Consider the following 42406-nt stretch of genomic DNA (forward strand, 5'->3'; position numbering starts at 1 on the left):
AATCAAAGGTAATTCAAAGTAAAATTTAATAGTGTCTAAAGAACTGGAGGGTAAATCAATGAATACTATAATGAAAAAGATGGAAAAGGTATTAATGCCACTTGCAGAAGTTATCGGTAAGAATAAGTACCTAATAGCAATTAGAGATGGTTTCTTAATTTCTACACCTTTATTAATAGTAGGTTCGCTATTCCTACTTATTGCTAACTTCCCAATACCAGGATGGGATGAAATGATTGCAAGATTTTTAGGTGAAGGTTGGGCAGCGAAGCTTTCAGTTCCTGTTTCAGCAACTTTTGATTTGATGACTATACTTGCAGTTGTTGGTATTGGTTATAGTTTAGGTAGAGAGTTAGATATTGATGCTATACAAGCTTCAGTAACAGGTCTTGTAGCATTCTTTATAGTTACTCCATTTTCAAGAACCTTTACGCCAAAGGGAAGCGATATAACATATGATGTTTCTTGTGTGCCACTAGATTGGGTAGGCTCAAAAGGATTATTCCTTGGTATGATAGTAGCACTTGTTGCGGTAACTATATTTGCTAAGATACTTAAAAAGGGTTGGGTTATAAAACTTCCAGCAGGAGTTCCACCAACAGTTGCTAAGTCTTTTGAAGCTTTAATTCCAGCTGCAATAGTTATGACAGTATTTTTCTTAATTAACTGGGTATTTACATTAACAAGCTATGGTAATTTACACAACTTCATATTTAAGATTTTACAAGTTCCATTATTAAAGTTAGGTAATACTTTACCTGCAATGGTAATAGCATATCTATTCTTACATGGATTCTGGTTCTTTGGTATAAATGGTTCAAGTGTTGTTGGTGCAGTATTCAATCCAATTTTAAAGGCATTATCTGTAGAAAATCTTGATGCATTCAAAGCTGGCCAAGAAATACCAAATATAATTACAGGACAATTCCAAGATATGTTTGCAACATTTGGTGGTGCAGGTTCAACGTTATCTTTAATAATAGCTATTTTTATAGTTTGTAGAAGCCAAAGAATTAAACAAATGGGTAAATTATCATTTTTACCAGGTGTCTTTGGTATAAATGAACCTATTATATTTGGTCTTCCAATTATGTTAAATCCGTTAATGTTAATTCCATTTGCTTTAATACCAACAATTAATATTATTATTACTTATTTCTGTATGACAGCTGGTTTAGTTCCACTTACAAATGGAGTACAAATTCCATGGACAACTCCACCAGTAATTTCAGGTTTCTTAGTATCAGGATGGCAAGGTTCAGTATTACAATTAATATTAATAGTTTTAGGTGTTTTAATGTATATTCCATTTATTAAGATGCTTGATAAGCAATACTTAAAAGAAGAAGCAGTAAATGCAGCAAATGACGAAGATGATGATATAGATTTTGATGATCTAACTTTATAAACTTAGGAGATGTTATTGATGAAAAAAGTATTATTAATTTTAAATCATGTACAAGCAGGTATGGGGAGCGATGAAAACGCTCATATACCACCAGCAGGAAAAAAGACAGCTATTGGCCCTGGTAAAATGATGGAACCATTCCTAACTAATTTAGGTGGGGAAATAATTGCAACATTGTACTGTGGTGATTTATACTATAAAGATAATGAAGAAGAAGTTAAAAAGAAATTTGTAGCAATGGTTAAAAAGCTTAGTCCTGATGTAGTTGTATGTGGACCAGCTCTACATTATCCAAACTTTGGAGAAATGGCAGGAGGATTAGCTGAGGAAATTAATAATAATAGTGGGATTCCTGCATTTGCAGCTATGTCTGTAGAAAATCCAGGAACTGAAAAGTATAAAGATAGAGTAATAGTTGTTAAAACTCCTAAAAAGGGTGGAATCGGCTTAAATGAATCTATTGAAAATATATGTAAAATGGCTATTAAGTTAGCTAACAATGAAAATGTAGATGAATTAAAAAATAAGGTTTGCTTCTAGTAAACCTAGTATAGAGGGGATATTTATGAACAAGATTGATGAAAAAGTCATTCAATATAAGGATGATATGATAAAATCCATTGAGAGACTTGTAAATATTCCTAGCATTGAAGGAGCATCTTGTATAGATGCTCCTTTTGGAGAATTTAGCAAAAAAGCTTTACTTGAAGCCTTAGATATATCAACGGAGATAGGCTTTAAGACTAAAAATATCCAAAATGCTATAGGGTATGCAGAGTATGGAGATGGAGAAGATTACGTAGGTATAATTGGACATGTAGATGTTGTACCTGCTAATGAAGAAGGGTGGATAACACCACCTTTTAAAATGGATATAAGAGAAGGAAAGCTTTATGGTAGAGGCGTATTGGATAATAAAGGTCCTATAATATCTTGTCTATATGCATTAAAAGTAGTAAAAGATCTTAATATTCCGCTTTCTAAAAGAGTTAGAATCATATTTGGTTCAAATGAAGAGACTGGTTTTAAAGATATTCCATATTATCTTAATAATGAAGAACCACCAATTTCAGGTTTTACTCCTGATTGCAAGTTCCCTGCTGTTTATGGGGAAAGGGGAATTTTAGACGTAACTATATGCAGTAAAAAACTAAGTGATCCTAATATTAAATCAATTAATGGCGAATTTAGAAGTAATGTGGTTCCAGATTTTATTCAAGTTGATTTTAAAGATGGTAAATCTATTACTAATAGGGGTAAAACAGCTCCAGGAAATGCGCCTGAAAGTGGTGTTAATGCTATTACAAGTTTATGTAAAAATTTAAGAGATGAAACATCTTTATGCAAAGAAGAAAGAGAGTTTTTAAATTTCATATATAATGTATTTCACAAGAATCATGATTTAAGCAAGATAGGTATAGAATGTAAGGATGAAATATCAGGCAGTCTAGTAACTAACCCTTATTCTTTAAAGATTGAGGATGGCATGCTTAAGTTATCAGTTGTGTTTAGATATCCAATGTCATATAGCTATAAAAGTATAATGGAAATAATAAGTGTATTATCAGAGTATTCTATTATGGAAAATAGAAGAATGGATTCTGTATTCTTTGATAAGAATGCTCAGATGCTAAAAGTTATGAAGGATGCTTATGAAGAGGTAACAGGAGAAGACGGTACCCCTGTTACTACTACAGGTGGAACTTATGCTAAGGTAATGCCTAATATAGTAGCTTTTGGTCCTTCTTTCCCAGGTCAAAAAGGAATTGCTCATAATTCTAATGAATATATGATAATTGAAGATCTTATAAATATTACAAGGATATATGTTAGAGCTATAATAGGACTAGCAAACTAAGAATTATAGTGCCATCACAGAACATAAAAAACAAGTTTTGGAACCTGTGGTATGGATGAAAAAGTGACTTTTTCACTAAAGCGTGGAGAGGTCACTTTTTTATATTAAAGTGTATTATTTTAATGACTAGTGTGTTTTTATAAAGGCTAAAATAGAAGTTTTTGACACACTTCTTTATATTACTACAAAAAGTACTTAGAAAATGGGATAAACAGGTATATACAGTGTTTTGGCACAGGTTTTGCTATTTAAATCTTCAGAAAGAAAAATCTTTATTTTCTTAGGAGGAATAGTTATGGAATTTAGAAGAGAGAGAGATTCTATTGGAGAAAAACAAGTACCTAGTAAGGCTTATTATGGAGTACAAAGCTTAAGAGGGCATGAAAACTTTAGAATTAGTGGTCAAACAATCAATAATCAACTTATAAAAAATCTTTCAGTTGTTAAGAAAGCTTGTGCTATTACAAATTGTAATGTGGGAGAGCTTAAAGAAGAATACAAAGAGGCTATAGTTAAGGCATGTGAAGAAGTATATAGTGGTAAGTTTGATAATGAATTTATTATAGATCCAATTCAAGGTGGGGCTGGAACATCTTTAAATATGAATATAAATGAAGTTATTGCAAATAGGGCAAATGAGATTCTTGGATTTAACAAAGGAGAGTATTATCCAATACATCCAAATGACCATGTAAATATGGGGCAGTCTACAAATGACGTAATCCCTACTGCTGCAAGCCTTACAACTTATGAACTTTTAAATGGCTGTATTGAAAAATTAATGAAGCTATCCTATGAATTTAATATAAAAGCAGAAGAATTAACAGACGTTATAAAAATGGGTAGAACTGAAATGCAAGATGCAGTGCCTATAAGTTTAGGTTCAGAATTTAAGGCTTTTTCAATGGCAATAGGAAGAGATGTAAAAAGATTAGAAAGAGTTAAGGATTCATTACTAGAAGTTAATTTAGGTGGTACAGCTGTTGGTACTGGAATTACAGCAAATGAAAAGTATATAGCTTCTGTAGTTTTGGAATTAAGCAATATATTTGATGAACATATAATACAATCATCAAACCTTGTTGATGGAACACAAAATTTAGATAAATATGCTGAGGTATCATCACAATTAAAAGTTTGTGCAGTTAATATAAGTAAGATTGCTGGAGATTTAATTTTAATGTCATCAGGACCAAGAGCTGGCTTTGGAGAAATAAGATTACCTGCAAGGCAAAATGGTTCATCAATAATGCCAGGTAAGGTTAATCCAGTAATGCCAGAAGTCATGAAAGAAATATCATTTCAGATCATGGGTAATGATTTAACAATTACTATGGCTACACAAAGTGGTCAATTAGAATTAAATGCTTTCTATCCAATAGTAATTCATAATCTATATGAATCTCTTGTTATTTTAACTAATGGAGTAGAAACATTTATAGAGAACTGTGTTAAAGGCATTGAAGCTAATGAAAAGAGATGCAACAACTTAGTTGATGGAAGTATAGGAATAGTTACAGCTTTAGCACCAATATTAGGTTATGAAAAATCAGCTGCTATAGCAAAGAAAGCTTTGAAAACAGGAAAGTATGTAAAAGAAATTGTTCTTGAAGAGTGTGATATAAATGAAACTGAGGTTTCTAAGATACTAAACACAAGAGAAATGGCTAAGATATCTATAAATAATTAATTAAAAAAAGGAGCTGTGTCAATAGAAAAAATTTATTCTCTATTGTGACGGCTCTTTTTGTCTTTAGCAACACATTATAAATATGATTAAGAAAAGTAGTTCTGTTTCTGATAAATTAACATTATAGTATTTTTCAATTAGTCCTTTTATATTATTGGCTATTGAATAATATTCAGGGTAATTTATCTTTAGCTTACTTATAGAATTAGTAGGGGAGTATTGTATGAAATCAATTCTGTCATAAATCATATCTACGTGAATACTAAAGAAATTCTTTATAATATCATCTGTAAAGGAAAACTTTAGTTCTGGATTCTCTTTAAAAATACCATTAGTTAAATCTTCATATGCAGATGGATGGAAGTAGAAGTTGTAGCTTGTACCATTATCTATAACTGCTTTAAAGTATTTTGTAAAATCTTCACGTATTTGATGAATATCAAGCTCCTTATTATTAGCTATCTTTATGGAGATAGCAGTCATAAACTCTTTGTAGCTAAGTAAAATAGTTTGTTTTTGTTTTAAGAATGAATGACTTGTAATTTGTGAGTTCTTATCATATATAAAATAACCATCTGTATCAGCCATTAAATCTACAAGTCTTAGAGCATCTTCTTTTGGTGAAAGAAGGGAGGATTTAATATCCTTTTGCAAGTCTGGACTATTTATTTTTATTTGCTTTTTGTGATGTATAAAATAATCTGAATAAGCATTAGCCACAGCAAGCTTAATATCGCTTTTTAATTGACCAACATTATAGGGACAATTATATGATAATAAGGCTATCATAGAGTTTTTGGATACTAATATAGGCTTATTTAACCTTAAACTTTCATCTTTAATAAACCTTTCAATTAAGGTTAGTCTTTCCTCAATGAATCTGTCTTCTAGACTTGGTAGATAAATTTTAACTGGAATTCTTCTGATAAAAGTATCTAAAAGTGAGGCATTTATATCCTTATTTGTAGCACATATAATTCTTGCAGAAGACTTTATTTTCTTAGAAACCTCTCCAAATCTTCTGAAATACCCTGTATCCATGTATACAAAAAGCATTTCTTGACCTTCTTTTGGCAAGTTATGTATTTCGTCTAAAAATAGTATTCCTCCGTCAGCTTCTTCAATTACGCCTTTTCTATCCTCCGTTGCTCCAGTATATGTACCTTTTTTGACACCAAATAATTGTGAGCTTAAAAGTTGAGGGTTATTAGAATAATCTGAACAGTTAAAATGCACAAATGGAATATCCTTTGTATTATCTAAGGAGTTAAAATACTCATGCATAAGTTTAGCTAACATTGACTTACCTACACCGGTATCACCTATTATAAGAGAATCCATTCCATTAGGTGGATAAAGGATAGCTGTTTTAGCTAGCTTTACAGCCTCTGAAAGGGAAGGAGATAAATAGCATAAATTGTCCAAAGAGGATTTGTGAGTAAGATCATTAGTGTTTGGATTATTGAAAAAATATCTTACAGGTCTTGAATTATTTTTAAATACCATTCCGTTTTTAACTAGGTTATTTAAATCTTTAGATACATTAGAACGTTCTAAATTAAGGTATTCACTTAGTTCTATAGTAGAAATACCTTCACCTTTGTCTAAATCTTTTAAAGAATTGTAGACTAAATCTATTCTCTTCATAAATTCTTCCCCCTATATTTTTGTGTTTGTATAATTTATATATAGATATGTATTATAAAATATGAAAACCAATACAAACTGTATTAAAAAAATAACACACTATAATTTATAACATAATTATACAATACACTAATTCATATTATCAATGAAAATATGAATTTAACTAGTATTTATATGAGTTATAATAGTTGGCATGTTAATTGCTATAAAAATAGACATCAAAATAATATTTTGGAGGATGAGGTTTATGAAATATGCAATGATAGCTACATGGAGAATGGCAGTAGAAGGAATAACAAGCTCTAAGCAAATACTAGAAAAGGGCGGTACAGCAGGTGATGCTATTGAAAATGCAATAAAGATGGTTGAAGATTATCCTTTTTATAAATCAGTAGGTTATGGAGGATTACCTAACGAAGATTGTGAAGTTGAATTAGATGCAGCATATATGGATGGAGATACTTTAGATATTGGTGCAGTTGCTGGTATAAAGGATTATAAAAATCCTATTTCAATTGCAAGAAAGTTAAGCAAAGAGAGATTTAATTGCTTCTTAGTTGGTGCAGGTGCAGAAGCTTATGCTCATAAAGAAGGTTTTGAAAGAGTTAATATGTTAACAGATAGAGCTAAGATGCACTATCAAAAAAGAAGAAAAGAAACAATAGAAAAAGGTTTAAGCCCTTATGATGGACATGACACTGTAGGTATGATAGCCTTAGATAGTGAAAAGAAAATGGTGGCTGGAACATCTACAAGTGGTTTATTTATGAAGAAAAGAGGAAGAGTTGGAGATTCTCCACTTTCAGGTTCTGGTTTCTATGTTGACAGTGAAGTTGGAGGAGCATCAGCTACAGGCCTTGGAGAGGATTTAATGAAGGGATGCATATCTTATGAAATAGTAAGATTAATGAAGGAAGGATATCATCCACAAGAAGCAGCAGATAAGGCAGTGGAAGACTTAAATGCAGAATTAAAGAAAAGAAGAGGTAAAGCTGGAGATTTATCTGTTGTTTGTTTAAATAACAAAGGGGAATTTGGTGTTGCAACTAATATTGATGGCTTCTCATTCTCAGTGATGACAGATGATATGGAACCAACAGTTTACGTATGTAAAAATGTTAATGGAAAAACTACTTATGAGGTGGCAAGTGAGGAGTGGTTAGATGCATATCTAAAGAGAATAAAGTCACCAATAACATTTGATTAAAAGAGGTAGAAAAGTATGTATGAAGCTTGTGTAGGAAATTATAATGAGGCAATTAGTGCTTTTAAAAGAGGTGCTAATAGAATTGAACTTTGTGACAATTTAATGGAGGATGGAACAACTCCAAGTGTTGGAACTATTAAAAAGACAATAAAGCATGTAAATATACCTGTTATGGTAATTATAAGACCTAGAGGAGGAAGCTTTGAGTATTCAGAAGATGAGGTAGAAATAATGCTTGAAGATATTCAGGTATGTAAAGAAAATGGTGCTTATGGAGTTGTAATAGGAGCGTTAAATGGAAAAGAAATTAATATGGATGTTACTAAAAAGTTAGTGGAAAGAGCTAAGCCTTTAAACATAACCTTCCATATGGCTTTTGATGAAATAGAAGATAAGTTTAAGGCAATAGACCAATTAGTAGAATTAGGTGTAGATAGAATTCTAACTAAAGGTGGATGTGAAAATGCATTAGCAGGTAAGGATTTACTTAAAAAGCTAGTAGAATATGCAAATGATAGAATTATTATAATGCCAGGTAAAGGTGTTAATAAAGAAAATAGAGAGTATATCTTAGAATATACAGGTGCAAAAGAAATACATGGCACAAAAGTAGTATAAGTTTTGAGGTGGTATTTTGAATATATATGAAGAAGCTTTAAAGTTTCATGAAGAAAAGAGAGGTAAGCTAGAAGTAACTTCAAGGGTAAAGATTCAAAACGAAAAGGATCTTAGCTTAGCGTATACTCCAGGGGTAGCTGAGCCTTGTAGAGAAATACATAAGGATGCAACTAAGGCCAATATCTATACAAGAAAATGGAATACAGTTGCAGTTATATCAGATGGTACAGCAGTATTAGGACTAGGTGATATTGGTCCTTTAGCAAGCTTACCAGTTATGGAAGGTAAGTGCGTACTATTTAAAGAGTTTGGAGATGTAGATGCAGTACCAATAGTACTGGATACAAAGGATCCTAATGAAATAGTAGAAACAGTTAAAAGAATAGCACCTTCCTTTGGTGGAATTAATCTAGAAGATATATCTGCACCAAGATGTTTTGAAGTTGAAAAAAGATTAATTGAGGAGTTAGATATTCCAGTATTTCATGATGATCAACATGGAACAGCTATAGTTGTTTTAGCTGGACTTATAAATTCTCTAAAAATAGTTAACAAGAAATTAGAAGATTTAAAGGTTGTAATTAATGGTTCTGGGTCAGCTGGAATTGCTATAGGAAAGCTTTTATTACATTCTGGTGTAAAAAATCTTGTTATGTGTAATATAAATGGAGCAATTTATAGTGGCATGGAATATGAAAACTCTTCAATAGAAGAAATAGCCCATATTACTAATCCTAATAAAGAACAGGGTAAATTATGTGATGTAATTAAGGGGACAGATGTATTTATTGGAGTTTCTGTGGGAAATATTGTTTCAAAGGATATGATTAAATCTATGAATAAGGACGCTATAGTTTTTGCAATGGCTAATCCTGAACCTGAAATAAATCCAAATGATGCAAAAGAAGCTGGAGCAAGAATAGTAGGTACAGGAAGAAGTGATTATCCTAATCAAATTAATAACGTCCTTGCTTTCCCTGGAATTTTTAGAGGAGCTTTGGACGCAGGAGCTAAGAAGATTACTACTGAAATGAAGCTTGCAGCAGCTTACGCAATTGCAAATGAGATTTCTGATGATGAGTTAAATGAAGAAAATATTATTCCAAAGCCATTTAAAGAAGGCGTAGCTATGAATGTAGCTGAAGCTGTGTTAAAAGAAGTAAAATAGATACTAGGGATTATGAGGAGAAATTGCTTGCAATTTCTCTTTTTTAATTATAAAAATACTGACTTATCATCAAAAAAATTATATACTTAATACATTAGTAATATGTAAATTTTGGGGGAAGTATGATTATAAAATCTTTAATTGATAATAAGAGTATATCTAATGAGTATAAAAGTAAACATGGATTATCTTTGTATATAGAAACTACAACTAATAAGATACTTTTTGATTTAGGACCAAACCATTTGTTTTTAGAGAATGCTAAAAAGTTAGGTGTAAACATAGAAGATATAGACATGGTGGTTATATCTCATGGGCACAAGGATCATGGTGGAGGTATAAAATATTTTTTAGAAAACAATAAAAAAGGGAAAGTATATATAAATAAATCATCCTTTATGCCTTATTATACAAAGGTTTTAGGGTTTAAACATTATGTTGGATTGGATAAGTCATTTGAATCAAATGATAGAATAATTCTATGTAGTAATAATTATAAAATTAATGATAATCTAATATTATTTGCAGATGTACCTAAAAAAGATCTAATATCTAAATCTAATGATTCTTTGTTTATGAAGATTAATAAGGAGTATGTAAAAGATACTTTTAATCATGAGCAGAATTTAATTATAAATGATGATGGTAAAAATATATTAGTAGCAGGATGTGCCCATAAGGGTATAACTAATATTCTTAGTGTTGGAGAAAATATCTGCAATGAATCTTTTGATTATGTTATTGGAGGGTTCCACCTTTTTAATCCAGTATCTAAAAAGTATGAAGATAATGAATTAATAACCTCAATAGGTTTTGAACTTAATAAGAGAAAAACTAAGTATTATACATGCCATTGTACTGGAACAAATGCTTTTAAAATCTTAAAAGAAACACTAAAAGATAAGATTAATTATCTATCTGCAGGAACAACTATAGAGCTGTAGATTATAGAGTGTTGAAAGGAGGTATTTAAGTATGACTAATGACTTTATTTTCCCAGAGTATAATGGGAAAAACTTCATAAATATAATTAATTCAATTAAACATAATTTTGGTATTAATGATGGGATAACTTTAGAAAATAAGAAGATAAAAAAAATACTTTTAAATAAGGAAAAGGTTGTTTTTATTTTAGTTGATGCCTTTGGATGGAAGTTTTATAAGAGTGTAAGAGAGGACTCTAAGTTCTTTAAGGAAATAAGGAAAAGAGGAATAGAAGAAAAGATAACATCCCAGTTTCCTTCAACTACTACTGCTCATGTAACATCAGTAATTACAGGTAAGGATGTTTCTACGCATGGATTTTTTGAATGGTTTACATATGATTCTAAGATAAATGAGGTTTTTACACCATTTCTATTTGACTATGAGGGTAAAGAAGAAATTTTGCCAAAGGATAACCTTTTTAAAGAGCTTAAAGAAAATGGGGTATGTAGCACAATTATTACACCAAATTATATTAATAATAGCTATTATTCTAGGGAGCTTTTTAAGGATGGAAAGGTAAAAGGCTATGATTCAGTAGAAGAGATGTTTGATATACTTCTTCAAGGGATTAAAAAGGATAAGGGTAAAAACTTTTATTATATTTATTATCCCCAAATAGATTCAATTGGTCATGAGTATGGCATGAGTTCTTATAAGGCTTATTTTGAGATAAATAATTTTATTAAAGCTTTAGATAATTTTTATAATAATGTCTTAGATAAAGGTGTAAATGAAGGGATTTTTATTTTATCAGCTGATCATGGACAAATGGAGATTAAAGATAGAATTTATTTAAATGAATTAATCCCTAACATAGACGAATATATGCTTAAGGATTCTAAAGGAAAAAGTATTGTTCCTGTTGGGTATAATAGAGATATGTTCCTTTATATAAAGAAGGAATTTGAAATATATGTATATGAGTTGTTAAAGGAAAAGTTTAAAGATAAAGGGGAAATATATTTAGTTAAGGACTTAATAGATAAAGGAGTATTTATAAATCCATCAGAAACATTCTTAAGTAGGATGGGGAATATTGTTATTATCCCTTATGATGGATATGGAGTATGGTGGTTTGAGAAGGGCAAGTACGAGATATCCTTAAAGGGATCCCATGGTGGACTTACAAAAGATGAGATGGAAATACCATTATTAATTTATAATTTCGAAAACTTAGGATGTGATAAGTAATGAATTATGTTAAATACTTAAGAGAATATATTGGACATAAGCCTGTAATATTAAACGGTACTTCTGTAATAGTTCTTGATGAAGAAAATAGGGTTTTACTACAAAAAAGAACATATCCCCAAAAGAATTGGGGGCTTCCAGGGGGAATAATGGACATGGGAGAAACTATAGAGGAAACAGGAATAAGAGAAGTTTTTGAAGAGACAGGATTAAAGGTTTCTAATTTAAAGTTAGTTAATGTATATTCTGGAGAAGATTTTTATATGAAACTTCCAAATGAAGATGAGTTTTATCTTGTTAATGCAGTTTATGTTACAAGGGATTATGAAGGAGAGTTACAAGTAGATAATGAAGAAGGAACTGAATTAAAATTCTTTCCTCTTGATGATTTACCTAAATATATGGTTAAAAGTCATAGAAGATTTATTGAAGAGTTGGTGGAGGAGAAGAAAATATAAAGTATAACAAATTGGGGTGAGGGGCAATGAAAAAAAGTACTACACCACTAGATTACAAATATTCATTTGGAGGCATGATAACAGGAGGGATTTTACTATTAGTAATGTCTATTTTTATGACTATAGTTAGCACATTTTCTAAATCAGATTTGGATGGTGATTCACCTGCTACATTCATACTTATTACTTTTGTTTCAGCAATTATTTGTTTAATAATAGGAATTAAGAACAACCTTCATATAAGAAGGTTGAGGTCTTGGAGAAAGTATATGCTTACTATGCCTTATGTAGAGGGGAAAATTATAGGGAGTAGAATAGTAAAAAAGGATATATTAGGTGAGTTTAAGAGTCAGCTTAATGTGGTAGATGCTACAGTTAGTTATATACTATTAGTTAAATATTCTAATCCATATACTTGCGAAACATATACAATTGAAAGTGATAGATATGATAAGGACCCTAAGTATTTTTTACCTAATGATAAGTGTAAGGTACATATAGATAAACATACATCAAGAGTTATAGTGGATGTATCAAAAAATAGTTAAGTCATTAAAAAATAAAAACTTTGCAAGTTTAGCAAAGTTTTTTATTTTTCATCAACTAGTTTTTTAATTCCATAGAATACGAAAGCACCAACGCCTAAGTATAAAACTATTTTTATTACAGTAGCCACTGTTCCTATAAGTGCGCCTAAAACAATACCTATAATTTTAAGTGCTATAAGCCCTAGTAAAATCAATCCCGCAATTTTTAAAATATTTGTCACCTTAGTTACCTCACCTTCTAGTTTATAATTTTATTATAATAGCTTGTACATTCAATCACAATAAAAAAGAATGTATTATTGTAACTTTTGTTACAGACACTTATAGTAGTATTATTTATAATAAAAACAAAAACGGAGGAGAAAAGGATATGAGTTTATTTTTAGGAAAAATACATTATTGGTTATTTAATAAGATTAAGTGGTTTGAGGGAATAGAAGATGAGCTTTTAAGACTTGATTCTACATTTAATGTAGAAGAATTAGACAAAATTTGTGGTGAAAGAACTCCTGATAAACCTTTAGAAGATATAATAGATACAAGTAATATTCATGGATGGTTACAGGAAAGAATTATAATAGCTGAAGGAAGAAATGCCTATATTACAAAGTATTTAGTAAATAAAGGATATTTAAGTTCAATTGAAAAAATATATGAAACACAAGGGAAAAAGGCTGGAAATGAAGTGAAAGCTAATACTTCTATAAATGATGCTAGAGAAATTTTCACTGAAATGAATAACTATATTCTTGATGGAATGCCTTGTGATAGAGTAAATGAAATTGTAGAAAACTCTGAAAATAAGGTGGTATGGAAAAGAAGAGTGTGTGTTCATAAGGATATTTTTGATAAAGTTGGATTGGATGTCGGCGTGTTTTATTCATTAAGAGAGAAATGGATCGAAAATTTTGTGAGTGAAATAAACTCTAATTTTAAATATATTCATAATGAGGATGATACTATGGAAATCAAAAGGAGAGGATAAAATGACAGCAATAGAAATTATGATGGAAGAGCATGAAAACATATGTAGAATGCTAAAGGTAATAAGAAAAGAGTGCATGGGTATTTTAAAGGGTGATGATATAAATTATGAGCATTTTAATATGATTATAGGATTTATAAGAAATTATGCAGATGGACATCATCACAATAAGGAAGAAATAATACTCTTTAATAGAATGGTTGAACATTTAGGAGCTTTAGGAGAAAAGACTATTAAGAATGGAATGCTTGTGGAGCATGACTTAGGAAGGTTATATGTTAATTCTCTTGAAGAGGCTTTAGTAAAGGTAAAGTCAGGTGATGAAGAGGCTAAGTTAGATGTTATTGCAAATGCTATAGGATATTCAGATTTATTAGAAAGACATAAGACAAAAGAAGATAATGTGATTTATAAATTTGCCGAAAGACAATTATCTAAAGAAATAATGGAGCAAATTGATAAAGAAGCATTAGAATATGAAGAGAAGAACGAAAAAGTAAAAGAAGAGAATTTATTAATATTAAAAAAGTTAGAATGCCTAAATTAGGCATTCTAACTTTTTATAATCTTTTTAATAATCCATTTAACATAGATGCATGTCTTGCTTCATCTCTCGCAGCATGGTCAATAAATGTATATAACTCTTCAAGTCCTGCATCCTTTGCTTTTTCTGCTAAATCTGCCTTATATTTATTTGATCCAACTTCACCATTTATCATTTGAGATATGTTCTTTTCAGTGGAATCAGAAACCTTCCCCATAAGTTCAGCATATTGAGCAGCATGTTCTGCTTCTTCCCATGCAATAACTTTTAATACTTCAGCAACTTCAGCATATCCTTGTCTTTGTGCTACTCTTGCCATTGCTAGATATAGCCCAACCTCTGCAGTCTCACCAGTAAATTGACCATTTAAACTAGCTTTAAATTCTTCATTATCTTTAACAATACCTAATTCATTTACTTTAGCAAATTCAAGTTTATTCATTAAAAAACCTCCTTTAATAACTACTTACCTTATTAGTATTCTCTATAGAAATAAAATTATATTAGGTAATTTTATATATCATCTACATCAGTTTCTTCACCATATCTTACAGTTCCTTCTGAAGAAAAAGTATCTCTAGGATCCTTTTCAATGAAATAGCCATCATTGGGTTCTCTTGATGATTTTGCGTATTTAGTAGAAGATTCCATTTGAACATTAGCTAAATCTTTTATTTTTTTCATTTTAGACATAACAATACCTCCTTTTAATATAAGGTAACCATTTGTAAAAATATATATTAAATAGAGTTTAATAATATTTAACAAGTTATTTTGTAAGCTATTATTGTAGGATTCTACAAAAAATGCTATAATTCAATACGTGAGCGCAAAAATTAATACAATTTAAAATATACTAGAGGTGAAAATTCAAATGAAAAAATTAATCTTAGTAACATCTCCACCAGCATGTGGAAAAACATTTGTATCAAGAGAAATAGCAAAGGCACTACATAACATTGTTTATTTAGATAAGGATACAGTAATACCTTTATCTAAGCAAATATTTAGAGTAGCTAATGAAGAAATTAATAGAAGTTCAGACTTTTTTGAAGAACATATCAGAAATTATGAATATGAAGTTACTATAGACTTTGCATTAGAAGCATTAGAGTATAACGATACAGTTTTAATTAATGCACCTTTTACAAGAGAAGTAAGAGATGCTGAATATATTCAAAATTTAAGAGACATGCTTGCAAAAAAAGATGCTAAACTAGTAATAGTTTGGGTTGAAACTGACAAGGAAGTTTGTCACCAAAGAATGATTGAAAGAAATTCAAGCAGAGATACTTGGAAGCTTGCAAATTGGGATGAATACATTGCAGGATGTAACTTTACAAGACCTGATATTGATGATTTAGTAATATTCAAGAACTCTTCTACAGAAGAGTTTAACCAATCAATAAAAACTATAGTTGAAACTTTAGGTTAATATTAAAAAGGTTGTACCAATATTAAAAAATGGTACAACCTTTTTATGCTTATTTTTTACTCCAATAAGCCTTTGCCTCATCTTCTAACTTTTGCAGTCTTACATAATAATCAGGAAACTCATATAAATGAGCTAATGCAATTTTACCTGTTAAAACTGGATCATTATTAGTTACATTTGTATTAGGAAATCTTGTTCCATGTTCTAACTCAACATTTATCCCTTTAAAAAAGTCATTTAAAGTAAATTTTTCCTTTGAAAAATCAATATGAAGTTTTTGTGCAATTTTTTCTGCTTCTTCTAAAGTAAATGATGTTTTTTCTTTTTCGCCTCTCATAGACATAAGAACCCATTCTCTATGTTTCATAAGAAAAACTCCTATATTATTTTAAATTATTATATGATTCATTTAAGTTTAAGTGATGTATTTAATAGAAAAAACTGGGCAACATATTATGGAAATACTTATGAAAGGGTGAGAAAGTTTCCATGAAAAAGAAGAATAATGATATAAATCCTTTAGTTGTTTTTGGTAGTTTAGCTGGTGCCACAGTTTTCGCATATTATATAGCTAAGAAATTTGGAGAGAAATCTTCAATGTGTAGTATAAAAGATTACAAGAATCATTATGGAAAAGAAGTTTATTTTGTAGGTGGAGGGCTAGCATCCTTAGCTGGTGCTGCCTATTTAATAAGAGACTGCAACATGCCAGGTAAAAATATTCATATACTAGAAGGGATGCATATTTTAGGTGGAAGTAATGATGGAGCTGGAGATGTAAGAAATGGCTTTATAGCACGTGGTGGTAGAATGTTAAATGAAGAAACTTATGAAAACTTCTGGGAACTATTTTCTAATATTCCATCCTTAGAATTTCCAGATAAAAGTGTAACTGAGGAAGTACTTAATTTTGATCATCTTCATCCAACTAATGCTCAAGCTAGACTTGTTGATAAAGAGGGTAATATAATAGATGTTACTTCAATGGGATTTAGCACGAAGGATAGATTATTACTTGGTAAGCTTATGATTACACCAGAAAATGTCTTAGATGATTTAACTATAGAGGATTGGTTTAATGACTCTCCTCATTTTTTTACAACAAACTTTTGGTATATGTGGCAGACTACCTTTGCATTCCAAAAGTGGTCTAGTTTATTTGAATTTAAGAGATATATGGAGAGAATGATATTTGAGTTTTCAAGAATAGAAACTCTAGAAGGGGTAACTCGTACACCATATAATCAATACGAGTCTCTGATTGTACCTATAAAAGACTATTTAGCTAAAAATGGAGTGGATTTTTCAATTAATGCAAGAGTCTATGATTTAGATTTTAAAGAAGGCAAGGGTATTACTGTTACTGCAATGTACGTAGAAACTGAAAATGGAAAGAGTAAAATTCAGTTAAATCCAGGAGATGTATGCATTGTAACAAATGGTTCTATGACAGATAATGCTACCTTAGGTGACTTTAATACTCCAGCTTTATATAAACCTGATAATCCAATGTCAGGTGAACTATGGAAAAACATAGCTAAAAAGAAAAAAGGCCTTGGAAATCCTTCGCCATTTTTTGATTATCCAGAGGAAACTAACTGGGAGAGCTTTACTGTAACTATGAGAGGCAATAAGCTTTTAAAAATGATAGAACAATTTTCAGGTAATGTGCCTGGTAGTGGTGCATTAATGACTTTTAAAGATTCAAACTGGTTAATGAGCATAGTTGTTGCAGCTCAACCTCATTTTAAAAATCAGCCACTAGATACCACAATTTTCTGGGGATATGGCTTATTTACTGATGTAGAAGGTGACTATGTAAAGAAAAAGATGAGAGATTGTACTGGAAAAGAAATATTAACAGAGCTTCTTCATCATTTACATTTTGAGAATAAAATAGATGAAATAATGGAAACAGTAGTTAATGTAATTCCTTGTATGATGCCATATATAGATGCGCAATTCCAACCAAGAAAGATGAGTGACAGACCAAGGGTTGTACCTAAAGGCTCAACAAATTTTGCTATGATTAGTCAATTTGTAGAAATCCCTGAAGATATGGTTTTTACAGAGGAGTATTCTGTAAGAGCTGCAAGAATTGCTGTTTATAAATTATTTGGTGTTAAGAACAAAAAGATAATTCCAGTTACTCCATATAAGAGAAATCTTAAGGTGCTAAAGAAAGCCCTTGTGAAAGCATATAAGTAGGTACGAGGTAAGAAGAGTAGGAAAGGTAAGTAGGTACGGGGGAAAAAGATAATAAAGATAATAAGGATAAGAGAAATAAGGCAGAATTTTAAAATATAATGAATAATAGTATAAACATATAGACATTTATCTATATGTAGAATAAAATATAAAACATATAGATGATTTTCTATATGTTTTTCTTTTTAAGTATAGGAGGGATATAGTGAATAATATTTATGGGGAATATGCTTTAATTTTTAAGGCCTTAAGTGATTCAACTCGTCTTGAAATATTAGAAATGATTAAAGATAAGGAGTTGTGTGCATGCCATATATTAAAAAAGTTTAACATAACTCAACCAACTCTTTCTTACCATATGAAAATATTAAAAGATGTTGGCCTTATTAATTGCACAAAGAATGGCTCTTGGATGCATTATTCATTAAACGAGAAAACAATCATTGAATTAGAAAGTTTTTTTAGGTCTTTAAAGAAATAAAAAGGAGTGTGTATGCAAAAAATAGATTTAACTAAGGGGAAGGTAACAAAAGTCCTATTAGCTACAGCAATACCTATTATGGGTAGTTCTCTTCTACAGTTTACTTATAATCTTGTAGATATGCTTTTTGTTGGAAGGCTAGGAAGTGATGCAGTGGCAAGTGTTGGATCTTCAAGCTTTTTTATAGGTCTTGGATATTCTATAAATGCTATTGTTGTTATTGGTACAGGGATTAAAGTTGCTCATTCAATAGGGAATAGCGATGAAATTAAAACTAAAGGATATATTAATTCTGGACTTATACTAAATTTTATAATTGGATTAATATATTCCTTGCTTTTAGTCTTGCTTGGTAAGGAGTTAATATCTTTTTTAGATTTAGGAAATCTAAGGGTTGAAAGAGATGGATATATATATTTAGCACTTAGTGCACCAATGCTTTTCTTTGCATTTTTCAATTTGCTGTATACTAGAATATTATCTAGTTATGGTAATAATAAAATTGCACTTAAAATTAACGCTGTTGGAGTTCTAACAAACATTATTTTAGATCCAATTTTAATATATACTTTTGGTTTTGGTGTAAAGGGAGCAGCTATTGCAACCTTAATATCAAATGTATTAATGTTTGTACTTTATAACATAAAATCAAATAAAATGTTATATTATGATTTTAAAATAAAATATAGTTTACAAAAGATAATAGAGATAATAAAGCTTGGTTTTCCTATGTCCTTTCAAAGAGTGCTTTTCACTCTTGTAAATATTTCTCTTGCGAAGATAATAAGTAACTTTGGTTCAGATGCTATAGCAGCACAGAAGATTGGACTTCAAATAGAATCCATTACCTTCATGGTTATAGGCGGATTAAATGGTGCCATTTCAAGTTTTGCAGGTCAGAATTTTGGTGCAAAAAAATATAAAAGAATCTTAGATGGATATAATAGTTCATTAAGAATAGGATTAATATATTCCTTGTTTATGGCATTAATTTTTATATTTATCCCAGGTTCTCTAGTTAGTTTATTTATTAAGGAGGACAATACTGCAAGTATTGCATGTGGTTATCTACAGATAGTTGGCTTATCTCAGCTATTTAGCACTATTGAAATGGTGTCAAATGGTTTGTTTACAGGAGTTGGTAAGCCTAAGATACCAGCTATAATAAGCATAATATTTACAGTTTTAAGGATACCAATGGCACTAATATTTATAAGAATTATTGGTGTTAATGGTATATGGTTAAGTATTGCACTATCAAGTGTTTTAAAAGGAATAACAGCTTATTTATTATATATAGTTACAGTTAGGAAGGAGTATACAAATGCTAAATACATTTAAAGCTCTTTTCACTTCAGATGAAATCTTAAGAGGAAACTTTGGAGTTGAAAGAGAAGGTCTTAGAGTTGGTGTAAAAGGAGAATTATCGAGAAATAAGCACCCAAAGGTGTTTGGAAATAAAATTATGAATCCATACATTACAACTGATTTTTCAGAAAGTCAATTAGAGCTTATAACCCCAGTGTTTAATACGTCAAAAGAGGTATATGATTTTTTAAATGCTCTTTATGATATAGTTGCCCTTGAAATAGGAGATGAATATATTTGGCCAGAATCTATGCCTTGTATAATCCCAGATGATAGGGAGATTCCTATAGCAACTTTTTGTAAATGTAAGCAGGGTGAAGAGGCTAGAGCATACAGGGAAGAACTATTAAGAAAGTATGGTGGAAAAATTCAATTAATTTCAGGAATTCACTATAATTTTTCATTAGATGATGATGTGTTAAATAAACTTTATGAAAATTCATCTAAAAAGGAAGATTTTAAAACTTTTAAAGATAACCTTTATCTAAAAATAGTAAGAAATTACTTAAGATATAGGTGGCTTCTTATTTATCTTTTAGGCAGCACAGGAGTAGTTCACTCTAGCTATAAGGGAGAATGTTTAAAGAAATTAGATAATATTTCACAAGGTGCATATTCCTGTGAAGGTATAGTTTCTTATAGAAATAGTGATTGTGGATATGGTAATAGAGTAACTTTATTTGCAGATTATACTTCAACAAGAGAGTATGTAAATAGTTTAAAGAGGTTTATTAATGATGGTTTAATTCAAAGCCCTAAAGAATTCTACAGTTCAGTTAGACCTAAGGGGAAGAATCCAAATAAAATACTTGAGTCTTTATTAAATGAAGGTATACAATATCTTGAATACAGAAGTATCGATATTAATCCTTTTAGTAAGGGTGGTATTTCCTTAGAGGATTTAGAGTTTTTAGAATTATTCAATCTTTATCTTTTATTTAAAGAAGAAAGTAATTATAAGGATTGGCAAATAGATGGCCTTGAGAATCAAAAGAATATAGCTAGAAATGGTGGCTTAGATATAGAACTAATACGTGATGGTGAAAAAGTTTCTAAGGTTCAATGGGGATTAGAGATATTAAATGAAATTAGAGATATTAATCATATTCTTAATTTAGGTAAGGGTGAGTTAATTGATGCTCAAATTGAGAAAATAAAGGATTATAAAAAGACAAACACCTATAGATTTATTGAATTAGTTAAAGAAAAAGGATATATTGATTCTCACTTAGATTTATCTAAAAAGTATAAGAAAGAAGCTTATGTTAAAAGATTTAATTTAAAGGGCTTCGAAGATATGGAGCTTTCTACTCAAATATTAATGAAGGAAGCAATTAAAAGAGGTATTAAATTTGAAGTATTAGATAGAGATGATAATTTCATATCCTTGGAAAAGAATGGGAAGCTTGAATACATAAAACAAGCTACTAAAACCTCCGTAGATAATTATGCAACAGTACTAGCTATGAATAATAAGGTTGTGACAAAGAAAATTCTAGATAAAAAAGATGTAAGAGTTCCAAAGGGAGAAGAATTTACAAGCATTGATGAAAGTATTAGAAGAATAGAGAAGTATGTAAACCTTCCAGTTGTAATTAAACCAAAATCAACAAACTTTGGTCTTGGAATATCAATATTTCCTGATGGAGGAGGCAAGGAAGAGTTAACTAAAGCCTTAGATTTTGCCTTCTCAAAGGACAATACAGTTCTTATAGAAGAATTTATTAAAGGAAAGGAATTTAGATTTTTAGTAATTGGAGATAAGGTTTCAGGTATTCTTCATAGAGTCCCAGCTAATGTTAAGGGTGATGGAAAACATACAATTGAGGAACTTATAGAGATAAAAAATAAGGACTCTTTAAGAGGAAAGGGATATAAAACTCCACTTGAAAAAATAGAAATTGATACCTCTGTACTTCTATATCTTAAAAACCACAATAGAGATATATATACTGTTTTAAAAGAAGGTGAAGAGGTATTTTTAAGAGAAAATTCTAATATAAGTACTGGTGGAGATAGTATAGATTTCACAGATGTAATTCCAAATAGATTTAAGGAAATAGCAATAAAGTCCGCAAAGTCTATAGGAGCAAAAATTTGTGGTGTAGATATGGTAATAGAAGATTATACCGATGAAAGATCTAATTATGGAATTATTGAACTAAACTTTAATCCTGCAATACATATTCATTCTTATCCATATGAAGGAAAGGAAAGAAATGTAGCAAAGGATATACTTAATCTTTTAGGGTTTAAGGAAAGCCAATGTGATTAAAATTAGATAGTAGTATTAAGTGGTAAAATATAAGCTAAAGAGGAGTTTATTTTAGAAAACTCATCTTTAGCTTATATTTTATCAAAGTTTAATAATTCTTGTAGTTGCATATAAAATAGATAAAGAGTACCTAGACTATCATTCACGACTATGCGTAAAGATAGGGGATGGATTTATTGTAGTTTCAGGAAGAGCTTTAGAATGTTCTAAAAATAACACAACAAATATTATGTAAAGTTAATTGTAAAAAATAGTTAAAAATAAGTTCGAAAAAATTGTTTATAAAGGTAAAAAGGGAACACTTTGTTAAAAGTGTTCCCTTTATTTTATGTATATTCCCTTGATTTGAATTTATTGACATTAGATAGACCTAGGGTTATTATTTAATATTATTACATATAAGAAAGGAGTTGATTTATATGACTATAGAAAAGGTAAGAGATTTTCTTAAGGGTTATGGAAAAGATAAATATATAAGAGAGTTTGATACCTCAAGTGCTACCGTAGAACTTGCTGCTGAAGCTTTAGATGTTGAGCCTGCTAGAATTGCAAAGTCTTTAACTTTTAAAAATAATGAAAAGTGTATTATGGTAGTAACTGCTGGTGATAGGAAAGTAGATAATAGAAAATTTAAAAATGAATTTGGAATTAAGGCAAAGATGCTAAGTCCTGATGAGGTATATGAATTTACAGGACATAGAGTCGGCGGAGTATGTCCCTTTGTTATAGATTTAGATAAAGTTCAGATATATTGTGATAAATCAATGGAGAGATTCCAAACAGTTTTCCCTGCTTGTGGCAGTAGTAATTCTGCTATAGAGCTTACTTTAGATGAGTTATTTAAACTATCTAATGCCTTAAAATGGGTGGATATTTGTAAATAATATATAAGAAAGAAATACTAGTATTAATAGTATTTCTTTCTTACTTATATTATTAAAGATATTCCATTTCAATAAGTTCTAAATCTTCATCCATATATGTCTTTATAGAAGTAAATCCAACGTTTCTATAACAATTTATAGCTCTTTGATTCCAAGTAGCTACTTGAAGTTTAATAGGCTTATCTCCATATTTCATTTTACACATATCTATTGTCATCTTGAGTATTTCTTCTCCTATGCCTTTACCACATTTGTTTGGTTTAACACCAATTCCTATTACAATATCTGTAGGAAAATTATCTATTCTTGTAAATCCAATCAATTCGTCATTAGAATTTAGATATGCATTATAAAGCTCTTTTCTTAAAGTATCATCACATAATGCATAGTTATTAATTTTCATCTGTTCCCAACTAGGAAGATTATAAATACCACATTCATCTTCATATTTCCAAGAAGTAATCTCCTTAGCTAAATTTTTACTCATTTGTACTCTTTTAACCATATCTTTCTCACCCTATCGTAAACGTAATAATATTATTATACCTTTTTCGAACCTATAAAACAAATTGTATAAGGTAATTAATACTTTATAAAACTATATAAATCATTTACATTCTGTTATAGTTGTAGTAGAATAATAGTATCAAATAAGGGAGGTGTTTATAATGAACTTTTTATTAAATGAAAGTCTACAAAAGAAAATAAATTATGGAATAATAGGTCTTACTTTATTAATTAATATTGTTGCTTTATTTTTTCTACCTAAAGAAATGGGAATACATATAAACACTCAAGGAGAAATAGATTCTTCTATTAGTAAATATATAGGAGTATTAATAATACCATTAGTAATGGTTTTGTTATCTTTTTTACGAAAAAGTGAAGCTACAGAAGCATCTAAGAAGCTTATTTATTTAATTGCAAGTATTATATTATTTTTTATAAATGGATATATTCTGTTTTTTAATTTAACTTTATAATTTAAATCCATTAAAATCATAGGTTATATATAAGGTTTTGGTACAAACTATTATTGTAAATAAATTTATAAAAATAATTTGTAGGAGGTCTTAGTTATGAAAGCTAAAAAAAATATGAAATCTATGATGAAAAAGGCTGCTAGAAAAGCAAATCTTCTTATGGAAATGGGAGAAGATATGATGGATTTAATGATGAAAGCAAGAAAGTATAAAAGAATGACAAAAAAATAGATATTATTAGAGAAACTCGAGTTTTAACTTGAGTTTCTTTTTATGCTTTAGGTTATACTATATCTTAGTGGAGGTGGCATTATGATTATTTTAAATGAAAAATTTTATGGAAGAAAAACCTTAGATGTCGCTGTAGATTTACTAGGAAAATATTTAATCCATAATATAAATGATCAATTAGTAGGAGGAAAAATAGTTGAAACAGAAGCATATACTGGAGTTAATGATAAAGCAGCTCATGTATATGGTGGTAGAAAGACTGAAAGGGTATTACCTATGTATGGAAGAGCAGGCACTTCCTATGTCTACAGAATATATGGAATGTATAACTGCTTAAATGCAATAACCGAGAGAGAAGGAGAACCTCAAGGTGTATTAATACGTGCTATTGAGCCTTTAATAGGATTAGATTACATAGCTAATATGAGATATAAAAAGAATTTTAGTGAATTGGATAAAAAGCAAAAATTGAATTTAACATCGGGACCTTCAAAGCTTTGCATGGCTCTTAATATCGATAAAAGGTTAAATAATAGATTATTATTTGAAGGGGATTTATTTATTTGTGATCTTGATGATGAGTTAAAAGCTCTATTTCAAGTAGAAGAAGAAAAAACGGGATATATAATAAAAAGTAAGAGAATAGGAATAGATTATGCAGAAGAAGCAAAAGATTTCTTATATAGATTTTATTATAATGATAATCCATATGTTTCTAAAAAGGACAAGAATGGCATAAAATTATATTAATATTAATAGACTAATATGAAACAATCCTTTGAGGACGTGAATGAATGGATGATTTATTAGACTTAGCACTTTTAATGTATTTAGATGAGGACCTTGTTCGTAATATGTCCTCATTCGTACTTAACGGATATATAGAAATTAGAACATCAAGAATTATTCAGGATTTAACTCTATCAGGAAGAGCAGGAATTGATTTAAGAGACCATTGTTTTGATGAAGATAGAACAAGTAATGATGAAAGAGAAGGATTTAAAGGAAGTAATATAACTTCTGCAGAACATTGCGAAAACACTCGTACTAATAATGCTGGAATTGAAAATAGAGAGTTTGTTAGAAGAGAAGAAGAATTAAAGCGTGTATTTACCACATTTAATCTTCATGGAGAGCTTATAACTCAATTGAAATCTTCAAATAGATTAAAATCATTTTATGATACAACAATAAATGAAGGAGATGTATTTCCAGGAGATTACATACAAATTCATGGTAATTTAACCTCGGAATCAATTAATTCTTATCTTGATTCTGTATTAACTATTTTTGATTGTTTTGGCAGTGACAATCTTGATAAAATGATATCTAAGGGACTTAATGGAAATCTGAATTTTAAAAATATGAATCATCTACTTAGTCATTTAAGTGAAATTCTTAATAAAAATTCAACTCAAGATTTAATATTACAATGTGGAGATACTCCAGTTGTTCTTAATGTTAATAATAATTTCTTTATGAACAATAGTTCCTATATTTATGATAAGGTTGATTGTCCTTGTACAGTATATGGTAAGGTTATAAATGTTGCGCCTAATGGTAAATGCATAAGCCTTCTAAGAAAAACTGCACAACATGATTATTATGAGCATTTTTTAAATAACTGTTGCCCTTTTTGTGATCAATTAACTAGCAATGGTATATTAATGCCTAAAATGCCAAGATTAAAATGTGAAGGCGTTTCTATAATTGTAGTTCCAATAAGTATATGTTTATAAAAGAGAAGTTGAAAAGCATTCAATTTCTCTTTTTTAGTTTGTAAAACTTTACAATTATATATTTATTAAATTCAACAATTTATATTTCAAATGATTTATAATAACCTTAAATTATGGTAAAATAAGCACAAATAAACAAATTTTTAAAGGGGCTGTTAAAATGGAGAACAAAATAAGAGTAGGAATAGTTGGATATGGAAATCTAGGAAAGGGTGTTAGAAAGGCTATAAATCAGAATAAAGATATAGAACTTGAAGCAATTTTTACAAGAAGAGAAGTTAGTAAAGTATCAGAAAATGATAATTTAATGGTTCATATCTCTAAAATTGGTGATTTTAAAGATAGGATTGATGTAATGATACTTTGTGGTGGTTCTGCAACAGATTTAGTAGAACAGGGACCAATGGTTGCCGAGATGTTCAATACTGTAGATAGCTTTGATACACATGCTAAAATACCATCTTATTTTGAGAAGATGAATGAAGTTAGTACTGCTTCAGGGAATTTAAGCATAATATCTGTAGGGTGGGATCCAGGGTTATTCTCATTAAATAGACTTCTAGGTAATGCTGTTTTGCCTAATGGTAAGGATTATACCTTCTGGGGAAAAGGTGTAAGTCAAGGCCATTCAGATGCAATTAGAAGAATCCAAGGCGTTAAAAATGGAATACAATATACAATTCCAATAGAAGCTGCCCTAGAAAGGGTAAGAAGTGGCGAAAATCCAGACCTTACAACTAGAGAAAAACATTTAAGGGAATGTTTTGTTGTTGCAGAAGAAGGAGCAGATAAAACAAAAATTGAGGAAGAAATAAAGAATATGCCAAATTACTTCTCTGATTATGATACAACTGTTCACTTTATAACTGAAGAAGAGCTTAAAAGAGAACACTCAGGTATGCCACATGGTGGATTTGTTATAAGAACAGGGGAAACTGGAGAAGGAACTAAGCAAAGAATTGAGTTTTCACTAGACCTAGGAAGTAATCCAGAATTTACTTCAAGTGTTTTAGTTGCATATGCTAGAGCCATAGCTAAGATGGCTAAAGAAGGTAAGAAGGGTGCTTTAACAGTATTTGATGTCCCATTTGGATATCTTTCATCAAAGACACCTGCAGAACTTAGAAAAGAATTATTATAGAATTTAGGAGCTGATTATATGAAATCAATACTAACAGTAATAGGTAAAGATCAGGTAGGAATTATAGCAGGAATTAGCTGTGAATTACAAAAGTGTAATATGAATATTTTAAATGTTACTCAAACAATAATGGATGGGTATTTTACAATGATAATGATTTTAGATGGATCTAATGCAAATGTTTCCTTTGATGAAGTAAGAAAAAGTCTTCTAAAAAAGGGTGAAGAACTAAAGGTTGATGTAAAGATACAAAGAGAAGAGATCTTTAATTCAATGCATACACTATAATTAGGGGGCTACATAATGAATACAAATATTAATTCTCAAAATATTTTAGAAACAATAAAGATGATAGAAGAGGAAAAACTAGATATTAGAACAATAACTATGGGTATATCTTTATTGGACTGTATTGATCCAGATGGGAATAAAGCTAGGGAAAAGATATATAACAAAATAGTCTCTTCTGCCAAGGATTTAGTAAAGGTAGCAAACCAAATAGAAGAAGAGTTTGGCATTCCAATAGTTAATAAAAGAGTTTCAGTTACTCCTATTTCAATCATTGCAGGAGCTACTGATGAGGAAAACTATGTTGAGTTTGCAAAAACTTTAGATAAAGCAGCAGAAACTCTAGGTATAGATTTTATAGGTGGATTCTCTGCACTTGTTCAAAAGGGATATACTAAAGGTGATAGAATTTTAATTAAGTCGATTCCAGAAGCTTTAGCTGTTACAAAGAAGGTGTGTTCTTCTGTTAATGTTGGTTCATCAAAGTGTGGTATCAATATGGATGCAGTAAGGGACATGGGAGATGTAATAAAGGAAGCAGCAGAGCTTACTAAGGAAACTAAGGGATTTGGATGTGCTAAATTAGTTGTATTTGCTAATGCAGTTGAGGATAATCCATTTATGGCTGGTGCTTTCCATGGTATTGGAGAAGCAGATAAGGTTATAAATGTTGGTGTAAGTGGTCCTGGAGTTGTTCAAAGAGCAATTGAAAAGGTTAGAGGAGAATCCTTTGATGTACTTGCAGAAACAATTAAGAAAACAGCATTTAAAATAACAAGAATGGGAGAGCTAGTAGCACAGGAAGCTTCTAAGAGATTAAATGTTCCTTTTGGAATAGTTGATCTTTCTTTAGCACCTACTCCAGCTATTGGTGACTCTGTTGCTCATATATTAGAAGAGATGGGACTTGAAACTGTAGGTACTCATGGTACTACAGCTGCCCTTGCAATGCTTAATGATGCAGTTAAAAAGGGAGGAGTTATGGCATGTAGTCATGTTGGTGGATTAAGCGGTGCTTTCATACCAGTATCTGAAGATGCAGGTATGATAGATGCAGTTGTTAATGGTTCACTAAACTTAGAAAAGCTTGAAGCTATGACATGTGTATGTTCAGTTGGATTAGATATGATTGCAGTTCCAGGAGATACTCCATCATCTACAATAGCTGCTATGATAGCTGATGAAGCAGCCATTGGTGTTATTAATAATAAAACAACAGCTGTTAGAATAATTCCTGCTCCAGGATGTGAAGTTGGAGATATGGTTGAGTTTGGAGGACTTCTAGGCACTGCTCCAGTAATGAAGGTAAACTCTAATTCTTCAGAAGACTTCATTAAAAGAGGTGGAAGAATACCTGCACCAATACATTCATTTAAAAACTAAAAGTAATAACAAGGAAACGCCGCTTTTTGCTGGTGTTTCTTTTTTGTTTTGCTTTAGGAAATTGAACAATGGATCCACTTAATGTATATGAGAAAATATAATAGCATAAATATATCTTTATATCTTTATATATTTATTTATAAAAAATATTTGTGAGTTAGCTGCTAGAGTTTTATATTTTATAAAGCTGAACAAGCATTTCATTTTAAAATATCATCTGTGGTTGTAGGATGAAATTAAGTTTAATAGTAAATATTATAAAAGACTATTAATACTTTTAATATTAACCATTAACAATCTTTGTGTTATACTCTTTTTAGAATATAAAACTAATGGAGGTAGACAAATGAAAAAAATGATTTCATGGAACGTTAACGGTTTAAGAGCTGTTGTTGGTAAAGGGTTCCTAGATATATTTAATGAATTAGATGCAGATATATTCTGTCTTCAAGAAACTAAGTTACAAGCTGGTCAAATAGATTTAGATTTACATGGATATTATCAATATTGGAACTATGCAGAAAAGAAAGGTTATTCAGGTACTGCAATATTTACTAAAGAAGAACCTTTAAGTGTAGCTTATGGAATTGGCATAGAAGAGCATGATAAAGAAGGAAGAGTTATAACTCTAGAATTCCCTGATTATTATGTAATTACAGTATATACTCCTAATTCTCAAACTGAATTAGCTAGACTTGAGTATAGAATGACTTGGGAAGATGCATTTAGAGCATATTTAAAATCATTAGAAAAAAATAAACCAGTAATAGTTTGTGGTGACTTAAATGTTGCGCATAAAGAAATCGACTTAAAAAATCCTAAAACTAATAGAAAAAATGCTGGATTTACTGATGAAGAAAGAAATAAGTTTACTGAGTTGTTAAGTTCAGGATTTATCGATACATTTAGATTCTTCTATCCAAATCAAGAAGGAATATATTCTTGGTGGTCATATAGATTTAAGGCAAGAGAAAAGAATGCAGGATGGAGAATTGACTACTTTGTAACATCAGAATCATTAAAGGATAGATTAGTCGGTGCTAAGATTCATACAGATATCTTTGGATCAGATCACTGTCCAGTTGAATTAGAAATTAATTAATATAAAATAGTTAATAGATTAAAAGAGATTTTGTAATAACTCAGCTCAGGGAGCTGAGTTATTTTTAATTTTACAAACCAACTAAGATTAAATGATATTGTATGTGTTTCCTATAATAACAATTAATCAGAAGAATTATTAAACTTAATGAGATTAATAGGAGAAGTTATAGTTTAAAAAATATATAATCCCCTATGGCATATAAACCAACAAGGAAGAGAAATTTCAAAAGCAACTACTCTTCCTTGTTAATATTATCCTTCTTATCTCTTTTCTCTCTTTTATCTTAATTATCTTAAATCTTTCTTTTCTTACTTTTAATGCTAGTTCTAAACAATAAATGCATTAACGCTCTTCCGTTAAAAGGTATAAGGGGATAAAGATATGGCTCACCTGTAAATGTTCTAGTTGTGGCAAGTAATATAATACCAAGTATAAATCCACCAATAAGTCCCTTTAATCCTAATAGTGAAGTTAATATTAATAGCAATATCCTAAAGAACTTTATTGCAAACCCTAGTTCAACAGATTGCTGAGTAAATGTAGCTAAAGCAACTATTGCCATATAAAGTATAGTTTGAGGTAAAAACCATCCAGTCTTTATTGTAAAATCCCCTAAAATTAACGCACCAACAACAGATAAGGACATGCCTAAAGAGTTTGGAGTGTTTAATGATGCAAGCCTTAACCCATCAATTGCAAATTCCAGTAATAAGAATTGCCAAAATATCGGTATATGGTATGGGTCAGTTGGAAGTAAAAATCTATGATATTCTGGTAAAGTATCAGGATATTCTGTAATTAATAAATATATTGGAGTAATAAATAAAGTCATAAGTAAAATAGCATTTCTAAGAAACCTTAAATAATTTCCTGTTAATATAGGCGAATAATAATCATCAACATCCTCTAAGAAATCAAATACACTAGTAGGAAGAAGCATAGCTGAAGGATTGTTATCAACTAGAAGAGCAATCTTACCTTCTAATATATGAGCTGCAGTAACATCAGGTCTTTCTGTATACCTAACTTTAGGAAGTGGATTATACCAAGTCTTTTTACTAATGCATTCTATTAAACTCTGATCTCCTAAAGTTAATGCATCAACTTCAATTTCAGCTAATTGTTTTTTTACAGTTTCTAATGCTTCTGGTTTAGTTCTATCTTCTATAAAGGCAATTGCTACATCTGTTTTAGATTCTCTTCCAACAGAAACCATCTCAAATCTTAGTTTTGGATCTCTTATCCTTCTTCTTATTAGTGCACTATTAAATACTATAGTTTCAACAAAACCATCTCTAGCTCCCCGTAAAACCTTTTCCTTATCTGGTTCTTCTGGTCCTCTAGCAGGATAAGTTCTAAGATCAATCATTATACACTTATCTAAATTTTCTACAAACATTGCAGTTTGACCAGAAAGGAGAGCTTTAATTATATTTCCAAAATCCTCTTCCTCTGAAACTTCTATAGCACTAATACATGTTGTAATAATTTCTTCTGCAGTTTTTGCTTTTGCTATATTATCTTCTTTATATACACAAAAGCTTTGTATTAAGGCCTGAAGTGATTCATCCTTAACAAATCCATCTAAGAAGAACAAGCTAACACGCCTTCCCTTAAGATTTAATTCTCTATATAAAACATCAAAAGACTTACCAAAACCTATTTCATCTTTTAAATAGTTTACATTTTTATTATAATCAGTACTAATATTCATATTCCCACCTCATAATCTTAGGATACTCATCTTGTAAAATAATATACTTTCTTGTAAAATGCATAGTATGACTTTAAATAGAAGGTGGCACAAATGATAGAAATAAAATTAGAAAAGAATAAAAGAAATGAACCAATTTTAAAACTAAGGGTTACAGAAGAAGATTTAAAGGATAAGTCATTTATTAAGAGAGCTTTAATGGAAGGTACATCTCTAAAGGGAGAGTATAACTATAAGGTTCCAATAAGATTTTTTCTACCAATTATAAATAAGTTAGATTCTAAGGAGTATGAAATACATAAGGATTCATTAGACTTTTTCTTGGAGTTTTCTGATGATTATGACGAAAAGTATTATTATAGAACTGAAGCTGATGCAAAATATATGAAGCGCTGGAGAGAGGAAGGATGTCCAAATATTTATAAAACTATTATAGATATTAATAATAAAAAAACCTATAAAGAAATTGCATTTAAAAGAGTAGGAAATACTTTTTCTTCGGCATTTGAGTAATAGTTCATATTACTGTATACTTATAGTAAGTTTAAAAGGGATTGGGGGATATAATTTTGGAAAGTAACACATATAAGCTAAAATTACAAAAGGTAAAGGGTACATGGACTACTTATCTTTTTGTAGTAGGTATAGGTGCGTTCTTCTTAGATTGGAGACTTGGAATAGCAATAGTATTAGTTGGAGTTGCCTTTACAATTAAGTTTAAGAATGACCCTGACAATAATTCAGCATTATTTTATAACTATGCTTTAACTTTATACTCAAAAGGGGATGCAAAGAAGGCAAAGGATGCCTTAAACAATGCTGTATATTATAGAAAAGATAATAAAGAGGCATACTTTTTTTTAGGGTGCTTATATTTTGATGAAAAGGACTATACTAACGCCTTAACATATTTAAAAAGAGGTGGAGTAGATAAGGTGAAAGATCCAAGCTTAACCTATGTTTTAGGAAGATGCTATTATCATACTGAAAACTATAAAGAAGCTATTAAGTATTTAACTATGATTACATATGAAGGTAATGAGTATCTTGAAAATGAAAGATTAACAGCTTTAGGCTATGCAGCATGTGAAGCTGAGGAATATGAACTTGCATATGATTCACTAAGTAAAGTGAAAATTGACCTAGATGAAATTAAGGGGGATGCCTTAGAGTATTGTTACTACTATGGAGAAGCATGCTATTATACAGATAGGGATGAGGAAGCAAAGGAATATCTAGGTAAGGTATATGAAAAGGATCCTTATTATAAGTATATAGATGTATTTTCAAAGGAAATAGAATTTAATTAAGTAGAAAGCACTGCTATTACAGTAGTGCTTCTTTTTAATTCTTCATTATTTTTGAAACTTATGCTAGTATATGAATATATAAAGGTTACATAAAGAGGAGAATATATATGAATTTAATTACACTAGAAAATATAAGCAAAAGTTATAGTGAAAAAACATTATTAAACAATGTTTCACTTGGTATAAATGACGGGGATAAAATAGGTATTATAGGTATAAATGGTGCTGGTAAGTCAACCCTTTTAAAAATAGTAACAGGAAAAGAGGAATTCTTTGATGGAAGTGTTACAAAGGGGAAAAATGTTAGGATAGAGTTTCTTTCTCAAAGTCAAGATTTTCAAGATGATGCAACTGTATTAGAGCAAATCTTTAAGGGTGATAGTAAAGAAATGAAGCTTTTAAGAGATTATGAAGAAACTCTTGAAAGTCTAAATTCTTCACCTTCTAATTTTGATGAGCTTAATGAAAGGCTAATAAAGCTTCAAGGTGAAATTGATGGATTAAATCTATGGGAGCTTGAAAGTGAAGCTAAAAGCATATTAAATAAACTTGGAATAACTAAATATGAAGAAAAGATAAAAAATCTATCTGGAGGACAAAAGAAGAGAGTTGCTCTTGCTTCTGCTCTTATTACTCCTTGTGATTTGTTGGTATTAGATGAGCCTACAAACCATTTAGATTCAGATTCTATAGAGTGGCTAGAAGAATATTTAAATTCTAGAAAGGGTGCATTAATTATGATTACTCATGATAGATACTTCCTTGATAGAGTAAGTAATAGGATAGTAGAGCTTGATGGAGGAAATCTATATACATATGAAGGCAACTATACTGCTTTCCTAGAGAAAAAGATGGAAAGAATTGAAATAGAAGAGGCTCAAGAAGAAAAGAGACAATCTCTAATTAAAAAAGAGTAAAAATGGGTAAAAAGAGGTGCTAAGGCTAGAACTACAAAACAAAAAGCAAGATTACAAAGGTTTGATGACTTAGTTAATCAGGAATATGTAAAAAGAGAAACAGATGTAGAAATGTCTTTTATAGGAACTAGATTAGGTAAGAAGATAATTGAAATTAACCATATAAATAAAGGTTTTGATAATAAAGAATTAATACATGATTTTAGCTATATCTTCACTAAGGAGGATAGGATAGGTATTATAGGTAATAACGGAGCTGGAAAAACAACGCTAATTAATATGCTTAAGGGAGCTATAAAGCCTGATAGTGGAGAAATAGAAGTTGGAGAAACAGTAAAGATAGGATGCTTTTCTCAGGATGACTCTCATATGGACTCTAATTTAAGAGTAATAGATTATGTTAAAGAAGGGGGAGAGTATATCCCTGTAGCAGATGGAACAAAAATAACTGCATCTACAATGTGTGAAAGATTCCTATTTGATGGAACTATGCAATATACAAAAATAGAAAAGTTATCTGGTGGAGAAAGAAGAAGACTTCATCTTTTAAGAGTTTTAATGGAAGCTCCAAATGTTCTTCTACTGGATGAACCTACAAATGATCTTGATATTAATACACTTAACATATTAGAAGACTTTTTAGATAGCTATATTGGTGTAGTAGTAGTTGTTTCCCATGATAGATACTTCTTAGATAGAGTGTGTAATAAGATATTTGCATATGAAGGAAATGGTGAGATTGTGACTTATAATGGTAACTACAGTGATTATAGTATTAAAGTCGAATTAAAGAAGGCTAATAAGGAAACAGAAGTTAAAAAAGAAAAAAAAGAAAATGCTCAAAGAGTAAGAGAAAGAGATTCAAGACCAAAATTTAGTTTTAAGGAACAGAAAGAATATGAAGAAATTTCTTCTGTAATAGAAAACCTAGAAAATGAAATAGCAAATGTAGATAAATTAATGCAAGAAAATTCAGCAAGTTACTCAAAGCTACAAGAGCTTATGACAGAAAAGGAGAAATTAGAAGAAGAACTTCTATATAAATATGAAAGATACGAGTATTTAGAGGATTTAGCCCAAAGAATTGAGGAATATAAGAATAATAATAAGATATAATTATTTCGAAAAACAATTGGAAATTAATTCTAGATGGGTTATAATTGTAGTAGGAGTTTGGGAATAATCGTTTATTTATGGGGTGTGTAGCGACTATGAAAGAGAATAATGGTATAAATGGGAATATAGAAAGTAGTTCTGAACTTGTTGCAGTAACTACTAATAATGATGTAACTAAGGAATACCTGGATAAGAGCAAGAAGTTATTAGAGGACTTTAAAAAAATGCAAAATGTAATAATGGAAGCTCAAGGACCTGATATTTCTATACTTATTAAAGTTACTCAAAATAATCTTACTAAAACTGCCATGGAGCAAGCTAGTGAGATGATTAAAGAGTTTCAGGGAAACTTTAATGAAGATTCTGTTGAAGACTTTATAGAACATTCAATATCTTTAATTACATCTATAGAAACGGCAAATTATTTATATGGAAGTATTATTGATATTCAAGATATAAGAAAATATATATCGGCTAAAGTTACCAAGCAAATAGTTATAAGAAGTCGTAAATTATTAGAACTACTTAAGGATACTAACTTTGAGGATAAGGTAAAGCTATCCATAATAGTAGAACAGCTTAATCTTTGTATTAAAGTATTTGACTATTGCTGGGATATCTATCCTAAGAATATAAAATCATTAAAAGAAACTAATAATATAGTCGAAGTTATGATAACTAATAGAATAAAACTTGGTTTAGATAACTACAATATTGAAGTTCTAAGAATGATGATAGATAGAAATATCTCAAAAATTGAGGCTTCAAAGATAAAGAAAGTAGATAATGATACTGTAGTTGGACAGGCAATGAATAATAATTCAAATGTTACTTCAAAAGATATAGAAGGTGATAATATCATTGTTACCAATGATAATTCTTTCTTTGCAAACTTTGACATAGAGGAAGATAATTCTACTACAGCTTTAGTACAAACCAATAATACTATAACTGATAGATTTGTAGATATCACAAATAAGGTTATTAAAGAGGTAACAGAAAGCTCATCAAATGATTTTATGAATATAGCATTACAGAAGTTTTATTCTATAATAGGTGCTATAGAAACAATGAATTATCTTAAGGGTAATGTAGTTGATAAACATGCAGTTTCATTGAATATATCTAATCTTTTAACAGAAATGATTTTCTCTAACTATACAGCTATTAAGCATAGTTGGGATGAAATGGTCGATAAGAGTCCAGAAGACTACACAGCTTATGCTAAAGAAGTTAAAAAGTATTGTGAGATATTAGTTGAAGCTTATGAAATGAGTAAGGATAACATTAATGCATTAAAAAAATGTGTTACTATAGAAAATGATTTATATAACATGAAGAGTGAATTTAACTTTAAGAAATTTGAGGTTGAAAAACTTAATAAATCAATAGATAAGCACTTAGAAATAATTAAGAAAAAAGATACTTCATTTACAGTTGAAAGAAAGAAGCCAGAGAAGGATACAAAGAAGAAAAAAGGAATATGGGCTAAGATATTTAGTTAGTTATAAAAACTCTAGCAAAATTTTTGCTAGAGTTTTATTTTATTCATTTACAATTCCCTTTAATGAAGAGAATTGATTTTGGTATAGTTCATTATAGAATCCCTTTAAGGATATTAAATCTTTATGTGTTCCTTCTTCAACTACCTTACCATCCTTAATTACAACAATTTTGTCAGAATTAATTATAGTTTTTAATCTATGAGCTATGACAAAGGATGTTCTTCCTTCCATCATGGTGTTCATGGCCTGTTGAAGCTTTTGTTCTGTAATCATATCTACATTGCTTGTAGCCTCATCTAGTATTAATATATCAGGGTTAGCTAAGATGGTTCTAGCAATGGATAAAAGTTGCTTTTGTCCTTTACTAAATATATTACTATCACTTGTTATTTCTGTATCATATCCCTTAGGTAAACTAATTATGTAATCATGTATATTAGCTTTAATACAAGCAGTTTCAATTTCATTATCAGTAGCATCTTCTTTTCCAAATAGAAGATTTTCTCTAATTGTTCCACTAAAAAGAATAGTATTTTGAAGAACAATACCTATTCTTTTTCTTAAAGAGTAGAAGTTTATATCTTTTATCTTTAAATCATCAAAATATATCTCACCATCTTTAGTATCATAAAACCTATTTAAAAGATTAATAATAGTTGTTTTACCTGATCCTGTAGGGCCTACAATTGCAATCTTTTCACCTTTAAAGGCTTCAATATTTATTCTTTTAAGTATAGTCTTTTCATCATTATAGGAGAAAGATACATCCTTCATATTTACATATCCATTTAAAACATCTATTTCCTTTGCATTAGGAGTATTTTTTATATCAGGTTCCTCCTTAAGTATATCCATAACTCTTTCAGCGCCAGTAAAGGCTAATCCTAATTGGTTATAAAGATTAGACATTTGGTTTATTGGTTGAAAGAATAATCTAGCAAAGTTTATAAATGTAACTATAAGTCCAATACTTGCATCACCCTTTAAGGTAAGCATAGAACCAGCTACTATAATCAAAACTAAGGTTACATTAGATAATCCGTTCATAAGAGGAATCATTAAGTAAGAAGTAAACTGCGCTTTTATTGCAGTATCTTTAAAACTTTTATTTTTCTCATGAAATCTTCTAACAACCTCATTTTCTAGACCATAGGCTTTAACTACCTTAAGTCCAGAAATCTCTTCTTCAATATAGGCATTAAGATCTCCAAGCTTTCCTTGTTGCTCTCCATATAACTTTCTAGTTCTTTTAATTAAAAAAGTTACAATTATAGCTAGGAATGGTGTGGCAATTAAAGTTATTAAGGCTAATTTAACATTTAATATAAGCATAAATATTAATACTCCAACTAATTGAATTAAGTTAGAAGTTAGCTCAATTATACTATTAGATAGTGTTATACCAATATTGTCTATATCATTAGTAAATCTACTTAATAACTCACCATGTGGAGTAGAATCAAAAAATCTTAGTGATAAGGTTTCTATTTTATTAAATAGGTCAGTTCTAATCTTATTTACAGTTTGTGATGCCACATCAGCATTTATATAGTTTTGGAACCATCCTGCAAGGGATGATAGAGCATATACACAAAATAAAACAATTACCCACTTAACTAAACCGTCAACATTAGGTATAGTTATATAATTATCTATTATATATCCCATTAGGAAAGGACCTATAAGCTTAGTTAAGGTATAAACTATAATAGAAAAGCTTATAATTATAAGCTTAGTTTTATGTTCTTTTAAATATGATAATATGAACTTTAAGCCTCTGTTATTCATATATGCTAAGCCTCCTCTCCAAGTTGTGTATTATATATGTTTTTATAATGAACACTACTATTCATTAATTCTTCATGACTTCCTACTGCAAGTATTTGTCCTTGATCTATAAGAACAATCTTATCTGCATCAATTATTGAAGATATTTTTTGTGCAACCATTATAGTAGTAGTATTCTTCAGTTCTCTATTTAAAGCCTTCTTAACTAAGCTTTCAGACTTTGCATCAAGGGCAGAGGTTGAATCATCTAAAATAAGTATTCTAGGGTTACCAACTAACCCTCTAGCAATAGAAATTCTTTGTTTTTGACCACCAGATAAATTATTACCTCTTTGATATACAATAGATTCATAATTTTCAGGTAGTCTATCAATGAACTCTTTTGCTTGTGCAATTTTTGCAGCTCTTGTTATATCATCTTCAACAGCATCTAAATCCCCTTGAACTATGTTGGATTTTACAGTTCCAGAGAATAGAGTAGCACTTTGAAGTACAATAGATATATTTTTTCTAAGGGTAGCCTCATTGTAGTTTCTTATATCCACACCATCTAATAGAACCTTCCCTGATGTAGGGTCGTAGAATCTTGGTATTAAATTTACTAAAGTGGATTTACCAGAACCAGTAGAACCTATAATACCTACAAATTCTCCTTCTTTAATATGAAGATTAACATCCTTTAAGGCATATTCCTCAAATCCATCTGTTTCATCATAATCAAAGGAAACATTCTCGAAGGTAATATCTCCTCTAATATCATCAGCGTTCTTTGAGGTATTCATAAATACTACATCACTAGTAGCATTCATTATGTTTTCAACTCTTTTTGCTGAAACCATAGCTCTTGTAAAATTCATAAACAATAAGCTTGCTATTATAAGAGCAACTAATAATTGTGATAAGTAATTTATAAATGCAACTAAAGAACCTATTGGTAAATCATTATTTATAGCTGATTTACCACCAAACCATAAAATTGCAACTATACCTAAGTTAATACTTGCTAAAAATATAGGCAAAATAGTACCTACCATTCTAGATGTACTAGTATTTAGTTTTGCTAAATTAGAGCTTTTGCCTTTAAATTTTTCCTTTTCGTTATTTTCTTGAACAAATGATTTTACTGCCATAATACCATCAAAATTTTCTTTCAATGTAGTATTCATATCATCTAATCCTTGTTGAGCTCCATAAAATAGGGGATATGATTTCTTAATAATAAGAAATAATGCAATAGAAATTACTAAAATAATAACTAAATAAATAGGAGATAATCTTGGTGCTGTTATAATACCTAAAATTATACTTCCAATAAAAAGTAGTGGTGATCTAATCAATATTCTAGTACCTGACATAACAAAGTTTTGAAGTTGATTTATGTCATTAGTCAACACAACTATAAGATTAGAAATACTTAATTCATCAATATTTCTAAAGGAAAGCCTTTGTATTTTATCAAAGGTACCTTCTCTAAGATTCATTGCAAAAATAGTTGATATTTTACTAGAGTTATATGTGTTTAAAATACCAAGTAAAACTCCAACTACAGCTATGAATATCATTAAAGCACCTAACTCTACTATGAGAGTTTTATCATTATTTTTTATTCCTCTATCAATTACTATTTGGAGTAAAAAAGGTTGAACAAGTTCACATAGAACCTCTAAAATCATAAATATAGGGGCAATAAACACTAAAATCCCTAAAGAAGAGAAATAGGGTTTAAACTTTTTAAGCGTTGCCAAATATATCATCCTCCCTGAAAAAAGTTTCTAAAAGTAGTATTCCTAAATAATTAAGATTTATCCTTGTCTATAAACAATAGAAAAGGGTGAAAATTTAATATATAATAAGAACACCTAAAATGAATAAATAAAGAGTTTGTTTTGAACCAATATTAATGATAATCTCTTAATCAATAGAGGAATTAAGGGATAAATTGTTAATATTGGTTTTTTTTCTTGTGTATCTAAGAAAATGAAAGTATTAAATTTATGTTAAAAAATTATTTGGTAATAAAGAGTGTCCCACTCTATGGGTTGGGGAAAACTATATTCTTTTTTAGGAGGATATTATTTTGAAGTTGGATAAAGAGAAAATAGAGAGATTGTATTTAAAAGGATATAACTATATTGAAATTGCAAAAGTTTTTAATTGGAAACCTGAAAGTGTTCGTAAGTGCATACAAAGAAATTTTAAAGAACTAAAAAGTCAGCATGAATTAGAGCGAGATAGAAGGAAAGCAATAGATAGAGCGTTAAAACGTGAAGTAAATGGATTTATGACTAGTAGAAATTTCGTAAAAATGAACCCTTCTATATACACTCAAAATAGTAAAGGTGACCTAGTATTAAAAAAGAGTGAGGTTTGCTATACAGAGGATACCCCTAGAATTTCAATTAATGAGGGATTAAGAGAATATCAAAAAACATTTATAGGTATAAAAGGAGTGGTATAGATGAAGAATCCAAAGAATCCAACTATGAATCAAAAGAAACGTATAAGAGAGAAAAGGTTAAATCCGAATAACTGGCAAGTTATAAAGGATAATTCGGAAATATTTGAAATAATACATAGAGTGACTAAGAAGATAAAAACATATAAAGTTAGTTAAAAATGTAGAAGAGTAAATCTTCTACATTAATTTTTCTTAAATATGGGAGGCTAGTATGGAAATTTACATGAAAATGAAAGATATATCCTTAGAAGGGAATTTAATAGATAGTGGTTGGATAGAAAATTTAAAATACGAAAATGGGAAAACAAATTTAAATGCGGTAATGATTTTATCCGAAATAGTATATTGGTATCGACCTGTAGAGATAAGAGATGAATCTACTGGAGCAGTATTAGGATATAAAAAGAAATTTAAAAAAGATAAGCTTCAAAAAACATATGAAGCATTAGGAGAAAGATTTGGACTAAGTAAAAGACAAGCAAAATTGGCTTGTGATTATTTGAAAGAAAAAGGAATTATTACAGTAGAGTTTAGAACAATAAAAACTAGTGAAAGAACATTACCTAATGTTATGTTTCTTGAACCAGTTATTGAAGAGTTAAAGAAAATAACTGGAGTAAATAGAAGCGTGAATGTAGGGTATCCTACAATAGAATGTAACACCCCTAATAATTCAGATGGAGAATCAGAGAAAGATAAAAATTGTAATTTAGATAAACCTAGTGAACATGAGGGTTTAAACAATAACGATACAACAGAATGTAATATATCTGACAATAGAATGAAAGGTATCTTACAACAGAATGTAACATACCCTACATAAGAGTGTGATACAAATACAAAGATTAGCTTGGAGAATACTAACAAAGACTACATGGATATTATTTCTACTAGAGAAAATATACATAACGATAAATGTGAGAAGGAGGATAGTCTGGAAGAAGAATTGACTAACAAGAAGGTTGAATATGTAGAAGAAATGTTGGATATTAAGCTAAATAAAAAACAAAGAAAGATAATTAGTACGTTAGAAATGGACAGGCTTGAAAGGTCAGTTTTGATAGTAAGCACATATACAGATAAGAGTGATATAGAGTTATATAAAATACTAGTAACTATATATAATAACCCTAATAATCACAATCAAATTAATAAGCTTAGTAGCCAAAGTAATGGAATTAACACTATTAGATATAACAGTTTTAATAACTTTACACCAAGGTCATATGATTATGATTCTTTAGAAAAGAAGTTATTAGGATGGGAAAATTAAGATGAAAGGAGATATTTTTATGAATGAAGTATATAGAGGAGATATTTTTTATGGAAAGTTCCCTAAACCACAAGGAAAAAGTTCAGTTCAGGGTGGTACAAGACCTGTATTAATATTACAAAATGATATTGGAAATAGATATGCTTCAACAGTTATTGTTGCTAAAATAACATCTCAAATCAATAAAGCAAATATACCAACTCATGTGAAAATAAAGAAAGATGGACTAAAGAATGAATCAGTTATAATGCTTGAGCAGATAGCAACTTTAGATAAAAAGGATCTATTAACTAAAGTTGATAGCTTAGATTTTAGAGAATTAAGAGCAGTAGAGAAGGCATTAAAAATAAGCATGGGTTTAGTAAGTTAATATGGTAGATATGTTTTGGTTAATAGGAGCAATAATATTTGTTCCATTAATAGGAGTTATATTTATAATGTTTTTAAGTTTACCGTCTTTTATTTACTATAAATTAAAAAAGTTAATTTTAGAAA

At 29.7% G+C, this 42406-nt stretch carries 45 protein-coding genes and 1 pseudogene (1 of these 46 cut by a window edge); 37 read left to right on the forward strand and 9 right to left on the reverse strand.

Annotated elements, in window-relative coordinates; all coding sequences use genetic code 11:
* The 5 genes from G594_RS0109955 to G594_RS0109975 form a co-directional block, all read left to right on the forward strand.
* A protein-coding gene (locus tag G594_RS0109955; RefSeq protein ID WP_027098449.1) for a PTS sugar transporter subunit IIB crosses the window boundary here: on the forward strand, positions 1-22 show its end. 302 nt of this gene lie to the left of the window's left edge; only the last 22 of its 324 coding nucleotides appear in the window; the start codon falls outside the window, past its left edge; its stop codon occupies positions 20-22.
* Positions 23-58: 36 nt separating this feature from the next.
* Positions 59-1408 (forward strand): PTS cellobiose transporter subunit IIC, encoded by a 1350-nt coding sequence (celB, locus tag G594_RS0109960; protein ID WP_034866365.1) that lies wholly within the window; start codon positions 59-61, stop codon positions 1406-1408.
* An 18-nt stretch (positions 1409-1426) separates the two neighbouring features.
* Complete coding sequence (locus tag G594_RS0109965) at positions 1427-1948, forward strand: GrdB-related putative oxidoreductase (protein WP_027098451.1); 522 nt, start codon at positions 1427-1429, stop codon at positions 1946-1948.
* A 25-nt stretch (positions 1949-1973) separates the two neighbouring features.
* Positions 1974-3266 (forward strand): Sapep family Mn(2+)-dependent dipeptidase, encoded by a 1293-nt coding sequence (locus tag G594_RS0109970; RefSeq protein WP_027098452.1) that lies wholly within the window; start codon positions 1974-1976, stop codon positions 3264-3266.
* A 295-nt stretch (positions 3267-3561) separates the two neighbouring features.
* Positions 3562-4956 carry an aspartate ammonia-lyase gene (locus G594_RS0109975; protein WP_027098453.1) on the forward strand — a complete coding sequence of 465 codons (1395 nt, stop codon included), beginning with the start codon at positions 3562-3564 and terminating at the stop codon, positions 4954-4956.
* Positions 4957-5019: 63 nt separating this feature from the next.
* On the opposite strand, the gene G594_RS18755 is transcribed toward G594_RS0109975, so the two are convergent.
* Positions 5020-6603 carry a sigma 54-interacting transcriptional regulator gene (locus G594_RS18755; RefSeq protein ID WP_034866368.1) on the reverse strand — a complete coding sequence of 528 codons (1584 nt, stop codon included), beginning with the start codon at positions 6601-6603 and terminating at the stop codon, positions 5020-5022.
* 247 nt (positions 6604-6850) lie between these two features.
* Here G594_RS18755 and G594_RS0109985 point away from each other — a divergent pair, with 247 nt between their 5' ends.
* From G594_RS0109985 to G594_RS0110015, 7 genes are all read left to right on the forward strand, one after another.
* Positions 6851-7810 carry a glycosylasparaginase gene (locus G594_RS0109985; RefSeq protein WP_027098454.1) on the forward strand — a complete coding sequence of 320 codons (960 nt, stop codon included), beginning with the start codon at positions 6851-6853 and terminating at the stop codon, positions 7808-7810.
* 15 nt (positions 7811-7825) lie between these two features.
* On the forward strand, positions 7826-8428 hold the full coding sequence (locus tag G594_RS0109990; protein ID WP_027098455.1) for a copper homeostasis protein CutC: 603 nt from the start codon (positions 7826-7828) through the stop codon (positions 8426-8428).
* A gap of 16 nt (positions 8429-8444) precedes the next feature.
* The gene (locus G594_RS0109995; protein ID WP_027098456.1) at positions 8445-9596 is read left to right on the forward strand and encodes an NAD(P)-dependent malic enzyme; all 1152 of its coding nucleotides are present in this window, start codon (positions 8445-8447) and stop codon (positions 9594-9596) included.
* Positions 9597-9718: 122 nt separating this feature from the next.
* Positions 9719-10540, forward strand: coding sequence for an MBL fold metallo-hydrolase (locus tag G594_RS0110000; protein ID WP_027098457.1), 822 nt, complete (start codon positions 9719-9721; stop codon positions 10538-10540).
* A gap of 31 nt (positions 10541-10571) precedes the next feature.
* Complete coding sequence (locus G594_RS0110005; protein WP_027098458.1) at positions 10572-11774, forward strand: alkaline phosphatase family protein; 1203 nt, start codon at positions 10572-10574, stop codon at positions 11772-11774.
* Entirely contained in the window at positions 11774-12232 is a 459-nt protein-coding gene (locus G594_RS0110010) for an NUDIX hydrolase (RefSeq protein WP_027098459.1), read from the forward strand. The genes G594_RS0110005 and G594_RS0110010 overlap by 1 nt, the downstream gene beginning before the upstream one ends.
* Positions 12233-12258: 26 nt before the next feature.
* Positions 12259-12780, forward strand: a complete 522-nt coding sequence (locus tag G594_RS0110015) for a hypothetical protein (RefSeq protein WP_027098460.1) — start codon at positions 12259-12261, stop codon at positions 12778-12780.
* 41 nt (positions 12781-12821) lie between these two features.
* Here the strand turns inward: G594_RS0110015 and G594_RS0110020 are convergent, their stop codons facing one another.
* Positions 12822-13001 carry a hypothetical protein gene (locus G594_RS0110020; RefSeq protein ID WP_027098461.1) on the reverse strand — a complete coding sequence of 60 codons (180 nt, stop codon included), beginning with the start codon at positions 12999-13001 and terminating at the stop codon, positions 12822-12824.
* 149 nt (positions 13002-13150) lie between these two features.
* On the opposite strand from G594_RS0110020, the gene G594_RS0110025 reads away from it, so the two are divergent.
* A complete protein-coding gene (locus G594_RS0110025; protein WP_027098462.1) occupies positions 13151-13765 on the forward strand; it encodes a hypothetical protein in 615 nt (204 codons plus the stop codon).
* A 1-nt stretch (position 13766) separates the two neighbouring features.
* Positions 13767-14312, forward strand: a complete 546-nt coding sequence (locus tag G594_RS0110030) for a hemerythrin domain-containing protein (protein WP_027098463.1) — start codon at positions 13767-13769, stop codon at positions 14310-14312.
* Between the two features lie 13 nt (positions 14313-14325).
* Here the strand turns inward: G594_RS0110030 and G594_RS0110035 are convergent, their stop codons facing one another.
* Positions 14326-14751, reverse strand: coding sequence for a ferritin-like domain-containing protein (locus tag G594_RS0110035; protein WP_027098464.1), 426 nt, complete (start codon positions 14749-14751; stop codon positions 14326-14328).
* 71 nt (positions 14752-14822) lie between these two features.
* Entirely contained in the window at positions 14823-15002 is a 180-nt protein-coding gene (locus G594_RS0110040; RefSeq protein WP_027098465.1) for a hypothetical protein, read from the reverse strand.
* Positions 15003-15183: 181 nt separating this feature from the next.
* Between G594_RS0110040 and G594_RS0110045 the strand changes: the two genes are divergently transcribed.
* Positions 15184-15744, forward strand: a complete 561-nt coding sequence (locus tag G594_RS0110045; protein WP_027098466.1) for a P-loop nucleotide/nucleoside kinase family protein — start codon at positions 15184-15186, stop codon at positions 15742-15744.
* A 49-nt stretch (positions 15745-15793) separates the two neighbouring features.
* On the opposite strand, the gene G594_RS0110050 is transcribed toward G594_RS0110045, so the two are convergent.
* Positions 15794-16111, reverse strand: coding sequence for a DUF5661 family protein (locus G594_RS0110050; RefSeq protein WP_027098467.1), 318 nt, complete (start codon positions 16109-16111; stop codon positions 15794-15796).
* Between the two features lie 122 nt (positions 16112-16233).
* Between G594_RS0110050 and G594_RS0110055 the strand changes: the two genes are divergently transcribed.
* From G594_RS0110055 to G594_RS0110075, 5 genes are all read left to right on the forward strand, one after another.
* Positions 16234-17952: an oleate hydratase gene (locus G594_RS0110055; RefSeq protein ID WP_027098468.1), complete on the forward strand. Its 1719-nt coding sequence runs from the start codon at positions 16234-16236 to the stop codon at positions 17950-17952.
* A 205-nt stretch (positions 17953-18157) separates the two neighbouring features.
* A complete protein-coding gene (locus tag G594_RS18760; protein WP_034866372.1) occupies positions 18158-18433 on the forward strand; it encodes an ArsR/SmtB family transcription factor in 276 nt (91 codons plus the stop codon).
* A gap of 12 nt (positions 18434-18445) precedes the next feature.
* A complete protein-coding gene (locus G594_RS0110065) occupies positions 18446-19774 on the forward strand; it encodes an MATE family efflux transporter (RefSeq protein ID WP_027098469.1) in 1329 nt (442 codons plus the stop codon).
* Positions 19758-22076 carry a bifunctional glutamate--cysteine ligase GshA/glutathione synthetase GshB gene (gene gshAB, locus G594_RS0110070; protein ID WP_027098470.1) on the forward strand — a complete coding sequence of 773 codons (2319 nt, stop codon included), beginning with the start codon at positions 19758-19760 and terminating at the stop codon, positions 22074-22076. The genes G594_RS0110065 and gshAB overlap by 17 nt, the downstream gene beginning before the upstream one ends.
* Before the next feature lie 419 nt (positions 22077-22495).
* Positions 22496-22960, forward strand: a complete 465-nt coding sequence (locus G594_RS0110075; protein ID WP_027098471.1) for a YbaK/EbsC family protein — start codon at positions 22496-22498, stop codon at positions 22958-22960.
* Between the two features lie 52 nt (positions 22961-23012).
* Here G594_RS0110075 and G594_RS0110080 read toward each other — a convergent pair whose 3' ends face one another.
* Positions 23013-23447, reverse strand: coding sequence for a GNAT family N-acetyltransferase (locus tag G594_RS0110080; protein ID WP_167539560.1), 435 nt, complete (start codon positions 23445-23447; stop codon positions 23013-23015).
* Positions 23448-23628: 181 nt separating this feature from the next.
* On the opposite strand from G594_RS0110080, the gene G594_RS0110085 reads away from it, so the two are divergent.
* The 8 genes from G594_RS0110085 to G594_RS0110120 all read left to right on the forward strand — a co-directional run bounded on the left by G594_RS0110085 (position 23629) and on the right by G594_RS0110120 (position 29827).
* On the forward strand, positions 23629-23943 hold the full coding sequence (locus tag G594_RS0110085) for a DUF1648 domain-containing protein (protein ID WP_027098473.1): 315 nt from the start codon (positions 23629-23631) through the stop codon (positions 23941-23943).
* 96 nt (positions 23944-24039) lie between these two features.
* Entirely contained in the window at positions 24040-24174 is a 135-nt protein-coding gene (locus tag G594_RS20640; protein WP_271815725.1) for a hypothetical protein, read from the forward strand.
* A gap of 81 nt (positions 24175-24255) precedes the next feature.
* Entirely contained in the window at positions 24256-24924 is a 669-nt protein-coding gene (locus G594_RS0110095; protein WP_027098474.1) for a DNA-3-methyladenine glycosylase, read from the forward strand.
* A 44-nt stretch (positions 24925-24968) separates the two neighbouring features.
* Positions 24969-25913: a DUF6414 family protein gene (locus G594_RS0110100; RefSeq protein ID WP_027098475.1), complete on the forward strand. Its 945-nt coding sequence runs from the start codon at positions 24969-24971 to the stop codon at positions 25911-25913.
* Positions 25914-26073: 160 nt separating this feature from the next.
* Positions 26074-27054 (forward strand): diaminopimelate dehydrogenase, encoded by a 981-nt coding sequence (locus tag G594_RS0110105; protein WP_027098476.1) that lies wholly within the window; start codon positions 26074-26076, stop codon positions 27052-27054.
* 18 nt (positions 27055-27072) lie between these two features.
* Complete coding sequence (locus tag G594_RS0110110; RefSeq protein ID WP_027098477.1) at positions 27073-27342, forward strand: ACT domain-containing protein; 270 nt, start codon at positions 27073-27075, stop codon at positions 27340-27342.
* A 27-nt stretch (positions 27343-27369) separates the two neighbouring features.
* Positions 27370-28725 (forward strand): PFL family protein, encoded by a 1356-nt coding sequence (locus G594_RS0110115; RefSeq protein WP_027098478.1) that lies wholly within the window; start codon positions 27370-27372, stop codon positions 28723-28725.
* A gap of 346 nt (positions 28726-29071) precedes the next feature.
* On the forward strand, positions 29072-29827 hold the full coding sequence (locus G594_RS0110120) for an exodeoxyribonuclease III (RefSeq protein WP_027098479.1): 756 nt from the start codon (positions 29072-29074) through the stop codon (positions 29825-29827).
* Between the two features lie 295 nt (positions 29828-30122).
* Here the strand turns inward: G594_RS0110120 and G594_RS0110125 are convergent, their stop codons facing one another.
* A complete protein-coding gene (locus tag G594_RS0110125; protein ID WP_027098480.1) occupies positions 30123-31544 on the reverse strand; it encodes a spore germination protein in 1422 nt (473 codons plus the stop codon).
* Between the two features lie 93 nt (positions 31545-31637).
* On the opposite strand from G594_RS0110125, the gene G594_RS0110130 reads away from it, so the two are divergent.
* The 4 genes and pseudogenes from G594_RS0110130 (at position 31638) to G594_RS0110145 (ending at position 36392) form a co-directional block, all read left to right on the forward strand.
* A complete protein-coding gene (locus tag G594_RS0110130; RefSeq protein ID WP_027098481.1) occupies positions 31638-32057 on the forward strand; it encodes a hypothetical protein in 420 nt (139 codons plus the stop codon).
* Positions 32058-32113: 56 nt separating this feature from the next.
* Positions 32114-32854 (forward strand): tetratricopeptide repeat protein, encoded by a 741-nt coding sequence (locus G594_RS0110135; protein WP_027098482.1) that lies wholly within the window; start codon positions 32114-32116, stop codon positions 32852-32854.
* A 107-nt stretch (positions 32855-32961) separates the two neighbouring features.
* Positions 32962-34887, forward strand: a pseudogene (locus tag G594_RS18765) (ABC-F family ATP-binding cassette domain-containing protein).
* Positions 34888-34982: 95 nt separating this feature from the next.
* A complete protein-coding gene (locus tag G594_RS0110145; RefSeq protein ID WP_027098483.1) occupies positions 34983-36392 on the forward strand; it encodes a hypothetical protein in 1410 nt (469 codons plus the stop codon).
* Positions 36393-36431: 39 nt separating this feature from the next.
* Here the strand turns inward: G594_RS0110145 and G594_RS0110150 are convergent, their stop codons facing one another.
* Both G594_RS0110150 and G594_RS18770 read right to left on the reverse strand, forming a co-directional pair.
* A complete protein-coding gene (locus tag G594_RS0110150) occupies positions 36432-38180 on the reverse strand; it encodes an ABC transporter ATP-binding protein (protein ID WP_027098484.1) in 1749 nt (582 codons plus the stop codon).
* A gap of 5 nt (positions 38181-38185) precedes the next feature.
* A complete protein-coding gene (locus G594_RS18770) occupies positions 38186-39925 on the reverse strand; it encodes an ABC transporter ATP-binding protein (protein WP_167539561.1) in 1740 nt (579 codons plus the stop codon).
* 332 nt (positions 39926-40257) lie between these two features.
* Here G594_RS18770 and G594_RS18775 point away from each other — a divergent pair, with 332 nt between their 5' ends.
* The 5 genes from G594_RS18775 to G594_RS0110180 are packed head-to-tail and all read left to right on the forward strand — an operon-like array spanning position 40258 to position 42281.
* Positions 40258-40638, forward strand: a complete 381-nt coding sequence (locus tag G594_RS18775) for a hypothetical protein (protein WP_051195973.1) — start codon at positions 40258-40260, stop codon at positions 40636-40638.
* On the forward strand, positions 40639-40794 hold the full coding sequence (locus tag G594_RS20325; protein WP_165438821.1) for a DUF6906 family protein: 156 nt from the start codon (positions 40639-40641) through the stop codon (positions 40792-40794). It begins immediately after the preceding gene.
* A gap of 55 nt (positions 40795-40849) precedes the next feature.
* On the forward strand, positions 40850-41461 hold the full coding sequence (locus G594_RS18780; protein WP_051195974.1) for a hypothetical protein: 612 nt from the start codon (positions 40850-40852) through the stop codon (positions 41459-41461).
* Between the two features lie 27 nt (positions 41462-41488).
* The gene (locus G594_RS0110175) at positions 41489-41911 is read left to right on the forward strand and encodes a hypothetical protein (protein WP_155849304.1); all 423 of its coding nucleotides are present in this window, start codon (positions 41489-41491) and stop codon (positions 41909-41911) included.
* Between the two features lie 19 nt (positions 41912-41930).
* Positions 41931-42281, forward strand: a complete 351-nt coding sequence (locus G594_RS0110180) for a type II toxin-antitoxin system PemK/MazF family toxin (protein WP_027098486.1) — start codon at positions 41931-41933, stop codon at positions 42279-42281.
* Positions 42282-42406 lie beyond the last annotated feature (125 nt).

Origin of the sequence: Clostridium paraputrificum AGR2156 (assembly GCF_000424025.1) — a bacterium.
GTDB classification, from domain to species: Bacteria; Bacillota; Clostridia; order Clostridiales; family Clostridiaceae; genus Clostridium; species Clostridium paraputrificum.

Bases quoted from the DNA above. Each gene is read 5' to 3' on its own strand.
- celB (WP_034866365.1), top strand. From the start codon at position 59: ATGAATACTATAATGAAAAAGATGGAAAAGGTATTAATGCCACTTGCA.
- G594_RS0109965 (WP_027098451.1), top strand. From the start codon at position 1,427: ATGAAAAAAGTATTATTAATTTTAAATCATGTACAAGCAGGTATGGGG.
- G594_RS0109970 (WP_027098452.1), top strand. From the start codon at position 1,974: ATGAACAAGATTGATGAAAAAGTCATTCAATATAAGGATGATATGATA.
- G594_RS0109975 (WP_027098453.1), top strand. From the start codon at position 3,562: ATGGAATTTAGAAGAGAGAGAGATTCTATTGGAGAAAAACAAGTACCT.
- G594_RS18755 (WP_034866368.1), bottom strand. From the start codon at position 6,603: ATGAAGAGAATAGATTTAGTCTACAATTCTTTAAAAGATTTAGACAAA.
- G594_RS0109985 (WP_027098454.1), top strand. From the start codon at position 6,851: ATGAAATATGCAATGATAGCTACATGGAGAATGGCAGTAGAAGGAATA.
- G594_RS0109990 (WP_027098455.1), top strand. From the start codon at position 7,826: ATGTATGAAGCTTGTGTAGGAAATTATAATGAGGCAATTAGTGCTTTT.
- G594_RS0110000 (WP_027098457.1), top strand. From the start codon at position 9,719: ATGATTATAAAATCTTTAATTGATAATAAGAGTATATCTAATGAGTAT.
- G594_RS0110005 (WP_027098458.1), top strand. From the start codon at position 10,572: ATGACTAATGACTTTATTTTCCCAGAGTATAATGGGAAAAACTTCATA.
- G594_RS0110010 (WP_027098459.1), top strand. From the start codon at position 11,774: ATGAATTATGTTAAATACTTAAGAGAATATATTGGACATAAGCCTGTA.
- G594_RS0110015 (WP_027098460.1), top strand. From the start codon at position 12,259: ATGAAAAAAAGTACTACACCACTAGATTACAAATATTCATTTGGAGGC.
- G594_RS0110025 (WP_027098462.1), top strand. From the start codon at position 13,151: ATGAGTTTATTTTTAGGAAAAATACATTATTGGTTATTTAATAAGATT.
- G594_RS0110030 (WP_027098463.1), top strand. From the start codon at position 13,767: ATGACAGCAATAGAAATTATGATGGAAGAGCATGAAAACATATGTAGA.
- G594_RS0110035 (WP_027098464.1), bottom strand. From the start codon at position 14,751: ATGAATAAACTTGAATTTGCTAAAGTAAATGAATTAGGTATTGTTAAA.
- G594_RS0110040 (WP_027098465.1), bottom strand. From the start codon at position 15,002: ATGTCTAAAATGAAAAAAATAAAAGATTTAGCTAATGTTCAAATGGAA.
- G594_RS0110045 (WP_027098466.1), top strand. From the start codon at position 15,184: ATGAAAAAATTAATCTTAGTAACATCTCCACCAGCATGTGGAAAAACA.
- G594_RS0110050 (WP_027098467.1), bottom strand. From the start codon at position 16,111: ATGAAACATAGAGAATGGGTTCTTATGTCTATGAGAGGCGAAAAAGAA.
- G594_RS0110055 (WP_027098468.1), top strand. From the start codon at position 16,234: ATGAAAAAGAAGAATAATGATATAAATCCTTTAGTTGTTTTTGGTAGT.
- G594_RS0110065 (WP_027098469.1), top strand. From the start codon at position 18,446: ATGCAAAAAATAGATTTAACTAAGGGGAAGGTAACAAAAGTCCTATTA.
- gshAB (WP_027098470.1), top strand. From the start codon at position 19,758: ATGCTAAATACATTTAAAGCTCTTTTCACTTCAGATGAAATCTTAAGA.
- G594_RS0110075 (WP_027098471.1), top strand. From the start codon at position 22,496: ATGACTATAGAAAAGGTAAGAGATTTTCTTAAGGGTTATGGAAAAGAT.
- G594_RS0110080 (WP_167539560.1), bottom strand. From the start codon at position 23,447: ATGAGTAAAAATTTAGCTAAGGAGATTACTTCTTGGAAATATGAAGAT.
- G594_RS0110085 (WP_027098473.1), top strand. From the start codon at position 23,629: ATGAACTTTTTATTAAATGAAAGTCTACAAAAGAAAATAAATTATGGA.
- G594_RS20640 (WP_271815725.1), top strand. From the start codon at position 24,040: ATGAAAGCTAAAAAAAATATGAAATCTATGATGAAAAAGGCTGCTAGA.
- G594_RS0110095 (WP_027098474.1), top strand. From the start codon at position 24,256: ATGATTATTTTAAATGAAAAATTTTATGGAAGAAAAACCTTAGATGTC.
- G594_RS0110100 (WP_027098475.1), top strand. From the start codon at position 24,969: ATGGATGATTTATTAGACTTAGCACTTTTAATGTATTTAGATGAGGAC.
- G594_RS0110105 (WP_027098476.1), top strand. From the start codon at position 26,074: ATGGAGAACAAAATAAGAGTAGGAATAGTTGGATATGGAAATCTAGGA.
- G594_RS0110110 (WP_027098477.1), top strand. From the start codon at position 27,073: ATGAAATCAATACTAACAGTAATAGGTAAAGATCAGGTAGGAATTATA.
- G594_RS0110120 (WP_027098479.1), top strand. From the start codon at position 29,072: ATGAAAAAAATGATTTCATGGAACGTTAACGGTTTAAGAGCTGTTGTT.
- G594_RS0110125 (WP_027098480.1), bottom strand. From the start codon at position 31,544: ATGAATATTAGTACTGATTATAATAAAAATGTAAACTATTTAAAAGAT.
- G594_RS0110130 (WP_027098481.1), top strand. From the start codon at position 31,638: ATGATAGAAATAAAATTAGAAAAGAATAAAAGAAATGAACCAATTTTA.
- G594_RS0110145 (WP_027098483.1), top strand. From the start codon at position 34,983: ATGAAAGAGAATAATGGTATAAATGGGAATATAGAAAGTAGTTCTGAA.
- G594_RS0110150 (WP_027098484.1), bottom strand. From the start codon at position 38,180: ATGAATAACAGAGGCTTAAAGTTCATATTATCATATTTAAAAGAACAT.
- G594_RS20325 (WP_165438821.1), top strand. From the start codon at position 40,639: ATGAAGAATCCAAAGAATCCAACTATGAATCAAAAGAAACGTATAAGA.
- G594_RS18780 (WP_051195974.1), top strand. From the start codon at position 40,850: ATGGAAATTTACATGAAAATGAAAGATATATCCTTAGAAGGGAATTTA.
- G594_RS0110180 (WP_027098486.1), top strand. From the start codon at position 41,931: ATGAATGAAGTATATAGAGGAGATATTTTTTATGGAAAGTTCCCTAAA.